We start from the raw sequence: 56,099 nt of genomic DNA on the forward strand, positions 1-56,099 counted from the left end.
CGGGCGCGTCCCAGTTCACGTCCTCAAGTCGCGATACGCCGTGGTCGGCATCGAAATATTTGGCATGAAACCCGGTGCTGATCGACATATCGGGCCTGTCTGCGACAGAGATCGAAAATGTCTCGGTCGTGCTTAGCCCACCTTCGTCGACGACAGTCACATCAACCGTCAAGGCCTCAGCCTCACTGCGATCTAGCGCCACATCCGGTTTCAGACGTAGCTGCCCCCCAATCACTTCGAACCTGTCATCCGAGACCTCGACCCGGTGCGTATCACCATGATCAGGATCATCGAACCGGACCTGACCAATCACAGCGCCCGCGACATGTTCAGCCACGGCGAGCTGCGTTTCGGTCAGAGTGATATTGTCGACCAAAGCGCCATAGGAGTCGTTCTGGCCTTCGGCCTCACGCAGTTCCAGCTTGTCCTGGCCAGTACCAACTACCTGCAGTTGGAACGTCTCCCAATCCGACGATTTTGGATCCAGTTCTGCAACCAGAGTGTCGTTCCAAAACACCTCAACCGTATCGGTACCATTCGCAAGGCGTTCGCGCAGGTCGAAGCCCAGATCATAGAGCTGCCCCTCCTGCGTCTGCACAACCTGAGAGATGCTATCCATGCCCCAGCCATGGTCCATCTCCATCACCTGATCCCCGTCCGAGGCCTGCAGCCCTCCTAGGCGGTCCCATATCTCGATCCCGTTGGCATCGGTCCAGGCACCGGATTGATCATCGTCAAACCCCCTCCACCGGCCCTGTTGGAGATCGAATTCCTCAAAGCTGCCGTTCCGGATCAGGTTTTCTGTTCCGTTTTGAACAGTCAGATCCATCGGCGCTTCGTTGATATCCTGAACCGATATCGAGAATGTTTCGGTGACGCTCAAGCCTCCGGCGTCGGTCGCCTTGATACTGACTTCAATGTGATCTGTGCCCTCGTAGTCCAACGAGATACCCGGCCGCAAGCGCAATTGCCCGTCGGAGATTTCAAAGCGTCCAACCGAGATCTCATAGCTGTGGGCGTCATTCAGATCAGGGTCCACGACGGTAACATTGCCAACCGACGCCCCCATCGCGTTTTCGGCCACTATAGTGCTGTCCAGCGACACTTTTTCTGGGCCTTCGTTCACATTCGCAACGTCGATCGTGAAACGCTCAGTCAAGCTTAAACCGCCTTCATCCGTGACGGTGACATCCACCTCAACACTGACTGCGTCTTCATGGTCGAGCGCAACGCCGGGTTTCAATCGCAACTGACCGTCGACGATTTCGAACCGGGGGTCGGACACCTCAAACTGATGCGGCCCTTCCGAATCCGGATCAAACACCGTAATGGTCCCGACCACCGCGCCTTCATCGTTCTCTGTGAGGCTTGAGCCGTCAAGCATGACATCCTTGGGGGCTTGGTTTTGTTCTTCCTGTGGCTGAGGGGGCGAGACCGCAGGAATTGTCGGAAGGGTGGGCGCGTTCGGCTCGACCTCAGGCGTAACGTCCGGAAATTCAGCCGATATATCGGCAGTAGGAAGCGGTCCGACAGTTGTTTCAGCAGAGGAGACCCTCTCTTGGTGATCCGATTGCCCACTTTCGCCAGATGGGCTTGTATTTAAGGGCGACCCAGCCCGTGCGACAACGCTTTGCGGTACGCTTGCTATGCCTGTTTCAACACCTTCTTCAACCACCGTTCTCTCAGCGAAATTGACGCCCGCCGGAGGTGCTCCGCCACTGGTCTGAGCTTCATCCAGCACCCCTTGCGCCTGTTCGCCGGTATGCAGAGTACTCCTGGTCGGGTCCTCAGCCGAAATTGCAGGTGCCCGTGAAAGATTTTCTGCAATATCCTGCATTTCGCTTTGCTCAGACTTCGCGGAATTCGCTTGAAAATTCAGATTGATGTCCGGCTTTTTCATCGCAAAACCCCGATTTGTATACTGACGATTCCCAAAAACCAGTAGCATGCGGAGCTTTCTCGAAAGTTACTGAAATACATACATTTTTTTCTAAATTTAGCGCATCACGCGACCTGATGTTTACTCGTTTTTAAAAGCCTCGACCCCAAACCTAGGGGGCAAATGAACGGGCGTGAACACATGAAGGCGAACAGGGCGGTCAAGCGTAGAACAAGGCTGCGGATGGGTATTCCTCTGCTGGCGGCGTCGCTTTCCCTGAACATCTTGTCCCTTCTGGCGCCAATCACCATTCTGCTGATCTTCGACCGCATCATCCCCTTTCAGGCGACCGAGACGTTGCGCATCCTGACCTGGGCACTGGTGATTGGGGCTGGGCTTGAGTTTTTGTTGCGTTGGGCGCGTTCTGTGCTGTTGACAACCGGGGCCGAAGAGAGTGCTGTCACCCGCCAGCGCCGGTTCCTTGAACAGGTTTTGAACGCAAACCCGATCCACTTCTCCCAAAACACCGCCAGCACCTATTTTGACCGCTTCATGGCGATCAGCCAACTGCGAGAACACCAATCAGGTCAGAGCCAGACGCTCGTCATTGATCTGCCATTTACGATCCTGTTCGCCCTCATGATCGGCTTGATCGGAGGGTGGTTGGTTCTGGTTCCCATTGCCGCGCTCTGTATCGTTTTAGTGTTTGCGGTTGTGATGAAGCATCAGCAATGGTCCCTGTTTGAGCGTCGCAAGGCGCTGGATACCCGTCGATATGCGTTCCTATCGGCCCTTCTGTCCAGCCTGTCCACGGTCAAAGCCAACCGGATGGAGCCTCAGATGGCCCGAAGGTTTGAGTTGCTGGAGGACCAGACCGTAGACGTCAGCCGCAAGCTGATCCTGTTCTCGGGTTTTGCGCAGAGTTTTGGCGCTGTTTTCGGGCAGATCATGGTTGCTGCAATGGGCTTACTGGGGGCTTACCTCGTCATTCAGAACATGATCGGAATCGCCGAATTGGCGGCCTGTATGCTTTTGAATGGTCGCATCATTCAGCCTTTGACTAAAATCATGGCGATTTGGGTTCAGTCAGAAAGTGTCGCTTTGTCCCGGCGGAAACTGCGCGAAATGGACAGTATCTCTCAGCAACCGCCAAACTGGATTGGGCACAAGAGACTCAAGGGTGATCTGCGGGTCGAAGGGCTATGCCTGTCACACCCGCAAAACAAAGAGACCGCTAGTCGCCCCGTGAGTTTTCACGTGCCAGCTGGCACTGGAATACTGATAGAAGTGGAAGAAAGCTGGATGGTCGACGCCCTCTTTGCGACCATTCTGGGCAATCAAAAGCCCAACGCTGGCTCTTGCCTGATAGATGAGGTTGCAACAACTGAACGACCCGCCCTTGTTGGTCCGGGCGGGATAGTGGCGCTGGAGCGCGACCCTGCGATCCTTTCAGCAACCTTGCTGGACAATCTGACTGCGTTTGGTGGCGCCGAAAAGGCTGAACATGCCAAACAGATCGCTGCCACGCTTGGTTTGGAACAGCGTGTTCACCGGCTGCCGGAAGGTTACAATACCCAGCTGGGCAAGGGGTCGAGTTTTAAGAGCGATCCGGTCAACCGACAACTGATCGCGCTGACCCGAGTCCTAGCGTTGCGCCCTCGGATATTACTGATGAATGAACCCTCGTCTGTTCTTGATGCGCCGGAGCGTCAGGCCTTGGCCAACTGTCTGAAAACGCTTTCGCCACGCCCCACTTTGGTTGTCGCAAGCCCGGACCCCCGGTTGCGGCAGCTGACAGATCAATCCGCCCAGCTGGGCAATCCCCAGACCTGCGATCTGCTTCAATGGCAAGAGGAAGCCCATCGGTACACTGATGAAGCGTGCCGCATTAAGAGAGGTGCCGCATGACCACTTTGACGATTGAAAAAACCACTCAGCTTTTCCAGTCGTTGTTGCAGGCAAGTGGTTGGAAACATGACCGAGACAGCCTGATCGAAGCGTTTCCACACTTTTCCCAACGCTTGCAGCCGAGGGACATTGCACAAACCCTGGATAGTCTCGGAATACCATTCGCGCAGATAAGGTGTCGGATGCACGAGATCGCGGCCTCGGACTGTCCTGCCCTGGTGCTGCCCGATCATGGGCCAGCCTTCCTCGCGCTTAACGGTAAAGGCGCGCATGTACTGGTTGATGACGTAAAGGCGGAAAATCCACGGTTTCAAAAGCTTCCACGTCACCGGTGCACCCTGTTTCGGATCGATCGTTTTGCCTATGACCACTCCGCGAAAACGCAGATCACCGTATCGCAGGCCTTTCGCGACCTCCGCCCGATCCTGCCGGGTCTTTTGTTTGTTTCCATGCTAAGCAACGTCCTTGGCCTTTTCGCCCCGCTGCTCATCATGGCCGTTTACGACCGGATCATCCCGTCGGGATCAGTCGATATGCTGCTGTCACTGGCCGTTGGCGTCGCCGTCATCGCGGCGACGGACATGGGCTTTCGCCACATGCGCACGCGCGCGCTGTCATATATTGGCTGGCGCGGCGAACAAAAGCTGATGACAGCCTTGTTCCGAAAACTGATGTCCCTGCCGCTGGGCCAAATGCAAAGCTCAGGCGTGAACCAACACCTGTCCCGGTTCCGCCAGTTCGAGGCCCTCCGAGAGATGTTTACGGGGCAGATGATCACCACGCTTCTGGACCTACCCTTTGCCTTACTGTTCCTCGCCGTTCTGCTCTATCTTGCGCCAAGCGTTGGGCTTTGGACATTTGGCTTGGCGGTGGCTTTGGCAATAGTGGGATTGATCATGATCCCACGTCAAAAACAGCTCGAAAGGAAAGCCGCACAGGACGCCTCACTCAGCCAGCTGGCAGTACAAGACGCAATCGTCCATCAAGGCGCCTTCACAAATTTCGGCATGCAAACGCCTTGGCTCCAACGCTGCATGCCTTTGATCGAAACCAGTGAGGAAAGCACAAAGCGCGCTCGGCAATTTCAAGCACTTGCGCAGTCATTGGTGCAAACACTTGCGGCCCTAGCCACAACCGGTGCAATGATATTGTGCGCCCATGCCGCGATGTCCGGAGCTTTGAGTTTTGGCGCTCTGATCGCCTCAATCGCGTTGCTGTCAAAGATCTTCGGTCCCCTTCAGGCACTGTATACCGGATTTCCGCAGCTTATGTCTTTCCAGGCCAGCCGCAGCCAGGCAGACCGGGTGCTGTTCCTGCCGCAAGAGCTGGAGCTTGGCCTCGGCTGGTCCCACCAAAAAGCGCTGAACGGTTCCATTTCGTTTTCCTCGGTGACACATCGCCCGGATCCACTTCGTCCTCCGATCCTGTCGCAAGTCAGCCTGACATTTAATCAGGGCGAAGTCGTAGTTGTCCTGAGCAGTGACACCGCCGCGCGGACGGCTGTCCTGGATCTAATCGATGGTATGGCGTCCCCGATTGGGGGAACGATCGAATATGATGGGATCGACATCCGCCAGATCGCGCGGGACGAGCTGCGCAAGTCGGTCACCTACACCACCTACGAGAAATCACTGTTCTATGGCACAGTTGCGCAGAATTTCCGTTTGGCTGCGCCGTCCATTTCCGACATGGAAATTCAAGCCTCGCTGGATCGGATGGGCTTACGACAAGGGCACAGAATTCTGCCAGACGGTGTGCAGACGCGCCTTTCCGACGAAGCCCTTTCGCAAATGCCAGATGAGATTTTGAAATCTCTCACCCTCGCACGTAGCATGGCACGACCAGCCTCGGTCTACCTGTTCTCGGAACCGACAAACGGACTGAACGACACCCGCCGTCAGGCGTTCAAAACATGGGTCAAGGATAAGGCCGGGGGCCACACTGTGATCATCGCGACCGCAGATCGTTCGTTTCTGAACACTGCCGATCGCTTCATCTATCTCAACGCAGGCCAGGTTGCTGTGAACGACACCGGAGAAGTCGGGTGCAAGAAGATGTTGGCCGCCCTAAAAACGCTTGGAGCTTGACGATGGTTTTCCGAAAAAAGTCTACATACCGAGAAGGGCCGCTGGATCGCAGCGCTCGACTAAAGCGTGCCCGCGCGCCTCGGTTTGCGGCGTTTCTCGCGCTTGCTATCACCGGTTTTCTTGCCAGTCTGATCGCTTTGTCATGGCGAACCGAAGTCCCACAAATCACACGCGCGCCGGGCACCATCGTTCCCATGGGCCACTATTTTAAGATTGAAACCATGGAAGGCGGGATTGTCCGGTCAGTTCATGTTCAGGACGGTCAAACTGTGGAAATTGGTGATGTTCTGATCGAACTGCACCACCCGGCGCTTACAAAAGAGATGGAGGTCTTGTCGGCGCAAGCCTCCTCGGTCGCCCGGGATTTAAGAAATGAACAGGCCGTTCTTGCAATGCTTGAGGGCGATACGTCGCAGAGGTCCACCCAGATACAAACGCTGAGAAATGCAGGTCTGACGACGGCTACGGCCCGTATTGAGTTATTTCTCGAAAGCCAGAAGGTTCAGCGCGTTTCGATTGAACAGCAAACCAAGACATTGCAAATTCTTGAAGATGCCGCAGAGTTTGCGCGCCAAAGAGTCACAAAGAAAAAGCAGGTTCTGGATCGCTACGCGAAGCTGCAGACACAGGGTCTGAAATCTCTCAGCGATTTTCTGGAAGAAGAAGACGAAGTCGACGCCATGCGCGCCGCTGCCGAGGACGCACGTGTCCGCGTCGCCGAGGCGCGCAACGCTTTGACCCTTGCAAAAGCGGCCCTCGCAGAAGAGGCCCTGACGCTGAGAGAGGACGTGCTGACCCGTATCAACGCTCTGGAACACGAACATCATCAGTTGCAGATCTCACAGAAACTCCTAGAGGCCAGGCTTGCCGACCTGCGCCTGATCGCTCCGGTGCGTGGCGTGATCCAGTCGGTTGCCTCACCCAATCCGGGTGAGGTTATTGCCCCCGGCGAAACGCTTTATGAACTGCTTCCGACCCGGCAGACCCTAATGGTCGAGGCGCGCATTCCCAATTCCGAGGTGGGGCATGTGGCTCTGGAACACCCGGTGGCGATCAGCGTCGATACATTCGATGCCCGCCGCTTTGGCAAGGTCGAGGCGCGGTTGCAATCGGTACACCCCCTGCCCATGACCGACGAACAAACGGGCGAGACCTATTTCCGGGCCTCCTTCATCCTAGCCGACTCAACAATCGGCATAGGTGCGCTCAACCGTCCGCTGCAGGCGGGTATGACCGTTGTGGCCGAGATGACAACGGGTGAGCAGACGCTTCTCAGCTATCTGTTGAAACCGGTCCAATTGACTTTAGAGCGGGCCTTCAATGAAAGGTAAGGCGCTCTAGCGCTTGTGACCTTTCCATCCCAACATGCTGAAACAGGCAAACAGGATTGCCGCGACGCACACAATTGACGGCCCTGCAGGTGTGTCGAACACGTAAGCCGCCCGCAAACCGGCTACGGAGGAAACCGCTCCGATGGCCGCGGCGATCAAGGCCATGGACTCGGGCGATCGGGCAAGGCTGCGCGCAGCGGCCGCCGGAATGATCAGCAAGGCTGCGATCAGAAGAACGCCCACGACCTTGATTGCCACTGCAACGGTTACCGCCAGAGACAAGGTCAGGATCAACTGCTCCCGCTTGGGGTCGTAGCCGCTGGCATAGGCCAGCTCTTCGTTCAGGGTCGCGGTCAATAGCTGCGACCAGCGCCACCCGATGAGGGCAACGACCAGTGCCGCCCCGCACCAGATCACAGCAAGATCCGTTCGCGAAACGGCCAGAATATCGCCGAAAAGATAGGCCATCAGGTCAATGCGGACACGTGAAAGGAACGACACTGCGACAAGCCCAAAGGCCAGTGCCGAGTGGGCCAGAACGCCCAATAGTGTGTCCATCGCGTATCCCCGCCCGGACAGCAAAGTAACCGTCAACGCCATCAGCAGAGCTACGGCCAATGCGCCTGCGAAGATAGACATCTGGAAGGTCAGCGACAGCGCGACACCTAGAATCGCCGCATGCGCGGTTGCGTCGCCGAAATAGGCCATTCGGCGCCAGACTACGAAGCATCCCAGCGGAGCCGCCGCAAAAGCCACACCAATCCCGGCCAGTGTAGCACGGGTCATAAAGTCATCCAGCATTATTCTGCAGCGTCCTGAGAGCTATGATCGTGGTCGTGATGATGATCGTGGTCATGCCGGTACAGCGCCAGCGCTCCTCCGGTCCCTGTCCCAAACAAGGCGCGATATTCAGGGGCTGAGGCCACAACAGCGGGCGAACCTTCGCAGCAGACATGACCGTTCAGGCAGATCACCCGGTCCGAGGCGCTCATGACCACGTGCAATTCGTGGCTGATCATCAAAATGGCACAGCCGGTCTCGCGGCGCACGGTTTCAATCTGCCGGTAAAAGGCCGCTGAACCCGGTTGATCCAAACCCTGTGTCGCTTCGTCCAGCAAAAGGATGTCCGGGTGGTTGATCAAGGCACGCGCCAGCAGCACGCGCTGAAACTGCCCGCCGGACAATTGAGTCATCTGTTGCTTCAACAGATCGGGAACGCCTGCTTCCTCAAGCGCCTCGGCACAGCGGGCGCGGCTGACGTGATTGGTCAGGCGCATGAAGCGCTCGACTGAAATGGGCAGCGTCGGATCGATATGCAGCTTCTGCGGCACGTATCCGATCCGCAGGCCCTGTTTGCGTGTAATGCGACCCTTTGCAGGTTTGATGGCCCCGATAATTGCACGCAACAAACTTGTTTTGCCGGACCCGTTTGGCCCGACAATTGTCACGATCTCCCCGGGTTCGATGATCATATGGACATGGCGCAGCACGGTATTAGCCCCGTAGCTCACGCTCAGGTCTTCAACGGTGACAAGGGACATTGCTAGGCCTTTTCGGTGCAGTCAGAGCAGAGACCTTCGGCTTCTACTACAGTACGTTCGATTTCAAAACCCACGGCGCGGGCGACATCGCCAAGGGCCCCGCTATCAACGGCCGAGGAAGCTTCGGCCACCGCGTCGCACCCGCGGCAGATCATGAAGACAGGTGAATGCGTCGCCCCCGGATGGGCGCAGGCCACAAAAGCGTTCAGGCGTTCGATCTTATGGACAAACCCGTTTTCGACCAGAAAATCCAACGCGCGATAGGCCACGGGCGGCTGCGAGCCGAACCCCTCATCCCGTAGGCGATCAAGGATGGCATAGGCACCAAGTGCCCTGTGTTCCTGCAACAGCATTTCCAGCACCTTGTGGCGCACAGGCGTCAGGCGTAGCCCCTCGGCGTTGCACTTAGCCTCGGCCATGGCAAGGCCGGTTTCCACGCAGGACACGTGGTTATGATCATGGAACCCCACCGGCGCAGCTTCGCTGGTCGAGTTCTGTTGCCTCTGACTTGTCATGTTATCTTATATCATATATGCCGCGATTAAATGTTATAAAATCACACAGAGGGTCCAATGTCCAGAAACCTCCTTTCCATTTCGATCACCGCTGCATTGTTGGGCGGCACCGCCATGGCCGACGTCCCGAATGTGGCCGTTGACATTGCCCCAGTGCATTCGCTTGTGGCCCGTGTGATGGACGGCGTGGGCGAACCCAGCCTGATCGTTCAGCCGGGCGCCTCACCTCATGAATACAACCTACGCCCGTCCGAGGCGGCAGCTCTGCAAGAAGCGGATCTGGTCTTCTGGATTGGCGAAGATCTGACGCCGTGGATGGAAAACGCTGTCGAAACGCTCGCTGGCGGCGCGGCTGTAACAACGCTGCTGGAGGCGGACGGAACCACTCTGCTGGACTTCCGCGAGGACGCGCTGTTCGAAGCGCATGATCACGGCGATGACGAGGATCATGACGATCACGGTCATGAAGTTCATGGCGATGATCACAAAGACGAACATGCGCATGATGATCATGACGATCACAAGGATGAACATGGTCACGATGATCACGACCATGACAAGGAAGATGACCACGCGCATGACGACCATGGCCATGAAGAGCACGCAGACCATGATGATCATGACGACCACGAAGGTCACGCGCATGGCGAACACGATCCGCATGCCTGGTTGTCGCCTGCAAACGCCAGCACATGGCTGAATGTGATTGCTGCTCAACTCTCGGCTGCTGACCCGGAAAACGCGGGCAAGTACTTTGAAAACGCAGCCGCTGCACGCGCTGAGATGGAGGCGCTGTCAGCCGAGATCGCAGAAACGCTGGCCCCGGTAAAAGGTGGTAGCTTCATCGTGTTCCACGACGCTTATCAGTATTTCGAAAATGACTTCGACATCCCGGCATCCGGCGCAATCTCGATCGGCGATGCGTCCGATCCAAGCCCAGCTCGCATTGCGGAGATTCAAGCGCGTATTCGCGACGAAGGGATTGATTGCGTGCTTGCTGAACCGCAGTTCAACTCTGGTCTGATCGCAACTGTGCTAGAGGGAACTGAGGCAAACACAGGCGTGATTGATCCCCTCAGCACGGAACTGGAACCCGGCCCGGCGCTCTATCCCCAACTTTTGCGCAATATGGCGAACACATTGGCTGAGTGCCTCTAAGGCACGCCAACGCCCGGCCGGCTCAGCGGCCGGGCCTCGAACACAGGCATAGGGGCAGACCGTTTCAGGAAATCTTGCCCCAATGCGCTGACCCTCTTCCCCTCTGTCAAAACGCTGTCTAAGAAGTCCTTCCGACCCAGTATCAGGAGGCCCCCTTGGACCGTATCGCCCGCACAATCGCCACCGAAATCAACGCGCGCGCGGATCAGGTCTCGGCCGCCGTTCGGTTGCTGGACGAAGGCGCGACCGTGCCCTTCGTGGCCCGCTACCGCAAAGAGGCGACAGGCGGGCTGGACGATACGCAGCTTCGAACCCTCTCGGACCGGTTGACTTATCTGCGAGAGCTGGAGGCTCGGCGGCAGACAATCCTGACGTCGATCAAGGATCAGGGCAAATTGTCGGACGATCTGGCAAAATCCATCGCCGGGGCCGAGACCAAGGCGCAGCTGGAAGATATCTACCTGCCCTACAAACCCAAGCGACGCACCAAGGCGGTGATCGCCCGCGAAAACGGGCTGGAGCCACTGGCTGACGCTATTCTGGCCGACCGCAATGCCGACCCCGAGGTCCTTGCTCAGGGCTATCTGTCCGAGGCTGTCGAAACGACCAAGGACGCCTTGAACGGCGCCCGTGACATCGTGACCGAGCGGCTGACGGAAAACGCCCTTCTGCTGGGTGAGCTTCGCAATTTCATGCAGCAAGAGGCGCTTTTGTCTTCGAAACTCGTTGAGGGCAAAGAAAAGGAAGGCGCGAAGTTCAGCGACTACTTTGACCATTCCGAGCTTTGGGCGACTGCCCCCTCACACCGGGCGCTGGCCATGCTGCGGGCTTCGAAAGAGGGGATCGTCACGCTGGATATCGCCCCTGAGCCCGAGGCGGGCGCGGCGCGGGCTGAGGCGATTGTTGCCTCGCATCTACAAACTCGCGGCGATGGCCTTGGCGACAATTGGTTGCGCAAGGTTGCGGGCTGGACCTGGAGGGTCAAGCTGTCCCTGTCGATGATGGTTGAGCTGATGGCCGACCTGCGCAGCCGGGCGCAGGATGAGGCGATTCAGGTGTTCTCGCGCAACCTCAAGGATGTTCTGTTTGCGGCCCCGGCGGGCGCACGTCCCACGCTGGGTCTGGATCCGGGCATTCGAACCGGCGTCAAGGCCGCCGTGGTGGATGCCACTGGCAAGGTTGTGGCAACGGATACGCTCTATCCGTTTCAGCCGAAAAACGATCTGCGGGGGGCGCAGGCGGCGATCTTGAACCTAATCTCGGCCCATCAGATCGAGCTGATCGCCATCGGCAATGGCACCGCCAGCCGTGAAACCGAAAGGATGGTCGCCGACACGCTCGGCCTGCTGCCCAAATCGGTCAAAGCCCCCACCAAAACAGTCGTATCCGAGGCCGGGGCCTCGGTCTATTCCGCGTCAGAACTGGCCGCGCGAGAGTTCCCGGATCTGGACGTATCCCTGCGCGGCGCGGTCTCGATCGCGCGCCGCTTGCAAGACCCGTTGGCCGAGCTAGTGAAGATCGAACCGAAATCCATCGGCGTTGGGCAATACCAGCATGACGTGGACCAGCATCGCCTGTCCCAGTCGCTGACCTCGGTCATTGAGGATGTGGTGAACGCGGTCGGTGTCGACCTGAACACCGCCTCGGCCCCGCTGCTGTCGCATGTGTCGGGCCTTGGCCCCGGCTTGGCCGAGGCCATCGTACAGCACCGCGATCACAATGGTGCGTTTCAGTCCCGCAAAGACTTGTTAAAGGTCGACCGCCTTGGCCCACGCGCCTTTGAGCAATGCGCAGGTTTTCTGCGCATCCGCGATGGAGAGGAGCCGCTGGATGCCTCATCTGTCCACCCCGAAGCTTACGACGTCGCCCGCCGCGTGGTCGCTGCCTGCGGCCGGGATATCCGGCAGATCATGGGACATGACGGGGCGCTGAAGGGCTTGCGGGCTGAACAATTCGCCAATGAGACCTTCGGCCTGCCCACCGTGCGCGATATCTTTGCCGAGCTTGAAAAACCGGGCCGTGATCCGCGCCCCAGCTTCGTCACCGCCTCGTTCCGGGACGGCATTGAGGAGATTACCGACCTCAAACCTGGCATGCTACTGGAGGGGACAGTGACTAATGTGGCCGCCTTCGGGGCCTTCGTGGATATCGGCGTTCATCAGGACGGGTTGGTCCATGTCAGCCAATTGGCGGATCGGTTCGTCAAGGACCCGCATGAGGTTGTCAAAACCGGTCAGGTCGTGAAGGTACGCGTTGTCGAGGTTGACGTCCCCCGCAAACGGATTGGCCTGACCATGCGCAAAGATGGCGGGGCGCAGCAACGACGCGGACCACGCTAGGCTCAGCCGTTCTGGTAGTAGAAAGACAGTTTGCGGCTGACACCACCGGGCGGCGGCGGGAACGGCGCGGCCCCCCTGACCTGCTCCTTCGCAGCCCGATCCACCTGGTCCGAGCCCGAGCTGGTGATGACCTCGACCCAGGCCAATGAGCCATCCGGGTCGATCTGAAAGAACACCTGCGCATAGCCGCGAACCGGTGCGTAAACCTGAGGCGCGCGGTTCAGATGCACCAGAACTTGTCCGGCATAGTTGGTCGTGGTGGAATTGCCCGGCCCTCGCCCGCCGGACTGGTTGCCCCGGTCATTGCGGGTGAACGCGTCAATCCCTTCGCGCTGATAGGCCGCCAGTGGGGATTCAATGGTTTGTTCGGGGAATTTCAGGTTGTCAAAATTGCGCGTACCGGGCAGCGCAGGTTGAACCTCGTCCGAGGGCGTCCGATTGGGCAAGCGCGGTCGAATGGAAGTTGCCACCGCCTGTTCGGTTCCTTCGCTGTCTTCCACGGGTTCGGCTTCCTCCGGCACAGGCTCTACCGCGATTTCCGGCTCAACAGCCTCTTGTTCCAGCGGCACTGGCGCGACCTCGACGGGCGGCAAGGCGGCCAGTTGCTCAGCCTCCGGCGTTTCAACCGGCTCGACTGGCTCTGCCGCACTGGCTTGCGGGATTTCGACGACATCAGATGGCTCGGCCAGTGGTGTTGCATCGACCTCATCACTTGCTGCCGTTTGCGTCTCGGACTGGTCAACGGATTCGGTCACTTCAGGCTCTGGCACCTCGGCCTGACCGCCGTTGGAGGGGCCGGTATCAGGTGCGAAAACCTGCTCTTGCGGGTCGGGTGACGCAACCAGAGCCTCGCTTGTCGGAATCTCCGCTTCTTCAGGCTCGGGCGAGGTTTCGACCGGAGGTTCGGGCACCTCCGCTTCTTCTGGCTCGATCGGTTCGGGCACCTGCTCGGCCAAATCCTCAAAGGCCGTGCCGAGGGTCACTGCATCTTCCTCATCGCCCACAACGCTTGCCGAATGGGTCAGACTGGCTGTGGTCATGCTCAGCCCCAGAATATGCAACAAGAGCGAAACCAGAACGGCCACAGCGGCGATGATGGCCGATGTTCGGATCATTCGATCGCCTGCTGCGTGACCAGAAAGACCGATTTCGCCCCTGCACGCCGCAGCGCACCTGTCACCTCTATCAGACGCGGGCCCGAGGCCGCGCGATCCGGCACGATGCGGACCTCTTCGCCCTCATGATCCGCCATGTAGGTCTCGGCGTCCGTGGCTTGCCCGCGAAAGCTGAGCGATCCGTCCGCATGCAGGACCAGCGCATCCGGCGGCTCACGCCCCTCCAGTTCTGCGGTATCGACCAGCTCAAGGTCGGGATCCAAAGGGGGGGCCACGGTACCGGCGATCAGGAAGAAGACCAGCATCAGGAACACCACATTGATCAGCGGGATCGTGGAGTCGCGTCTGCGGCGTTGCGGTGTCTGACGGATCATCGGCCTACTCCAACACCGTTACGGTCAACCCGTCCCGGCCTCGCAGAGGGACCAATACATCGACAAGACGTTGCGCCGAGGTATCGGCGTCGAGGCTGATCAGAACCTGCCCGGTTTCAACTTGCGTCAGCAGATCATCCAACGTGATCGAGGCCCCGTTCAGAACCAACCGATCCGGACCAAGCTGCAAGAACACTCTGTCCGCCGGTGCCGTGCCCGCGCCGCTACCAGCCTCGGCTTGAGTCAACTCGATCTCAGCAAATCGCGAGAATGTGGATGAAAGCATGAAAAACAGCAGCAACAGAAAGATGACGTCGATCAACGGCGTCATCGACAAGGGGCGTCTGACAAAGGGCGCCGTGTTACGCATGTTCAGGGGTGGCGCGCGGGGTCTGTGCCTGGGCTTTTGTCTGCAACGCGTGACCGGGTACCAGAATGGTCCGCAGCGCTTTGTCCGCAAACACCCGCTCACGCGATGTGCGGCTTTCCAACCACGACAGAACCATCGAGGTCGGCATCGCCACCGCCAAACCCACAGCCGTTGTCACTAGGGCGACCCAGATACCACCGGCCAACAGCGATGGGTCCACCGAGGAACCAGCGGTTTGCAGGCTCTGGAACGCGTTGATCATGCCAAGCACCGTTCCGAACAATCCAAGCAGTGGGGCAAGCTGCGCGACTGTATCCAACAGGCGAAAGCCGCGCTCCAACCCGGCAAGGGCAAGACCGGCCTCGGCATCGAGACGGTCATCCACGCCGGGTACGTCCACCCCATCCATCGCAGCGCCAACGATCGGTGCAAGGTAGCTGCTGCTGTCGTTCAACCGCATGCGCGCCGCGGCGCGATCTCCTGCGTCCCAGGCAGCCAGAGCTTCGGACAGAACCTTGTGGCGACCAACACCACAAGCCGCGAACTGCCACAATTTATACAACGTGACTGAAAGCGTCAGAACCGACATCACGATCAACACGCCAACCACCGGCCCGCCAAGCGCCAGAATTTCACGCAAATTGCCCAAGAAGTTCATCCCAAAAGCTCCACTTTGACCCGGCTGCTAAGGCTGAGCGTATCGCGACAAATAGTGCTATCCGCACCGTCGACCACGCAGGTGTTTGCACCGTTGATCAAGGCGCGGCCCACTTGCGCGCAATCTCTTCCCGGCAAATCAAACTGCCGCACGCGCGGGCGATCCGCAGGAAGATCTCGGAAATCGAACAGGGACAGGCTGACAACCCCGCCTTCTGTGTCGAAAATCACGGTCTCGAACACGGCTTTGTCGATTGAGACCCCGGTTCCGTTCTGCACCAAAAACGTCAGACGGCAGGCATTGCCCACATTCTGTGCTGTGTTCAATTCGACGGACAGCGCCTCAGACGATGCGCTTTCTGATTGCGCCCAACTGACGGCTGGCAACACGGCCGCGAACAATGCCGCAAAAGCGGTGCGATGAAACGACATGGACGGGCTCCTGCTGTTTTCTTGCCATTTGAGACCTCATACCCGAGGCTGCGAACAGGTAAAAGGGCCGCTCAGCCTGTCGTCAATCAACGGGTGGTCCCAAGTTGGCGAGGATCATGTCGTCTGCCAAGGGGTTTGGTGAGGTTTGAGAGGCAGTGACACGGCATACATTCTTGAAAATCAGCAATAATGACGCTATATACCGTGAAAGTAGCAGGATTGGAGGGTGGCATGCAGATTACTCAATTCGCCGAAGGCGGGCTGTTTGAGCCTCGGAAAATCGCGGCGGCTCTGCGTACATCCGCCGAAGAGGTTGCCTTGACAGTGGGGTTGGGCAAGGATGCCCTGCAACGCCGTACGCGCATTCAATCCGACAAGACCCAACGCCGCCTGCGCGAACTGGTCGAAGTTCTCAACAAGGTGCAACCGCGTTTTGGCTCGGATCTGATCGCATATGCCTGGTATCGCTCGGAACCCCTGCCCGGCTTTGACGGGCGTACCGCCATGCAGCTGGTGCAGGAGGGCAAGGCGCAGCAGGTGTTGGAGTACATTGATGCCGTCGATGCCGGTGTCTATGCCTGATGCCGCTTGACGAGGGCTGGTATCGCGGGCCGCTTTTTCGCGCATTAAACCCGGTCTACGCGCGTGAGCCCCTGTCGGGTCGTGGGGCTGAGAAGTATGGCGGTCGGTTCAACGCGAAGGGCACACCCGCGCTCTACACGGCGCTGGACCCGGCCACGGCCCTGCGTGAGGCCAATCAGGTCGGGGACTTGCAGCCGACGATACTGGTTTCTTACCACGCGGATCTGGGCCCGATCTTCGACACAAGAGACGCAGCCGCCTTGGCCCAATACGGAATGACCGCGCCCGTACTGGCCGATCCCGGTTGGCGATCGGCCATGCTGGATCGTCGCGCCGTCCCGACGCAAGATCTGGCCGCGCAATTGATCAAGGACGGTTTTGTCGGTTTGCTGGTGGGCAGCTTCGCGCAGGGGGCAACACCGACAAACCTCAACCTCGTCCTCTGGCGTTGGAGCGGGCCGGATACGCGGCTGACCGTTGTGGACGATGAGGATCGACTGGGCAGGCTATAGAGCTCCAATCTATCTGTGCAGTCCAAAATCCATGCGCTAAGGTGACGGTATGACTGGGTTCCGATTTTTGCTGGTTTGCCTAATGTCCTGTCTGGTTCTGGCGACAGGCTCGGCCCGGGCGGCGGATCGTGTGGCACTGCTGATCGGCAATTCCGACTACCGCGCCCCGGATATGGCCCTGCGCAACCCGGTCAACGATGTTGAGGCCCTCGGCGCAGCGCTACGCGAGCTTGGCTTTGCCGTGACCGAGGCTACCGACCAAAACGCAGCCTCGATGGATCGGGCCGTCCACGCCTTTGGGCAAGCGGCGCAAGGCGCTGAAATGGCTGTCTTCTTCTATGCAGGTCACGGGGTCCAAATCGGCGGCCAGAACCACCTTATCGGCACTGAATTCTCTGGCAGTGACCTGAGCGCCCTCAGCCGAAGTTCGATCACCATCGACCGCGTGCGTGATGTGCTTGCCAAGGCTGGGCCGGATGTCGGCATCCTTCTGCTGGACGCCTGCCGCAACAACCCGTTCTCGGACAAAGGGATCGTCGAACAGGGTCTGGTACGCATCCGGGGCGGTGCAGGTTTGCTGATCGCCTATGCCACTGACCCCGGCAACGTGGCGTATGATGGGCTGGGCGACAACAGTGTCTTCACCTCGAGCCTGCTGGATCATATCGCAACGCCAGATCTGGATGTGCGGCTGATGCTGGGCCGGGTGCGTCAGCAAGTGGTTCTGGACACCGAAGGCCGCCAGATCCCATGGGTCGAAGAATCTGTGCTGGATGAACATAGTTTTGCGCCGGGTTTGCCCACAGCCAGTCCCACGGACGCTTTTGAGGCAGATATGGCCCATTGGAGGAGCATTTCTGCAAGCAGCGATCCAGCTGACTTCAAAGACTATCTGCAAACCTATCCCGATGGATTATTCGCAGCTTTCGCGCGCGACCGGATTGAGCTTTTGCGTAACACAGAAACCGCCCCGGCGGCGCCGATCAGCGCCACGCTGGCCGCTGCGGAACCCGACAAGCTGGCCGCGGCTCTGTCCACCTTGGGGCTGATGCCAGATGGGCCAAGCCGCAACCTGGAACCGGCCCTCGATCAGTATCGCCGTCGCTTGCCGCTGCAGGAAACCGCAACGCCAGAGCGTCTGTTCGAAGACGCTGCCGAAGTCTCGGTCTTTCTGGCGGCCACGACATTGCAGAGCTTGCGTACCGATATCGTTGCACTGCGCAGTGTCGAACGCACTCTGGCCGTTGCTGAAAATGCCTTGGGCCAGATCGAAGAAATCGCCCGCTCGGACCCTGCCGCGCTGCCGGTGCTGCAACAGGCCCGCAATGATATCTACGACATCTATCGCTCACGCGGTGTCATTCTAAGGCGGCTGGATCAAAGCCGCAGTTACTACGATGAGCTTTTGACCCGCGCCGTGGTGTTCTTTCCATCCGAGCCAGGCGCAGATTTCTTTGACGCTGCGGCAACTTCGCGTAACCTCGGGCAAGCACACGCGCGCCTGAGCGAGGATGCCGCATTGTTTCTGCGCCATGTGGCGCAGGCAGAAGATAGTAAAAAAGGGAGTTATCAATGGCTGGCAGATCTTATTCCACCCGGCTGATCGCCGCCGTGTTAGGGGCATCGTTGGCTCTGTCCGCCTGCGGTGGCAGCAGCGAGCCGGAAACGCTGAGATCCGTAGGCGCTGGCTCAAGCCAGGCCGAGGCCGATCTGGCAAAGCAAGCGGCAGCCTTGCAAAAGACAATCCTGCAAGGGGCGATTGCAGGTGGTGTAGCGGGGGGCGCGATCGGCTTTGGGCTGGGCGGTTCTGACGACGTAGGCACAGGCGTCGCCCTCGGATTGGGTGCTGGCGCTCTGGCTGGTACCTATGTGGCTTATGTGCAGCGCAGCTATGCCGGGCGCGAAAGACGGTTGCGTCAGATCAAATCCGATCTGGACCGGAACGCCGCCGAAATGCAGACCACGTTGAACGTGATGAACGAAGTTCTGGTGGCTCAAAAGGCTGAATTGGACGCACTGAACGCTCGCGCCGCAGCGGGAACCGTAGATCAGGCCGAGTTGCAACGAGAGCTGACCGAGGCCAATGGCAATCTGAAACAGATGGAACTGGCCATTGACGGGGCAACCAGACGGCAGGCCGAATTTGCTGAGGCGCGCAGCCTGACGATCAAGCGCCGCCAGACCACCTCGCCTATTGACGGTGATCTGCAGGCGCTTTCCAACCAGATTTCGCAGATGCGCGGAATCGCCAGCGATCTGGCATCGTCGCTGTGAAAGAGCCGAACATGATCACACGCATTGCTCTGCCTTGCCTTCTTTTGACCGCCTGCCAAACCACGACAGACCCGGCGGACGGAGGGTTCTTCGCCGGAGTATCCGGCATTGCGACCGGAGCCTATGATGACCGGATCGAAGCCGCCGAGGGCGATGTGGCGACAGCTCAGGCCCGCAATGACGCATTGGCCGCGCAGATCAGGTCCTCGGAATCGGAACTGGCGCAGCTGAAATTGAAAATCCTTCAACAGCGCGATGCCATCGGCGGCGGAGACCCCGCCACAGCCGCCAGAATTGACAGGGTGCTGAATGCAAAGCCCCAAGGCACCACTGCCGAAGCGCAATTACAGGCCTTGCAGCGCAGTATTTCCGAGGCCCGCGCACTAAGCGCGGATTTGGCTCGGTTGTCAGGATAAGTCCTGCAGCGAAGTTCAGGTTTTTACGTCGTTGGAATGCCGCGATGTCGCAAATGCGCTAGCAGTGACGTAAAAACCGCCCGACAATTCCTCATGACTTGTCAGTGCACCCCGACTCGTATGGATCGCCGGGCGACCGGCTGTAACCTGGTGGCAACGCGTCGGTAACAGGCCGAACGGGCGCTATGCCCAAACTGTTACAGACGACAACGGACCCCTCCATGACAACTGCTCTGCGCCTCGCCATAGATATTGGCGGCACGTTTACCGATACCGTCCTCGTTTCAGGCAATGAGACGATACTAGCTTCGACCAAAACCCTGACCACGCACCAAAATCCGGCCGAAGGCGCAATGGAAGGGGCGCTTCGCGTAATGCAAAGCACGGGACGGTCCCTGGCCGAGGTGACCGGCTTCATCCACGGCACCACACTGGCCACGAACGCTCTGATCGAGCGGCGCGGGGCCACCGTGGCAACCGTCGCGACTGAAGGCTTCCGCGATATCCTCGAAATCGCCTACGAACGGCGCTATGCGCAATACGATATCAACCTAGAAAAGCCCGATCTTCTTGTCCCGCGTGAACGCTCTCTGACCGTTCGCGAGCGAACGTCCGCGACCGGTGAGGTTCTGATCGAACTGGAAGAAGGCGCTATTGACGCGCTTCTGGCTGAAATCGACGCCAGCGGGGCGGATGCGGTTGCGATTTGCCTCATGCATACTTACGCGAACCCCACGCATGAACGTCGGTTGCGCGATGCCCTCGCCAAACGTCGCCCCGATCTGACCGTGTCGATCTCATCCGATGTCAGCCCCGAGGCGCGCGAGTTTGACCGGCTCTGCACCACGGTTGCCAACGCTTATATCCAACCCCTGATGGAGACATATCTGACCCGCTTCGTCAAAAAGTTCGAAGCCGAAGGGGTCACCTGCCCAATCCTGATGATGACCGCAGGTGGCGGGATGTGTACCGTGCAGACGGCCATGCGTTTCCCGATCCGGCTGGTCGAAAGTGGCCCTGCCGGAGGGGCTATTCTCGCCGCGCACATCGCCGCTCGGGCCGGGTTGGATCAGGTTTTGTCCTTCGACATGGGTGGCACGACTGCCAAGCTCTGCCTGATCGACAACGCCCGACCCCAAACCTCGCGCCAGTTCGAAATCGCGCGGGCGGCGCGGTTCATCAAGGGCTCGGGCATGCCGGTGCGTATCCCCGTGATCGAGATGATCGAGATCGGCGCAGGCGGAGGTTCCATTGCGGGGGTGGACCGGCTGGGCCGTCTGACGGTGGGGCCAAAATCAGCAGGCTCGGAACCCGGCCCGGTGGCTTTCGGGCGCGGCGGGACCGAGCCGACTGTAACCGACAGCGACATCACTCTGGGCTACATCGTGCCCGACACATTTGCCGAAGGGTTCATCAAGATCGACCCCAAGGCGTCAAACGACACGCTGCAACGCGTGATCGGCACGGCACTTGAAACCGACGCGACAGGGGCCGCTGATGGGGTCAGCCGCATCGTGGATGAAAGCATGGCCAGCGCCGGGCGGATGCATGCGGTGGAGTCGGGCAAAGACCTCGGGCCGCGTACCATGATCGCTTTTGGCGGCAACGGCCCGCTCCATGCCAGCCGCGTGGCCCGATCTGCGGGTGTCAGCCGCATCGTGGTGCCTCCAAATCCCGGTGTTGGCTCGGCGGTGGGTTTCCTGTTTGCGCCCGTGTCATTTGAGATCGTGCGCTCGTACTATTCCCTGCTGGGTAAATTGGATTTCACGGCGATCAACGGCCTTTTTGACGATATGATCGCCGAGGCCAGCGCCGTCGTTGCCCAAGGTGCCGGAGATGCACCGACCGAAATCCGACGCTCGGCCTTTATGCGCTATAGCGGTCAGGGGCACGAGATTGAGATTTCGCTGCCTGACCGCACACTTACCGCCGAAGACCTCGCCCCGCTGACCGAGGCGTTTGAAACGGAGTACCGCAAGCAGTTCTCACGCCCCGTGCCGGGCATGCAGATCGAGATTTTGAACTGGGCCGTACAGGTCGCGACCCCGGACGCTGCCGTTCCCGAAATGCTTTCCACCCCGGCGGTGACCACGATGACGCCTTCAGAAACCCGACCAATCATTTGTGATGTAGACGGGCAGACGAAACAGGCTGGTTTTGTGGCCCGCACCAATCTCAACCCCGGCGACCGCATCTGCGGCCCCGCGCTGATCCATGAACCACAGACGACAACACTCGTCTCAGCCGATTTCTCGGCCCATGTGGACGCCATCGGAAACCTCGTCCTGATCCGCGACCAGAAAGGAGGCACGCAATGACCCCTGCCCGACTACAAGTGATGTGGAACCGGCTGCTGGCTGTTGTCGAAGAACAGGGCCAAACCCTGATCCGCGCTGCCTTCAGCCCGATTGTACGCGAATGCGGCGACATTTCTGCCGGGATTTTCGACGTGAATGGCCGGATGCTGGCACAAGCCGTGACCGGTACACCGGGCCATATCAACACCATGGCCGAAGCCGTTCAGCACCTACGCTCCGCCTTCCCTGTTCAGACAATGAAACCCGGCGACATCTATATGACGAACGATCCATGGCTCGCCTCGGGTCATTTGAACGACTTCCTTTTGATGATGCCCGCGTTCAAGGATGGCAAGGTCGTCGGCTTCACTTCCTGCACCTCGCATCTGGTTGACCTAGGCGGGCTGGGCATGGGGCCTGAGGGTTCGGACATATACGACGAGGGCCTGCTGATCCCGCCCTGCAAATTGGTCGAGGAAGGCACGCCGAACGCCCTTCTACTGGACATCATCCGCGCCAACAGTCGTGAACCGGTGGCGAATGAGGGCGATATCTACGCCTTGATCGCCTGCTGTGAGGCTGGGGTGAACCGGCTGGTGTCGATGATGGAGGAATTCGGCATCGACGATCTGGACGCACTGGGGGCCTACATCATCGAAACCTCACGCCGGGGCACTCTGGCCGCCATCGCCGAGGTGCCTACTGGCGTCTATAAGAACGTCCTGAAGATGGACGGCTATGAGAATGAACTGGAACTGCACGCCACCCTGACCGTCACCGCCGACGGGATGCATGTGGATTTCACTGGCACCTCCGGCTGTTCGCGCAAGGGCATCAACGTGCCGCTGAACTACGCCACTGCCTATACCGTTTTTGCCCTGCGCTGCATAGTCGGGTCGGACATTCCCAACAATGCAGGCTCTCTGGAGCCGTTCACCGTCGATGGCCCCAAAGGCTGTATCCTGAACGCGCAGCGGCCGGTGCCGGTGGCCATGCGGCACACGCTGGGTCAGGTGACCCCTGATTTGGTTCTGGGCTGCCTGCATCAGGCCCTGCCCGATCAGGTCCCGGCAGAGGGCGCATCCTGCATGTTCGACCTGCCCATGCGCCACGCGCCCGAGGTCGCCCGTGACGGAGGCCGCGAGTTCGCGGTTGAGCCCGTGCATAACGGCGGCACGGGCGCGCGGCCTCACGCGGATGGGTTGTCGGCAACGGCCTACCCTTCGGGCGTGTTCGGCAGCCAGGTGGAGATCACCGAAAGCGTCGCCCCCGTCACGATCTGGCGGCGCGAGCTTCGGCCGGACTCGGGGGGTTCGGGCAAGTACCGCGGCGGGTTGGGGCAACGGATCGAGATGACCTCGGCCAACGGCGCGCCCTTCATCGTCTTCCTCTCGGTCGAGCGGCTGAAATTCCCCGCGCTTGGTCGGATGGGTGGCCAACCCGGAGCACCCGGGCGCATCCGGTTCCGCGACGGCGACGCTGACATCCCCGGCAAGGGCGAGCTGAGGGTGGAAGACGGCGATTACCTTATCTTTGAAACCCCCGGAGGAGGAGGCTTCGGCGATCCGACAGATAGGCACCCGGAGGCGCTGGCACTGGATCTCAAGCGCGGTCTGCTCAGCGCCGAAGGGGCCAAAGCATACGGAGATGGCTCATGATCCGGCCCGTCCCTCATGTTGGTGCCCTGGCCGCCTATGCGCTGGCCGATCTTGGCGGTCCTCAGACAATTTCACTGGCCCAGAACGAAAGCGCTTTTCCCGCCAGCCCTACCGCCATTGCCGCCGGACAGGCCGCGATGGCCGACATGCCACTCTATCCTGATCCGGAATGGCCGGACCTGCGTTTAGCGATAGCCGAAGTGCATGGGCTGGACCAGAGCAACATCTTTTGCGGCGCGGGATCGATGGAGCTGATCGGTTGCCTAATCCGCGCCTATGCCGGGCAAGGGGACCGCGTGCTGGGTACAGACTACGGCTACGCCTTTGTCGCCTCGGCAGCCGTGCAGGTGCAGGCGGACTATGTCAAGGCGCGTGAGGTCGACTTGACTGTTTCGGTGGATGATGTTCTGAGCGCAGTCACCCCAAAAACCCGCATCGTCTTCCTCTGCAATCCCGGCAATCCGACCGGAACGGTCATCCCGAACGCTGAGATCGTGCGCCTGCGGACCAGCCTTCCCAAGAACGTTCTGCTGGTCGTCGATCAAGCCTACGCCGAATTCTCGGATGCCGAACATGATCCGGCAGAGATATTCGCTATGATTCAACGCGGCGATACGGTCATCACCCGGACGTTTTCCAAAGCCTATGGGCTGGCAGGCGCTCGGGTCGGGTGGGCCTATGCTCCCCCTGGGATTGGAGCAGAACTGCGCAAGCTGTTGAACCCAAACAATGTCTCGATCCCCTCGCAGGCTGCAGCTGCCGCGGCGATGCGTGATCAGACGCATATGCGAGAGGTTGTGGCAAAAACGGCCCACATCCGCGAAGCGTTCATCGAAGATTGCCGCGCTCTGGGGTTAACCGTTCCGCAAAGCCACACAAATTTCGTCTTGCTGCGTTTTTCGTCAATCGATCAGGCGCAGCGGGCCGATGCTGCCTTGCGCGCCGAGAACCTCTTGATGCGCGGGATGGGTGGCTATGGCCTTGGCGATTGCTTGCGCGCCACGATTTGCGCACCGGGCGTCATGAACCGCGCCCGCGACGTGTTGGAAGGAGTGCTAACATGACCGAGACCCGAACCGCCGCCAAGATCGGCGTTCTGGTGCCTTTCACCAACACAAATCTAGAGCCGGATCTTGCGTTGATGCGCCCGCCCAACACCACGCTGCATTTTCAGCGCATGGGTGGGTATGACGTGGACGAAATCCCCGGCTCGGATCAGATGGCCGGTTTGGGCGCGTCGGATATCAGCCATGATTTGCGGATGATCTCCGGCGTGCGGCCCGACATCGTTCTGTACGGCTGCACCTCGGCCACGCTGACCCACGGCCCATCTTTCGACGCAGAGTTGGCCGAGCAGATCAAATCCGGTGCCAATGCCAAATCAGTCACAGCGGCCAGTGCTCTGATCGCGGGCATTCAGGCGTTGGGGGCCCGCAAAGTCGGCTTTTCGTCGCCCTATCTGGGCGAGATCAATACGCAGGCCATCGCGTTCATGGCCCAAAACGGGATCGAAACGGTCAAATGCGCCGATGTCGGCCGGGAATTGGGCAATTACGGTCAGGGAGAATTGACCCCGGACGAAGTCTTTGACCTCGCCTGCCAGGCCGACCACCAACAGGCCGAGGCGATTGTTCTGAGTTGCACCGATATGCGGTCCGTTGAGGCCATCGAACGGATTGAAACCGCGCTAGACAAACCCGTTGTAACGTCCAACCAGGCGATGATGTTCTGCTTGCTGCGCGAACTCGGGCTACCACCGCATAAGGGGTTACCGGGGCGGCTGTTCGACTGTATTTGAGGGGCTAGGACCCGGAAGGAGCGTCATAGATCAACGCGCCAAGATCCGAGAACGCCGATACTGGATCTCTCAGCCCCAGAATGGCGTCGCGTATGGCGGAGGCCCTTGTTTCGCCGAGCGAAGGCGTTGCAAACTCCATGAATTTCGCGACCACTTCGGCCTGATCCATAGGAGCCTCGGGGCCGCCGCGCGCATGGACATCGCCAGTTTCCAGCACTCGCCCGTCGTGCAAGCGGATCGTGACATCGGCGATACGGCACTCGGGGAACCGAGCCGAATGGCGCTCGTCTTCGGCAACGGAAATACGTTCCAACAAAGACGCCACCAAAGGATCAGACAAACCCGCACCCGAGATATGCTCGACCCCGATCCGCCCATAGGCCATCATCACCGCCACCGCGAATGGCAGCGAATACTGCGCCTTTGAGGTGTCGTCGGGCATGCCCTGAAACAAACAGGCGCTCTCGCGGAACGTATTGACCTGGACCGAGGCGATGTCTTCATGGCCCAGATCATGTTCACGCATGAGCTGCCGGACAGCGTCGATCGCGGCGTGCGCCCAACGGCAGATCGGGTAGGGTTTCACATATTGATGCTGCATCTGCCAAAACTGGCCAAGGTCCTGCCAGTGGCTCGTGACCTCTTCGGCTTCAATTGTGATTGCGGGCGCGCCGGTAAAGCCTTTCTCGGCCAAAACCGCCGAAGACACACCGACCAAAGCCCCCCAGCCCGATCCGTCATGCAGCATTGTGGGGTTGGCGATCTCGCGCATCATCTGGCTGCGTGGCCCGTGATATTCGGCGATGCCCATGGCCTGCCGCAAATGGTCTACGCCCAACCCACGCATCCGAGCCGCGACGGCGACGACACCCAAGGCGTTCCATGCCCCTGACGTGTGATAGTCGCTGACCGTATCATGCAAAGATATCCCCGCGCGCCCGGCGACCTCATATCCGATGGTGACAGCGGTCAGAGCTTCGGGGCCCGAGAAATCCGGAACCGTTTCCGCCAGCGCGCATAGCGCCGGCACGACAGCGACACCGATATGCCCTTTTGTCGGGTTGTAGCCGTCATGCCCATCCAGATTGTCAGTCTGCGTAGCAGCGGCATAGGCGCAACCGGCGGCACTGACCCAGCGGCCATCAAACAACATCCGCGCGCTGAGCGCCGGATCACCTGCCCCATAGAGCGCAAAAGCCGTTTCTCGGGCGATTGACCCCGCCGCCATAGGACCCGAAGCAATCGTAATGCCCAGCGTGTCGAGCAACATCAACGCGGCGGCGTTCAGCGTCGCATCGGGGATATCCTCGGGTGTTATACTAAGGGTGAAATCAGCAACTCTCTGGAAGGTATCTGTCACGGCCTGCTCCTAACTCAACACCTCTCGAGGCAGGTTAGGAGGTTTCGAATGGGATGGCACGAAAACAATTGAGAACGAACGGTCCGGCGTCGTAATGCCGGACCGCCCTATGTTTAAGGTCCTAGGGTTACTGCCCCATCGGATCAACCAGCTTGTTCAACACACGGTCTTTTGTGACCTGACCGATGATCGCCCCGTCCTCGATCACGCCAACCGGTGCGTTGTTCTGGTCAAAGCCCTGAATGACGTCGCGGATATCCGTATCCGCGTCGATAGAGCGGTCCGGCGTACCGGTTGCAGGCTCCATCACATCCCGCGCGCGCAAAACGCCCAGAGGGTTCATATGCGCAACAAAGTCGGCCACGTATTCGTCCTGAGGCTTCGAGTAGATCTCGGACGGGGTGCCACATTGCACGATGCGACCGCCCTCCATGATGGCGATGCGATTGCCGATCTTGAAGGCCTCATCAAGGTCATGGGACACAAAGATGATCGTGCGTTTCAGCTTTTCCTGAAGGCGCAGCAGCTCATCCTGCAGCTTGGTCCGGATCAGCGGATCGAGGGCCGAGAACGGCTCATCCATCAACAGGATCGGCGCCTGAGTGGAAAAGGCACGGGCGAGACCGACGCGTTGTTGCATACCGCCCGACAGCTCTCCGACCTTACGGTCGGCCCAGTCGGACAGACCGACCAGAGCGAGCTGTTCATCGGTGCGCTGCAACCTCTCGGTGCGGGACATGCCCGACAGCTCCAGCCCCAGCCAAACGTTTTCACGAACCGTGCGCCACGGCAGCAGTCCGAATTGCTGGAACACCATCGCAATATGGTTCTGCCGCATCCGGCGTAGGGTGCGAGCGTCGGCGTTGGTGACATCCACCATCTCCGATCCGTCCGAGACCCGCACCGCGCCGCGGATCACCGGGTTCAACCCGTTCACCGCCCGCAGCAACGTGGATTTGCCCGAACCGGACAGGCCCATCAGCACCAGCGTTTCGCCCTCATGCACAGTCAGCGAGCAATTGTGGACGCCCAGCACCTGCCCACAGGCTTCTTTCACCGTTGCGCGGTCTTTGCCTTCGTCCATGAAGGGCAACGCACTTTTAGGATCGTTGCCGAACGCGATGGAAACATTGTCAAACTCAACTGCGGTCATGGATCAATGCTCCACTCTGAGGACGCGATCGAGGATGATCGCCACAACAACGATGACAAAGCCGGATTCGAAACCAAGGGCCGTGTTCACCTGATTGAGCGCCCGCACAACCGGCACACCCAAGCCGTCAGCGCCAACCAGAGCGGCGATCACAACCATCGACAGCGACAGCATGATGGTCTGGTTCAGCCCTGTCATTATCTGCGGCAGCGCGTAAGGCAGTTCGACCTTCCACAGGGTCTGGGATTTGGTCGCGCCAAAGGCCTCGGCCGCTTCAAGTAGCGGGGTCGGAGTCGAGGACACACCCAGATGGGTCAGGCGGATCGGAGCGGGCAACACGAAGATCACGGTTGCGATCAGGCCCGGCACCATGCCGATACCAAAGAATACGATCGCGGGGATCAGGTAGACGAAGGTCGGCAGGGTTTGCATCAGGTCCAGCACCGGCCGCATCGCCACGTAAAGCTTGGGCCTATGCGCCGCCGCGATGCCAATAGGCACGCCAATCGCCATACAGACCAGACAGGAGGATAGAACCAGAGTCAGGCTTTCCGTCGTTTCTTCCCAATATCCCTGATTGAGAATGAACAGAAACCCCAGCGCCACAAACAGGCAAACCTTCCAATTGCGCTGCAACAGCCACGTGATGCCCACGAAGACGCCCACAACGATCAAAGGATGCGGCGTTTGCAACACCCACAATATGCCATCAATCAGCGCCTCTAGAACCCAGGACAACCAATCGAAAAATGGCTCCCCTATCTCTTGGAGCCATTCAAAAACCGCTCGGGCCGTCTTGCCGACGGGTATCTTGTTGTCGGTCAGCCAATCCATCTGTCTGCCTTTCAGAGTATTCCGGGCCTGAGATCAGGCCACAAAAAGCCCTCCGCCACAGACATGCGGCGAAGGGCGTTAAAGATTATTGACCCAGTGCTTCGCTTACTGCGGCGACTGCGCCACCACCGTCGCGGGTCGTGACACCGTCCAGCCATGGGGTATAGGCATCCGGGTTGGCTTTCAGCCATGCGCTGGCTGCATCTGCCGGGTCTTCGCCACCGTCCAGGATCGCGGCCATGATCTCGTTTTCCATCGCCAGCGAGAATTCCAGGTTGTTCAGCAGCGCGCCAACATTCGGGCATTCCTCGGCATAGCCTTTGCGGGTGTTGGTGAACACGGTCGCACCGCCGAAGTTGGGGCCAAAGAACTCATCGCCACCGGTCAGGTAGGACATTTCGAAATTGGCGTTCATCGGGTGCGGTTCCCAGCCCAGGAACACGATCGGATCGCCCTTGCGCGAGGCGCGATCCACCTGCGCCAGCATGCCTTGCTCGGAGCTTTCAGCGACCTCGAAACCAGAGAGACCAAAAGAATCGCCGTCGATCATGGATTGAATCAGGCGGTTGCCGTCATTGCCCGGCTCGATTCCGAAGATTTTGCCGTCCAGAGCATCGGAGTGTGTTGAAATATCGGCGAAATCCTTGATGCCCAGCTCGGCGGCTGCAGCGTTGACGGCCAGCGTGTACTTGGCGCCTTCCAGGTTCGCGCGCACTGTTTCAACCGTTCCCGCCTCGCGATACGGCGCGATATCCCCTTCCATGGTCGGCATCCAGTTGCCCAGGAACACGTCGATATCGCCTTCAGCCATCGAAGTGTAAGTCACTGGAACGGAAAGGATCTTGATCTCGGTATCATAGCCCAGAGCGTCAAGAATCGTTGTCGTTGCGGCAGTGGTCGCCGTGATATCGGTCCAACCGACATCCGAGAATACGACCTCGTCGCAATTGGCCAATGCCGCCCCGGCAGATGCCAGAATGGCAAGGGTTGAAATGGTTGTTAGGGCTTTCACTGGAGCCTCCCTGTTTTTTTGATTGACTGGTTAGTTAGGAAAAATAAATGACACATAGTCAAGTCTAATTGTTCACATGCAGCCAGATTCAGGCAACAGTTTCTGTCGCGCGCTGAACAATTCACGGATTGCGTGGCATGGATTTCGGTTTGGCTGCGTTCGGGTTGTGGCGCAGGTTTGAGTTGCTGACGCCCCGTGGGGCAGGCGTGTCCTAATTCAATATGACACGAGCATGCAATCCGTTAGCAGGCCTCCCAAGCAACCGTTGGGCGCAGCTACTTGGGTGTTGCGGCCCCATCAAAGACGGAGCCGCTGAAAGGAGTCAGACCCCCAGATTTGCTTACTTGCCTTTCCAGACAGGATCACGCTTTTCCGCAAACGCACGCGCGCCTTCCAGCTGGTCCTCACTGGCATAGAGAGTGTCGACGGTGCGCAGCTGTCGCTTGGTAATACGGTTCATGGCGTCCTGAAACTTGCTGTCTTCGGCATCGCGCACGACCTCTTTGATCGCAGCATAAACCAGCGGCGGGCCCGAGGCCAACAGGCGGGCCAGTTCCCACGCGCGGTCCATCAGTTGATCCGCGGCCACGATCTCATTCACCAAACCCCAGCGGTTGGCCTCTTCCGCGTCGAACCAGCGGCCCGTGAGCAGCAGCTCCATCGCGATGTGATACGGGATGCGCTTGGGCAGTTTGACGCTGGCCGCATCCGCCACGGTGCCCGAGCGGATTTCCGGCAGGGCAAAACTCGCATGGTCTGCGGCGAGGATCATGTCGGCGGACAGCGCAAGCTCCAGCCCTCCCCCGCAGGCAATGCCGTTTACAGCTGCGATGACGGGTTTGTTCATGTCGCGCAATTCCTGCAAGCCACCAAAGCCGCCAACGCCATAGTCCCCGTCGACCGCATCGCCATCGGCTGCGGCTTTCAAGTCCCATCCGGGGCAAAAGAACTTCTCTCCCGCACCTGTCAGGATCGCAACGCGCAGGTCCGGGTCGTCGCGGAACTCGGCAAAGACGTCGCCCATGATGCGGCTGGTCGCCAGATCAATGGCATTGGCTTTGGGCCGGTCCAATGTGACCTCAAGAATCGCGCCATCACGGCGGGTTTTGATCGGGTCCATATCTCATGCCTTTCTGATGAGGGCATCCACGGCCACCGCCTTGTCGGGCGCGCAGAGGAGCGGGTTAATTTCGACCTCGCCAAGCGTGTCGGCGTTTTGCATGACATAGGCCTGAACGGCCTCAACAGCGGCCACGATGGCATCCATATCAGCCGCTGGTTGGCCGCGATAGCCCGTCAGAAGCGGTGCAATCTTCAATTTACCCAAGGCGTTGCGGATGTCATCAGCAGAACTGGGCACCAGCAGGGAGGCAGTATCGCGCAGCACTTCGGTCAGCACACCGCCTGCGCCCAGAGTCAGGACAAACCCATGCGCTGGATCGCGCACCACGCCCACAAGAAGCTCGGCCACTGTTCCGGTGATCATCTCTTCGATCAGAATTTCAGGGGTGCCGATGTCCGCGGCGACGTCGGCCACGTCTTCCGCAAGAACACCCAATCGCACGGCCGCGTGTTCTGACTTATGCGCCAGCCCCACGCCCTTGACCGCAAAGGGCGCGTCCATGTCCTGAGCGGCAGCGCGCGCCTGGTCGGCACCTGCGGCTGTGCGGTTCTGCGGGATGCGCATTCCACACTCAGCCAGAACGCGTTTGGACTCGCCTTCGGTGAGAGTCCTTTTGGCCTCAGCCGTTCCGGGCAGTGTGACCGGTGTGTCCGAGGGGGCTGTGACCTGACCTGCCGCTTCGGTTGCAGCAAGGGCTTCGCGCAGGCCCATGAAGGGCACCACGCCGCCGTCCATAAGCTCTTGCGCCACATCTTCGGGCAGCAATTCCGGCAATGTCGCGGCAACGGCAAATCGGGCGCCAGTTTCCGCGCGCACTTTCATCGCCGCGCGTGAGGCGTAGGCCCAGTCGCTCGCATCCGTGGTTGGATAATCGAGAATCGAGAACGTCAGGTCTATGTCGTCGCCCGTCATCCCAGCCCAGGCCTTCGCCATCGCTGCTTCATCGCGCCAGATATAAGTGTGGTAGTCCAGCGGGTTATTTAGTGCCACCATCGGTCCGAGTGCCTCTCGCAGGTGGGTTTTTTGACCGTTGCTTAGGCGCGGGAAGGACAACCCGGTTCCAACGGCCATGTCCGCGATCAGGCTGGCCTCCCCTCCGGAACAACTGATCGAGGCTATGTTGCTGCCCGAAAGCGGGCCATAGCAATGCAGCAGCTTCAATGTTTCCAGAAAATCGGGCAAGGCCGATAGGCGTGGAATGCCGAGACGCTCCAACAGGGCCTGCGCACCCGCGTCGCTTCCGGCCAGAGAGGCGGTATGCGACACCGTTGCGGCCTGAGCCTGTTCAGACGCGCCGACCTTGAGCGCCACAAGAGGGATACCTTTGGGGTGGGCCTTCTGGGCCAACGCTTCCCATTCGCGGATGTCCTTGAAACCTTCGATATGCAAGCCAACGGCAGTCACACGCGGATCGTCCAGCAAGGCCGAGGCAATCTGCGCCTGGCTGGTCTGCGCCATGTTCCCGCAGGTCACCATATAGGCGATGGGCAGCGCGCGTTTCTGCATGGTCAGGTTGATCGAGATGTTCGAGCTTTGCGTCAGGATCGCAACGCCAGAGTCGACCGGCTTGGCCCCGTGTTGGTCGGGCCATAGCAAGGCCCCGTCCAACGCGTTGATGAAACCATAGCAATTGGGTCCCAGAATGGGCATGTCGCCCGCAGCTGCCACCAGTTGCGCCTGCAGATCGCCGCCTGTGTCATCTTCGGCCACGGCCTCGGAATAACCTGACGCAAAACACACTGCACCGCCTGCGCCGGTGGCAGAAAGGGTTCGCACCGCCTCAATCGTGGCATGGCGGTTGATGCCGATGAAAACGGCATCTGGCGGAGCAGGCAGATCTTCGAGACTGGCATAGGCCGTATGGCCAGCAATCTCGGTCGCTTTGGGATGAACAGGCCAGATCTGACCCGCATAGCCCATGCGTTCAGATTGCAGAATGACCTGCTGACACCAAGCACCACCGCCGATCACGGCGATGGAGTTCGGGCGCAAAAGCCGGGTGAGGTCTTTGGTCATCGTCAGGCGCCCAATGGACGCAGAAGATCACGGCTGATGATGTGGCGTTGGATTTCGCTGGTGCCATCCCAGATCCGCTCTACCCGCGCGTCGCGCCAGAAGCGTTCGATGGGGAAGTCGTCCATCAGACCCATACCGCCATAGATTTGCAACGTCGCGTCGGTGACACGCGCCAGCATTTCAGAGGCGTAGAGCTTGGCCGAGGCGATTTCGCGGTTCGAAGGCAGGTTTTCGTCCAAGCGCCAGGCAGCCGACAGGGTCAGCCAGTCTGCGGCATCAATCTCGGTGATCATATCGGCGATCTGGAAACCAATGCCCTGGAATTTGCCAATGGGCTGGCCGAACTGCTTGCGCTCTGCAGCATAGCTCAGCGCATAGTCGAAACAGCGCCGCGCTCGCCCGACCGAGAAGGCCGCAACCGTCAGGCGGGTCGCATAGAGCCACTCGTTCATGACAGCGAAACCACCATCGACCTCGCCCAAAACCTGAGCGCCCGGCAGGCGGCAATTGTCGAAATAGAGGATGTAGTTCTTGTAGCCCTTGTGGCTGACCGAGTTATACCCCTCGCGCACCTCAAACCCGGGCGTTCCGCGATCCACCAAGAAGGTTGTGATCCGCTTTTTTGGCCCTTTTGGTGTTTCATCCACACCGGTCGCAATGAAGACGATGAAGAAATCCGCGTGTTCCGCGCCCGAAATAAAGTGTTTGGAACCGTTGATGACCCAATCGCCACCATCCTTTACAGCCTGACATTTCATCCCGCGCACGTCCGAGCCCGCATCCGGTTCGGTCATCGCCAGCGCATCCATCCTTTCGCCACGCACAGCAGGCAGCAAATAGCGTTCGCGCTGTTCTTCGTTGCAGGCCATAAGGATGTTTTGCGGGCGGCCAAAGAAATGAGTCAGAGCCATCGAGCCACGACCCAGCTCGCGCTCGACCAGCGTAAAATCGAGATGCGAAAGGCCTGCGCCGCCGACCTCTTCTGGGAAGTTGCAGGCATAAAAGCCCAAGTCGGTGCATTTCTGTTTGATCTCATCGCCCAGCTCATGCGGCACGTGACCGGTGCGTTCGACCTCGGCCTCATGTGGGTAGATTTCGTTTTCGACAAAGCTGCGGACTGTCGAGACGATCATGTCCTGTTCTTCGGTGAGACCAAACTGCATGGCGCGATATCCTTGGGTGGGTGATTGACGCAGGAAACGAGATTCCCCATGGTCGCGGCATGCAGTTTTCGCCTCTTGTCGTGCAGAGTTGGTAAAATTTTGAGTCACAGATTTAACATTCTGCTGTTCGATGGGTTCTCGAACCACTGCCTCGCCAACATGGTCGAGCCTCTGCGGGCGGCCAACACTCTGTCCCGGCAGTCTTTGTATGAGTGGCGGTTCTGCTCTGTTGACGGAGAATCCGTTCAAAGCTCCAGCGGGCTTGCGGTGACGCCGGATGTCGCCCTGACCGACCAGCGAGGGGATGTTCTGGTCGTGATGCCCTCCTACGGGTTCTTGCAATTGGGCAAGCCCAAAACCCTGCGCGCCTTGTTGGCGGCTGCAAAAAGGCACGCACAGGTGGCGGGGCTTGACACAGGTAGTTGGTTGATGGCGCGGGCCGGGTTATTGGATGGACACCAGGCGACCATTCACTGGGACGAGCTTTCCAGATTTGAAGAAGCCTTTCCCGCTGTGGACGTCGTGCAAGAGCGCTACGTCGTTGATGGCGCCCGTCTGACCTGTTCCGGGGCGATGGCGGCGTTTGATCTAGCGCTTGCGCTTGTCCGCAAGGATCACGGCCCGCTGTTGTCAATGGAGGTCGCCCATCTGTTTATGAGCCGTGGCCGAAGCGACCACTATGCCCTACCGATGCAAACCGAAGACACTCTGGTGAATCGCGCCCTGGCTATCATGCAGGCGAACCTTGAAACGCCGCTGTCGATCACGCAGGTCGCGCGCAAAGCGGGCTGCACTCAGAAACGGCTGGAAACGCGCGTTCAGGCGGACCTGAAAACTACACCGCAAGCGCTCTATCGTCGGTTGCGTCTGAACCTTGCGCGCAGGTTGACTGAAGAGACCGAGCAATCCATCGCCGAGATCGCCAGCCGGTCGGGCTACGAGAACGCCAGCGCGATGACCCGTGCTTTCAAGGCCGAGTTCGGGCAGACCCCCTCGGCCTTCCGCAACAGGGTGTAGAGGGACAGCGCCGCCCCAAGACGGCGCTGCTTTTATGTCAGTCGCTTAACGCGACAGAACGCGTAAGCGACTTTCGAATTCACCACGGTCCACATAGCAGCCGTGCAGGTGACGGTGGCCTGTATTGGGATCGAAGGACGACCGCCCATGCAGTACACGACGGTTGTCAAAGACCACCATTTCTCCCCCCTTCAGCTTGAGCTGAAGCAGGTATTTGGGGTCGCGCGTCATCGCCATGAACTTCTGATAGGCGCGGTAGTAGCGCGGCATCAGAGCGGGCTCGATATCAAGGAAATCCGCCAGATGCGCGTTGAAGCAGATCTCGATCACGTCGCCGTTTTCATCGCAGGTGATGACCCGTTTACGCGAGCGGATGTCCGTTTCTCCATCATGGAACCGGAACGGGATCGAGATGTCGCACAGGGCGTCAAAGGCATCGGGATCCTCCAATTTCAGGTCCTCTGCCACCGCATAGCCGTCGCAGAACAACGACTCACCGCCCTCTGCCTCATTGGCGAGACAGTGCAGGAACTGGAACCCCGGAGGCAGTTCCTGATTGGTCAGGTCGGTGTGTAGCGGCAGCGCAACCGGCGTATAGGCGAGGTTGTTTGGGTTGGGTTTGGATTTGACCTCGAAAGTCAGTCCAAAATTGGTCTCGCGCAAAAAGCCGATCCGGCGCGCGACATCCATGCCAGCCTCGGTGCTGTCGGCCAGATGGTCCACGATGCTCAACCCGTATTGACGCGCGGCGATCAGCCAGTCCTTCAAAGCACTGTCCTGTGTCAGCACTCCATCGGCGTTCGCACGCGGGACACCGGCGGGCGAAAGTTCAGCCCGCCATGTGACAATACCGGTATCGGCCGGATCAAAAGCCGGCTGGCCCGGACGGCGATCGCGTAGCCAGTCCAGATCAAAAACGGTGGGCGCCTGATCTTTGGCCCAAACAACATGCAGGCTGTTGTCGGACTGGAATGCCTGCGCGGGTTTGATATCCAGCGCAATGGCGGTGAGGTCGGTCAGGCGCTCCTGCGTCTGTGGGTGGAACCCAGCGGGGTCGTTTTCGCGCAGCCAGATGAACGGGAAATCCCCGGTCATATGGTCGGGCCAGGTGATACGCACATGTGTTTCGGCCAGTTCAACCTGAACCGGTTTCGAGAGAGTTTGAGTTGTCATGTTAGTCTTTCGCGTTGAGTTGAAATTCGGGTTCAATCTCAGCGCTGGGATGGGGGCGGCCACCAATCATAGGCCTTCCTGTAGGGATGCCCGGGTCGGCGGCCCAACGTCGCTGGTATTTCTAAGCTAGATGGCATGCGAAGGTCTGGATTGGGGGCTATCTCTTTGCGAAGGCTTAAATTGTTTTGCGGCGCAGTCAAACGGAAAACGTGCCGGCAAACGTAGAGCCTGCGGCAAACTTCAACCCTGCTGTTTTGCTGAGCAAACCCTGCGGCACGAAAGGTGTGAAAAGATTGACGCGCCGCCTGAAATACAGAACGGTGTGACAAAAACCGACGACCCGACGCTTGTGACGCGCCGACGCGACAAACCAGACTCAGCAGAGAGACAAGACCATGCCCCAGACCGCAGACACAAACCGCCGCATCGTTCTGAACGAACGCCCCAAGGGGGAACCCGATGGCAATACGCTGCGGCTGGCGAGTACGGAAATCCCCACTCCGGGCGCGGGCGAGATGCTGGTCCGCACCTGCTACTTGTCACTGGACCCGTATATGCGCGGGCGGATGAATGACGCAAAATCCTATGCCGAGCCTGTGGCGATTGGTGGGGTTATGACCGGACAAGTTGTGGGAGAGGTTGTGACCTCGAACCTCGACGGTTTCGAGGTGGGCGACTACGTACTGTCTGGCAGCGGTTGGCAGGACTACGCGATCTCGGACGGAACCGAGGTCATAAACATGGGCAAAGCGCCGCAAAACCCGTCCTGGGCATTGGGTATTCTGGGTATGCCCGGCTACACCGCTTATGCCGGGTTGCTACAGATCGGCGAGCCCAAACCCGGAGAAACCGTAGTCGTTGCCGCCGCTTCCGGCCCGGTCGGCGCAACCGTCGGGCAGATTGCCAAAATCAAAGGGTGCCGGGTCGTCGGTGTTGCGGGCGGGGCCGAGAAATGCGCGCATGTGGTGGAAAATCTGGGCTTCGACGCCTGTGTCGACCACAAAACCGCCGACTTTGCTGATCAGTTACGGGCCGCCTGCCCGGATGGGATTGATGTCTACTTCGAAAATGTCGGCGGCAAGGTTCTATATGGCGTACTGCCCCTGCTGAACGCTTTTGCGCGCATCCCGATCTGCGGCGTGGTCTCGTGGTACAACCTGCCCGGCTTGCCGGATGGCCCGGATATGGGGCCTGCGATCATGGGCACGCTGCTGCGGATGAAAGTGAAGGCTCAGGGCTTCATCATCTTCGACAGCTTCCCAGCCTCGCTCTACAAGGAGTTCGTCCGGGATATGACCGGCTGGATTCAGGACGGATCGGTCAAATATCGCGAGCACATGGTCGAGGGGCTAGAGGCCGCGCCCGAGGCACTGAACCAGCTGCTGCGCGGTGAGAATTTCGGCAAGATGGTTGTGAATGTCGGGGCCTGATTGCCCCGGCCAACATCCAGTTGGCACCCCACTCCGAATTAGAAATGACAGTCGCCGCGCCGAGCAGCGGCGACTGCTCTCCTTCAAGCCGTTTCAAGCCCACCAATCGCAGCCAGTGCGCTGACGATTTCGGGCACGCCCTGCCGTTGACGCAGCGAGGCGAACAAGAACGGCCGCCCCTTGCGCATGCGTGTGGCGTCTTCCTGCATCACCTCAAGCGACGCGCCCACATGCGGGGCGAGATCGGTTTTGTTGATGATCAACAGATCCGATTTCGTGATCGCAGGCCCCCCCTTGCGCGGGATTTCTTCGCCCGCAGCAACATCAATCACATAGAGCGTCACATCCGCCAATTCCGGGCTGAACGTGGCCGACAGGTTATCGCCGCCGCTTTCGATCAGCACGACCTCAATCTCCGGGTGGCGCGACTGCATCTCGGCCACAGCCGCAAGGTTGATCGAGGCGTCCTCACGGATCGCGGTATGCGGGCAACCGCCGGTTTCAACGCCGATGATCCTGTCCTGAGGCAGGATCTGCATCCGCATCAGCGCCTCGGCGTCCTCTTGGGTGTAGATGTCGTTGGTGATCACACCCACCGAACAGACATCGCGTAGCGCCTCAGACAACGCGGCGGTCAGGGTGGTTTTGCCCGCGCCAACAGGGCCTCCGATGCCGACGCGAAGGGGGCCGTTCGTACTGCTCATGTTCGGAAAATCCTTGAATACTGGGTTTCATGCTTCATTGCCGCGATATCCGGCAGGAACGCCGTCGAACTCAGGTCCTCCAGACCCGCGTCCCGCGCCTTTGCGGCAATCGTTGTGCAGAGGGGCGTTAGGTCCCGTATCAGCCGCTGCGCATCGGTTTGCCCCAAGGGAACAAGACGCGTTGCGCAGGCGACCAGATTGCTCAGGAACGCCTGCAGGAACATCTCAGTAACCAACGGCAACGGCAAATTCTGCAATCGTGCCGCGCGCCCTACCGCCACTGGATAGGTCAGGTGCTGCAAGTCCAAGCCCCAGACATCCCCGGTCACGGCTCCAAACGCCTGCCCGAGCAAACTGGTTTCCATCAACCGCTCGGATGAGGCGCTGAACACGCGGGCTGTGGCGTCGATGTCGGTCAGGTCGATCGGGGTTTCGGCGGCGTAAGCCGCCCCCAGAAAAAGCGCGTCGTTCCAGCCAGAGCCATGCTCCAATACGTTCGATACCCAGGCGCCCGTATCCTTAGGGCTGGCAACCGAACCGAGTTCGATCGCGGCCTCCAACCCATGAGAATATGCGAAGCCGCCAACCGGATAGGCCGGAGACAACCACTGTACCAAGGTCAGGATATCAGAATTAGTGGGCGTGGCCATGTGTCCTGCCATGACCATAAGCGCCGCCTTCGGGGGTGAAGGGTTCAACGACCTCTTGGATTTCGGCCCCTAATTTCAGCAGCATATCGCGAATGACATGATCGCGTTGTATCAGAAGCCGGTCGGCTTCGATCTGACAAGGCGTGTGGCGATTGCCAATATGCCACGCGAGGTGCAGCAAATTGTCCCCGCTGATTTCCAGCAACTCTTCCGGGGCGGCGATGATTTCAATCTCGCGCCCATCCTCCAGCACCAGAACCCCGCCATGGTCGAGGGATTTCGTGTGCGCCAGATCGACCAAAAAGGACTCACCATCATCGGTGGCCAGCATTTTACGGCGCAGGAAACGCCCGTCATAGTCCAGCGAGACCTGAGCATGCGCCGGATCGTGGTGGTGATCGTGATAGATACGGGCGGTTTTGATCGCAGTGGTCATCGTGGCCTCCTTTTCAAATCAGAACATGAAATAGCGCTGCGCCATCGGCAGCACTTCGGCAGGTTGACAGGTGAGCAGCTCCCCATCGGCTCGGACCTCATAGGTTTCCGGGTCAACCTCGATCTGGGGCGTTGCATCATTCAGCAGCAAATCCTGCTTGCCGATATCGCGCGTGTTGCGCACGGCGACGGTTTGTTTCGCCAGTCCCAGTGTATCACCGATCCCGCCCGCTTGCGCGGCCTCCGAGACAAATGTGATCGCCGAGTTCTCAACCGACCGGCCGTATGCTCCAAACATAGGGCGGCTATAGACCGGCTGCGGCGTTGGGATCGAGGCATTCGGGTCGCCCATCTGCGCACAGGCGATGGTGCCACCCAACAACACCATCTCGGGCTTCACCCCGAAAAAGGCCGGGTTCCACAGGACCAGATCGGCGCGTTTGCCTTCCTCGATACTGCCGATCTGATGGCTCAGGCCATGCGCAATCGCCGGGTTGATGGTGTATTTCGCGATGTAACGACGGACCCGCAGGTTGTCGTTGTCACCTGTCTCGTCGGGCAGGCGGCCGCGTTGTTTTTTCATCTTGTCCGCAGTTTGCCACGTGCGGATCAGAACTTCTCCCACACGGCCCATAGCCTGACTGTCCGAGGCGATGATACTGAAAGCGCCCATGTCGTGGAGGATGTCCTCGGCCGCAATCGTCTCACGCCGGATGCGGCTTTCGGCAAAGGCCACGTCCTCGGGGATGGATTTGTCGAGGTGGTGGCACACCATCAACATATCCAGATGCTCTTCCACCGTGTTCACAGTGAAAGGCCGTGTGGGGTTGGTTGACGACGGCAAAACGTGGTTTTCGCCGCAGATCTTTATGATATCGGGGGCGTGGCCACCGCCTGCGCCTTCGGTGTGGAAGGCGTGGATCGTGCGGCCCTTCATGGCGCCCACGGTGTTCTCGACAAAGCCGGATTCGTTCAGCGTGTCGGTATGGATCATGACTTGCACATCCATAGCGTCGGCCACCGAGAGGCAGCAATCGATGGCGGCGGGGGTCGTGCCCCAATCCTCATGCAGTTTCAGAGCGCAGGCACCTGCGTTGACCTGTTCCTCCAGCGCGGCGGGCAGCGAAGCGTTGCCCTTGCCCGCAAAGGCCAGGTTCATCGGGAACGCGTCGGCGGCTTGTAACATACGCCCGATATGCCATGGGCCCGGTGTGCAGGTGGTGGCCAGAGTGCCATGCGCAGGGCCGGTACCGCCGCCCAGCATAGTGGTCAGGCCGGAATGCAGCGCATCCTCGATCTGTTGCGGGCAGATAAAGTGGATATGGCTGTCAAAGCCCCCAGCGGTCAGGATGCGCCCCTCGCCTGCGATGGCCTCGGTGCCGGGACCGATGATGATATCGACGCCGGGCTGAGTATCGGGATTCCCGGCCTTGCCGATCTTGGCGATACGCCCGTCTTTCAGACCCACATCCGCCTTGTAGATACCCGAGTGGTCGACGATCAGCGCATTGGTGATAACCGTATCCACGGCCCCCTCGGCCCGAGTGGCCTGAGACTGCCCCATCCCATCGCGGATCACCTTGCCGCCGCCGAACTTGACCTCTTCGCCGTAGAGCAGCGCATTGTCGCCCGTCCCACCGGTAGCGGCAGCGCCCGCACGTTCAGCGGTCAGGTCGCGTTCGACCTCGATCACCAGATCGGTATCGGCCAGCCGCAGCTTGTCGCCGGTGGTCGGGCCGAACATGGCAGCATAGTCAGAACGTTTGATTGTTGCTGGCATCAGAGCGACCCCATGACCTTTTGATTGAACCCATAGACCTTACGCGCGCCGCCGATCGGGATCAGCGAGACCTCGCGCGCCTGACCGGGCTCGAACCGAACGGCGGTGCCCGGCGCGATGTCCAGGCGCAGCCCGTGTGCAGCTGCACGGTCAAAGTCGAGCGCCGGGTTGGTTTCGGCGAAATGATAGTGCGAGCCGACCTGAACAGGGCGATCGCCGGTATTGGCGACCATCAGGGTGATCGCCTCTGCGCTTGCGTTCAGGGTGATCTCACCCTCGGCCGGGAACAGCTCTCCGGGGATCATTTGTTCAACTTTACCATCAGCGCGATCGCGGCCACTGCGACAACTGCCAGACCAACGCCAAGGGTCGCGTAGTCCGTGCCGTGGGCATGGATATGCGTATCGGTGTGGGCGGCGGCAGGGCCTGCAACGATCAGGGCGGGGAAAAGCATACGGGTCATATCTTGGTTCCTTTGTTAGCGAATGGGGTTGTGGACGGTCACAAGCTTGGTGCCGTCGGGAAAGGTGGCTTCGACTTGAACCTCGTGGATCATCTCGGGCACGCCCTCCATGCATTGATCCCGGGTGATCACTTCGGCTCCGGCCTGCATCATGTCAGCCACAGAACGACCGTCGCGCGCACCTTCGACCACAGCGTCGGTGATCAGGGCGATGGCCTCGGGGTGGTTCAGTCTGACGCCTCGGGCAAGGCGCTTGCGGGCAACTTCGGCGGCCATGGCGACCATCAGTTTGTCTTTTTCACGAGGGGTCAGGTTCATCTCAGATCATCCAGCATCGGGGAAGAGTGTTGTTGTTGAGTTGCCGCAGAACCGGCATCAGCGCGCGGCGCAGGGCAAAGCTGTTTTCGGCCAGCATCCGGATCACCAGCAGATCGTTTTGGATCAGCGTGGCACCCGCCGTGTCGGGCAGCATCTGGCGCACCGTGTCCAAGTGCCCTTCGGCCGAACTGCAGGCAAAGACGACGAGCGCCATTGCACCCGCCCCGTCTGCGATATGAGGTTTCGCGAGATGGGCGTGCATGTCGCCGTCAAATCGCATTGTATCCAAGAACAGAGGGACTCCGCCGCGCCGAATTTCGATCCGGTCCCGCAGACGGATATCGGTCAGAGATTCGCCCATCGCTGCGCGCCCAAAGACTAAAGGCTCGACCATCAGCAGAGTCGCGTCCGGCTCCATTTCGACCAATAGTCGACGATCCAGAGCACTGCCGTTAAACAGGATTGTCTCTTGCGGCATCCAGTTCATGCGAGCACCGGGCGCGACGGTCAGCTGATTGACCACCTGACCATAGGGGCCGGGCTGCGCCTTGTAAGCGCGCTCACAGGCCTGCGTCGTCATCGTCAGCGTAGTACCTTCACCAGCTGTTCCGGAGAACCGAAACGCATCCCCACCGGTGACGCCGCCGGCTGTGTTCAGCAGAACCGCATCCAACGCGCGCGATTCAGCACGTGGGAACAGGCACTTAAAGGAACCAGATTGGCGGAAAACGTCCAGAACAGACCGCTTTCCCAAAGGCTTGGTGCTGATCGACACGGCCCCCTTGGCACGGGGAGGGGTTTTGTCCGTGATGGGCGTTATATGGGCAAGTTGCGTAATTGGTCACCCCCGAGGCGTCAGTTCATGCCCTGTGTTTCGGGCCTCGGATGGCGGAAAACCATTCTTGGGTGTCGCAATCGAACACAAAACCGATGCAGGTGACCAAATTTTTGGCACACAGTCGGGCAATGGATTAAAAATTAATCAGATGCGGCTGATTCTTGCATTTACCTGACCGACAGGTTGCCAAGATTGCCGCGATGCAGAAACCGTATGGGTGCTCGTCGGGGGAAACATCTCGAAGGGTGTGTGACGGCTGCGCGAATTGGACCTCGAACACAACCGCCACACGATAACGCAACAACAGTTGCGGGGATCAGGTAGAAGAGAAACGCGCCTTTGTGCAAGCCCTCTCTCCCGGCCCCGCCCAGGAGGATTACATGAAATCGCTCAAATCCACGCTCGCCGGATCAATGGTATTTGCTGCCATGGCCACCGCAGCATTGTCGGCTGAAGACACGATCAAGGTTGGCGTGCTGCATTCGCTGTCCGGCACGATGGCAATCTCGGAAACGACGCTGAAAGACACGATGCTGATGCTGATCGATCAGCAAAACGCCAAGGGCGGCCTGCTGGGCAAACAGCTTGAGGCGGTTGTTGTCGACCCGGCCTCGGACTGGCCGCTATTTGCTGAAAAAGCGCGCGAGCTGCTGACCGTGCATGAAGTGGACGTGATCTTTGGCAATTGGACCTCGGTTAGCCGGAAATCGGTTCTGCCGGTGATCGAAGAGTTGAACGGCCTGCTGTTCTACCCGGTTCAGTATGAAGGCGAAGAATCCTCGAAAAACGTCTTTTACACCGGTGCCGCCCCGAACCAGCAGGCGATCCCTGCGACTGACTACTTCCTGGATGAGCTGGGTGTTGAGAAATTCGCTCTGCTCGGCACAGACTATGTCTACCCCAGGACCACCAACAATATTCTGGAAAGCTATCTGAAGGGTAAAGGCATCGCGGACGAGGATATCTTCGTCAACTACACCCCCTTTGGTCACTCTGACTGGTCCAAGATCGTGGCGGACGTTGTTGCGCTGGGTGCGGATGGTAAGAAGGTCGGCGTGATCTCGACCATCAATGGCGATGCAAACATTGGCTTCTACAAGGAGCTGGCGGCCGCGGGCGTTTCGGCGGATGACATCCCGGTCGTAGCCTTCTCAGTCGGTGAGGAAGAACTCTCGGGTCTGGATACCACCAACCTGGTCGGCCACCTGGCCGCGTGGAACTACTTCCAGTCGGCAGATACCGACGTGAACGCCGAATTCGTTGAGACGTGGAAAGCCACCATGGGTGAAGACCGCGTGACCAACGACCCGATGGAGGCGCATTACATCGGCTTCAACATGTGGGTGAACGCCGCGACCGAGGCGGGCTCGACCGAGGTCGACGCTGTCCGCTCGGCCATGTACGGGCAGGAATTCCCGAATCTGACAGGTGGCACTGCCGTAATGCTGCCGAACCACCACCTGGCCAAGCCGGTTCTGATCGGTGAGATTCAGGAAGATGGCCAGTTCGATATCATCAGCGAAACAGACGTCGTTCCAGGTGATGCATGGACCGACTTCCTGCCAGAATCGGCGGTTCTGATCTCGGATTGGAAAGACCTGGGTTGCGGTATGTACAACACCGAGACCAAAACCTGCGTTCAGACCCTGTCGAACTACTAACCTTCTCGCAAGGCGGGTATCATCGCCCGCCTTGCCCTAAAGACACCTCGGGTTTCACCACATGTTACGACTATTCCTTGCGGGTCTCGCAATCCTATGCGCCTGCCTAACGGCCAATGCGCAAGAGAGCGGTTTGCAACCGATCCTGCAAGAGCATCAGGAAATCATCACCAAAAGCTCGCGCAAGACGATCAAACCGGCGATTGATGCGATTGCCAGCAGCGGTCTACCGCAAGCGCAGGTGATGCTTGAGACATGGGCCGCCAAAGACGTGTGGATGCGCAAGTCGGACGGCCTGTTCTTTGCAGGTAAAAAGGCCGAGGGCCGCTCGTATGAGCTGACCGATTTCGACACCGGAGAGGTCGTTGGAACGTTCGAGAAATCCGACCTGAAGCAGTTGAAACCCAATAGCGGCATCCGCGCGATGATTGGAACAGCTTTGGTCCAGTTCCAACTGACCGACCCGGACCGGGCAAAACGTCTGGCAGCTTTGACTTCTATTCAACGCGATCCCGAAGGCGCTCTGCTGGTGCCGCTGCGCGCCTCGATTGAGGACGAGCCCGATGCCGATCTGAAAGCGCAGAAGCAACGTCTCGAGCGGTTGCTGACCATCGGCTACGACGAAGATACCGCAGCACGTGTGGCTGCGATTGAAGACATGTCCGACGATCTGGGGGTGGACGTCCGCGCGGCTCTGAACCCTTTGGTCGTGACGAATCGACATACGGGCACAGATCTGCCCTCTGATGCGAATATCGCCGCCATTCTAGATCCCGGATCAGAAACCCTGTCGCGGGATGAGGCATATGATCTGTTGGTTGCCAATGAACTTGCCGCACCGCGCACATCGCCCGACGACATACGCGCCGCACTGGCCGCCAATATCGACGGAGGCCGCGTGGGGGGCACTCCTGTCGCGCAGCTGAACTCTGACACCACGCGTGCTCAGGCTTACGCTGTTTTAGCCGAAGCCGGCCTCGTGCCTGCTTTGATCACCGAGGCCGACATCGATTCTGCGTTGGAAACGCATGTCTTCTTTGAGACCTATGCCGAACCCTCACCCGAAATCACAACCGCAGCCGAAAAGGCGCTGGAACAGATCGAGCTGAAGGTCGGCCTGAACCAGACGCTCGATCTGACACTGGACGCAATCTCATTGGCGTCGATCTATTTCCTCGCTGCCATCGGTCTGGCTATCACCTTTGGCGTGATGGGTGTGATCAACATGGCCCACGGTGAGTTCATCATGATGGGCGCCTACACCGGCTACGTCGTGCAGCAGTTCATCCCCGACCATACGCTCTCAATCATCGTCGCCATCCCCATGGCCTTCGCGGTCACCTTCACCATGGGCGTCGCGATGGAGCGGTTGGTGATCCGCTGGCTCTACTCGCGCCCGTTGGAGACGCTGCTGGCGACGTTCGGCATCTCGATTGCCCTCCAACAGCTGGCCAAGAACATCTTTGGTACGCAGGCCCGACCGCTGACCGCACCCGGCTGGCTGGACGGGGCGTGGGTGCTGAACGATGTGGTCTCGATCAGCTATATCCGTATCGCGATCTTCGTTCTGGCGCTGATCTTTCTGGGACTTTTCCTTTACATCATGAAGCGCACCCGGCTGGGGCTAGAAATGCGCGCGGTGACTCAGAACCCACGCATGGCGGGGTCGATGGGGATCAATCCGGGGCGGTTGAATATGCTGACCTTCGGGCTTGGTTCCGGCATCGCAGGGATCGCCGGGGTTGCGATTGGTCTGTTCGCCAAGGTCACGTCTGATCTGGGCAGCGACTATATCGTGCAAAGCTTCATGACCGTGGTTGTCGGCGGGGTCGGCAACATCTGGGGCGCGCTGGCGGGCGCAGGCATGATTGGCTTCCTGCAAAAGGGCATCGAGTGGATGAACCCGTCGAACACCCTCGCGGCGCAGACCTACATGATCATCTTCATCATCATTTTCATCCAGTTCCGGCCACGGGGCATCATCGCCCTCAAAGGCCGCGCGGCGGGGGATTGAGCCATGGAACGCAGCTTTGTCGCCAAGAACCCCTCCGTACTTGTCTTTCTGGCCATCCTGTCCCTGTTCACATTGGGCGTGACCGTCCTGTCCGAAGGGTTCGGGATCGGCGTGATCTCAACCAGTTTCGTCAAGACGTTGGGCAAGACCCTGTGCCTGTGCCTGATTGCCGTGGCAATGGATCTGGTCTGGGGCTTTACCGGCATCCTCTCGCTGGGCCATTTCGCCTTCTTCGGGCTAGGAGGCTACATGATCGGCATGTGGCTGATGTACGAACGCACGCGCCTGATCGTGGTCGAGTCTCTGTCACAAGCCGAAATCCCCCCTACCCCGTCCGAGGTTGTGGACGCCATCGGTACACAGATTTTTGGCGTGGTCGGATCATCGGATTTTCCGCTGATCTGGGCCTTTTCCCATAGTCTGACCCTGCAACTGATACTGGTCGTTTTGGTGCCCGGACTTCTGGCGCTGATCTTCGGCTGGCTGGCCTTCCGCAGCCGGGTGACGGGCGTGTACCTGTCGATCCTGACCCAAGCCATGACGCTGGCGTTGGCCCTCTACCTGTTCCAGAACGACAGCGGATTGCGCGGCAATAACGGCCTGTCTGGCTTGCAGAACCTGCCGGGTGTGACCGCCTCGCAGGACGTGGTGTCGATCTGGTTCCTTTGGGCCTCGGCGCTGGCCCTTGGCTTGGGCTATATACTCGCGGCGTGGGTTGTGTCGGGCAAGTTCGGGTCGGTCATCCGTGGCATCCGAGATAATGAGGCGCGGGTGCGATTCCTTGGCTATTCTGTCGAGGTCTACAAACTGGCCGTGTTCACCCTGACCGCCTGTATCGCCGCCATCGCGGGCGCGCTCTACTACCCTCAAGCTGGGATCATCAACCCCGAAGAGATGGCCCCCATCGCTTCGATCTATCTGGCCGTTTGGGTCGCCATTGGTGGGCGTGGTCGCCTGTATGGTGCGGTGATCGGGGCGGCTTTCGTCAGCCTGCTCAGCACATGGTTCACCGGCGGACAGGCCCCTGATATCCCACTTGGGTTCTACACGATCAAATGGGTCGACTGGTGGCAGGTGCTGCTGGGCATCTCCTTCGTACTGGTAACTCTGTTCGCACCAAAGGGTATCGGTGGCCTGTTCGACCTCTGGACCAACCGCCGTGCGCCGCAGCGCCACGGTGCGCCGCTTGGCCCCGACGACAGCGCCCTACGCGAAAAGGAGGCAACGGAATGAGCACTCTGCTAGAGGTAAGCGGTGTTTCGGTCACCTTCGACGGGTTCCGTGCGATCAACAATCTGTCCTTCCAGATCGGTGAGGCCGAACTGCGCGCAGTGATTGGCCCGAACGGGGCTGGAAAGACGACCTTAATGGACATCGTCACCGGTAAGACACGACCAGACGAGGGCCGTGTGATCTGGGGGGAAAAATCAGTCTCACTGCTGCGGATGAGCGAGGCGAGAATCGCGCAGGCCGGGGTTGGCCGGAAATTCCAGAAACCCACCGTGTTTGAGGACCAAAGCGTTAGAGAAAACCTGCTGATGGCCCTGAAGAACAAACGCGGTTGGCTGGGCGTCCTATTTTATCGGCCCTCAACAGACGATCTGGAGAAGGTCGAGGAACTGGCCGATGAGATCGGCCTGAAGGACGAACTTGATCGCAAGTCGGGTGAGCTGAGCCACGGGCAGAAACAATGGCTCGAGATCGGGATGCTGCTGGCGCAGGAACCGCGTCTGTTGCTGGTTGACGAGCCTGCCGCCGGGATGACCCCGCAGGAGCGCGAACACACAACTGATCTGCTGGTTCAAGCCGCCAAGACCCGCGCCGTTGTGGTCGTCGAACATGATATGGAATTCGTCCGCCGCCTGAACTGCAAGGTCACCGTCCTGCATGAAGGATCGGTTCTGGCCGAGGGGTCTCTGGACCATGTGACATCAAATCAGGACGTCATCGACGTCTATCTGGGGCGTTGAGCGATGCTGAAACTGAACGATCTGACCCTGCACTATGGCCATTCACAAATCCTCAACGGTATCTCGATGGAGGCCGAGAGGGGTGAGGTGACCTGCGTGATGGGCACCAACGGGGTCGGCAAGACCAGCCTGATCAAGGCGATCTCGGGCACCCATCCCCGCTCTGGCGGATCGCTGATACTGGATGGTGAAGATCTTGGCCCGCTGCCTGCGCATCAGATGGCCTGGAAAGGTGTCGCTTATGTGCCGCAGGGGCGCGAGATCTTTCCGCTGCTAACAGTGCGCGAGAACCTCGAAACCGGGTTCGCCTGCCTTCCCGCAGCTGAACATTTCGTGCCGGATGAGATCTTTGGTTTGTTCCCGGTTCTGGCCCAGATGCAGCATCGGCGCGGTGGAGATCTATCCGGCGGCCAGCAACAACAACTTGCTATTGCCCGGGCACTGATCACGAAACCCCGGCTTTTGTTGCTGGACGAACCCACCGAGGGCATTCAGCCCAACATCATCCAGCAGATCGGCGAAGTGATCCGCCATCTGCGCGATCAGGGCCAGATGGCGATCCTTCTGGTCGAGCAGTATTTCGACTTTGCCTACGACCTCGCCGACCGGTTTGTCGTGCTACGTCGGGGAGAAATCCTGCTGGAAGGCCGCAAGCAGGATGTGTCACGGGATCAAGTCCTTCAAGGCGTCTCGGTCTGACCGAGACGTCACTTGTCAGTTGCCGCTGTTGCGACGTTCCAGCCGCTCAAGGTTGACCACGGTTGAAAGCATAAGCCGGTCTTGGCTCCACCCGTCGGTCTCGCGCAAACTGGCCGAGCCCCAAGCCAACACGATCGCAAAGATCAGGCTGAAAGACAGGACCATCGCATGCAAGGGATGCCCTCCTTTGGGTCCGTCCGCCAAAGCGATCACACGCTGTCTCAGCACCCGCTTCGCCTTGTTCCCATTGACCAGCGCAACATTCAGGACCTGCGGACGCTCACGCGAGACGGTGCGGGCGCAGTAGTCCAGCAGGCATTTGGCATAGTCCACCGTATCCAGTCTGCGTCTGGCCACAATGGCCTGATCGCAGCCAAGCTCGCGCAGCCGCTCGAACTGATAGCGCAGGATGTGATAGGCCGGATTCCAGAAGAACAGCGGGCGCAGAAACTCCAGCACAAGTTCCCATTCGACGTCGCCGCTGCGAACATGCTGGAACTCATGGGCAATCGCGAACCGCAATTCGTGGCGATCGTTCAGCAGGTTGCTGGGCAGGATTACGTGACGACGGCGCAGGCCCCGGACAGCGAAAGGAACTTTGATGTGATCCGAAAGGCGGACATCCACTTTGGCCGAACGTTTCCACAGGAAACTGTCCAGCACCGTCTGACGAATTTGCAACGCAGCCCAGATCACGCGGATGACCAGCATGGCCGAGACGAATGCCAAAGCCGCAAGTGTGGCTATCGCCCAGACTGAGCTACCATCCAAAGCAGCCTCGACCCAGCGCTGGCGCGTGTTCAAAAGCGTTTCAAACTGGGTTGCAGGCAGCGCGATCTCACCCCTCAGATAGGCCGCAACGGCTACGTCGCCGATGGCCATTGGCTGACCGGGCCAGACGAGTTCGAACAGATGCGCCACCCCAAAGGCCAGCACCGGGCTGAGCATAAGGCAAAGCACCAGAGCTCTGAGCAGGCGAAACTGATCGGAAAAGGACAGTCGCATCGAGGTTCGCGACAGGACAAATCGGGCTGCGAACCACAACACGACCGATAGGATCAGAACAAAATTCAGTTCGAGATAGGCATCGAGAACCGGCTTAACCGCTGTCATTTTGCAGTCTCCTTTCTACCAATGCCCGAATATCCTCAAGATCCGCCTCGCTCAGACCCGCATCATCCACCAAGCGCGCCACCAGCGAGGCTGGTGTGTTGTCAAACAACGTCCGCGAGAGATTCTGAAGCGAGCGGGCCTGGTACCGATCCTTGTCCAGAAGCGGGCTGTAGATCAGGGTTTTTCCGTCCTTGCGGCTTTCGACAAAACCTTTTTCGTCGAGAATACGCAGAATCGTTGCACCTGAAGTATACGCCAGATTCCGCTCCGGCGGCAGGCGGTCCAACACATCACGCACCGAGCCTTCCCCTAGGGCCCAAAGCTCGTTCATGAACTCCAGTTCAACCTCGGTCAGCAGATTTGTCGTCTTTTTCTTACGCATCGATCTCGGTGTCGTCATGATTGGTGTGCCTGTCAGACAAGCATCCTTTCGTGTTTTGTCAAAGCCTAAACTTTCCAGAAAACGAAGAAACCCCAGCCGATGGACAGAAACAGCGGTGTCCAGACCGGCTGGCCCACGAAACCGAGCCAGGCCAGAAAGATATAGGCCGAGCCAAGCAGCGTGATGAACAAGCGGTCGCCCAGCGTTGTGGTCAGACCCAGCACGCCCTTGCGTTCGATGCCGTCGCGGAATTTGAACCCTTCGAGCACGCCGATCAGGGCAATGGCCGAGAAGATGCCCACAAACAGCGCCAGCGTGGCTGGCGTCCATGCCATCCAGAAATCAGGCCAAAGCGGATCGGTCCACGAAAAGCCTTTTTCCTCTTGTTGGCCGACGCTGCCCCAACCCGCCTGCTGGGCAAATGCCACAGAGGGCAGGAAGGGAAGGATGATAAGAAGTTTGCGCATATCGAACCTCATACACGTCCCATCGCGAAACCACGCGCGATGTAGTTGCGGACAAACCAGATGACGATGGCGCCGGGGATGATGGTCAGGGTTCCGGCGGCTGCCAACAGACCCAGCTCATACCCCGCGCTTGAGGCGGTGCGGGTCATCACGGCGGCGATGGGTTTGGCCTCAACCGCCGTAAGCGTCTTGGCTAACAACATCTCGACCCACGAGAACATGAAGCAGAAGAAGGCCGCCACACCCACGCCCGCTTTAATGTTGGGCAGGAAAATCGTCACGAAGAAGCGCGGGAAGGAATAGCCGTCGACATAGGCCGTCTCGTCCAGTTCTTTCGGGATACCCCGCATGAACCCTTCCAAAATCCACACCGCCAAAGGCACGTTGAACAACGTATGCGCCAAGGCCACGGCTAGATGGGTGTCAAACAGCCCGATCGAAGAATAGAGCTGGAAGAACGGCAGGGCAAAAACCGCAGCCGGGGCCATCCGGTTGGTTAGCAGCCAGAAGAACAGCTGTTTGTCGCCCAGAAACCGATAGCGCGAGAACGCATAGGCCGCGGGCAAGGCCACACAGACCGACAACACCGTGTTGATCGTCACATAGATGATCGAGTTGATGTAGCCCCAATACCACGTCGGATCGGTGAGGATAGTGGTGTAGTTCTCCAGCGTGAAAGTCTGGGGGAACAGGGAAAAGCCCGACAGGATCTCGTTCGTGGTCTTGAAGGACATCGCCACCAGCCAATAGATCGGCAGCATCAGAAACGCGATATAGAGGATCGGGATAAGAGACCGCTTCTTCATTGAGCGTCATCCTTTGTCATCAAAGTGTAGAAGACCCAGCTGACCAGAAGCGTGATGGCGAAGTAGATCAGGCTCATCGCGGCCGCAGGGCCGAGGTCGAACTGTCCCAGCGCGATCTTCACAAGGTCGATCGACAGCAAGGTTGTTGAGTTGCCGGGGCCACCGCCGGTCAGAACGAAGGGCTCGGTATAGATGTTGAAACTGTCCATGAAGCGCAGCAGAACGGCGATGGTCAGGACGGTTTTCATCTTAGGCAGTTGGATATAGCGGAACACCGACCACGGGCTGGCGCCGTCGATCTTGGCGGCCTGATAATAGGCATCCGGGATCGACACCAGGCCCGCATAGCACAGCAGCACGACCAGCGAAGTCCAGTGCCAGACATCCATGACGACGACAGTGATCCAAGCCGACAGAGGCTGTTGCGTCATGTCATAGTTGATGCCCAGAACGTCATTCAGGAAGTAGCCCAGCAGGCCGATCTTGGGCAGAGTGAAGATGTTCCACATCGAGCCGACCACGTTCCACGGGATCAGCATCGGCAGGGCCATCAGGACCAGACAGACCGGCACCCAGAAGCCTTTGCGCGGCATCGACAGGGCGACGATGATACCCAAGGGCACCTCGATCAAAAGGATCAGGAAGGTGAACAGGAACTGCCGTCCCAGCGCGGCCTGAAAGCGGTCCGAACGCAGGATTTGCTCGAACCAGCCAAGCCCTTCCCAGAAGAACTGGTTGTTGCCGAAGGTTTCCTGCACCGAGTAGTTGACCACCGTCATCATCGGCACCAACGCGTTGAACGCGACCAGTGCCAGCACCGGCAGGACAAAGAACCAGGCTTTTTGGTTTTCTGTTCTCATCAGCTGCGCTCCTCGGTTGCGATCCAGCCGTCGCGGTAAACGCGGGATTGTTCTGGTTTGAATTGCAGGAAGACCTGTGAGCCTGGTTCAGGCACAGAGTGTTCGGTCACGGCCTTGAGGGCCGTGTTGCCGACCATCGCGCTGACCACATAGTGGCGGCCGATATCGGACACTTTGGTAACGTGCGCCGGAATGCCGGTATCGCCGAAGCCCACATATTCCGGGCGGATACCCAGATCGGTGCGGCCTCCGTCGCCATGGGTTGGGCCTTCCAACACCACTTCATGGCCCTCAAACACGGCCCGGTCGCCTTTGGCCTCGCAGGGCAGAACATTCATGCCGGGTGAGCCGATGAAGTGGCCAACGAAGGTGTGCTGCGGGCGCTCGAACAACTCCACCGGAGTGCCGATCTGCACAACCTCACCGTCTTGCATCACGACGACCTCATCCGCGAAGGTCAGCGCCTCGGTCTGGTCGTGGGTCACGTAGATCATTGTTGCCTGCACTTTCTGGTGCAACTCTTTCAGCTTCGAGCGCAGCTTCCATTTCAGATGCGGGTCGATCACGGTCAGCGGTTCGTCAAACATCACTGCGTTCACATCATCGCGCACCAGCCCGCGCCCCATCGAGATCTTCTGCTTGTTGTCCGGGCTGAGGCCGCTGGCGCGGGTGTTCAGCATATCCGTGACGTCCAGCATCTCGGCAATCTCATCGACGCGCCGCTTGATTTTGGCGGGATCGACGCCTCGGTTTTTCAGGGGAAAGGCCAGGTTTTCACCGACAGTCATCGTGTCGTAGATCACCGGAAACTGGAACACCTGCGCAATGTTGCGCTGATCGGGTGGAAGGGCTGTAACATCCTGACCGTCAAACAGAATCTGCCCCTCAGACGGTGTAAGCAGACCTGAGATAATATTCAGCAGAGTGGACTTGCCGCAGCCCGAGGGCCCCAGCAGTGCATAGGCTCCGCCGTCGCGCCACGTGACATCGACTTCTTTCAGCGCGTAGTCCTCGGGGCCTTTCGGCGCGGGCATGTAGCTGTGTCGCAGATTGGAAAGCTTGATCTGTGCCATGTCAGGCCACCCTTTGGCCGTCTTGGCCGAAATACCGGCAATGCGCCGGGTTCATATAGAAACTGTGATCCTCTCCGACCTGATAGGGGTGAACCCCTGCCGCCAAAGACACCCAGTCGTCCGAGCCATGCCGGAAATGCGCGCTGGAATCCGATCCCGAAAGCTCGGTCACGATCACGCGGCCTGTCAGTTCCACGTCAGCCTCGGACGTGCGGATTGGAGTGACGCGATGCGGACGCACGGCGACCATGTATTCGCCATCGGCCATGTCCTGAACCGCCCAGCCGCCGCCGCCAGCAAGCTGTGCCTGTGCTCCGGACACCGTGATGCGCGCCACATTGATCGGGGGGTCCGAGAATACGCGTGCGGCGGCCAGATTTTCGGGATTGCGGTAAATATCAGCCGTTGGGCCGAACTGCGTCACATACCCGTCTTCCATCAGCGCGGTATGACCGCCTAGCAAAAGCGCCTCTTCGGGTTCCGAGGTCGCATAGACCACCACCGCGCCGCGCCCGGCAAACAGATCCGGCAACTGCTCACGCAGTTCTTCACGCAGCTTGTAGTCGAGGTTGGCCAGCGGCTCATCCAGGAACACGGCGCGGCTTTCTTTCGCAATCGCACGCGCCAGCGCGGTGCGTTGTTGCTGACCACCGGATAGTTCGTGCGGACGGCGATGCAACATCGGGCGCAGTTGCAGCAGGTCGGCAGTCTCTTCCACGCGGCCTTCGATTTCGGATTTCGCCATACCAGCCACGCGCAGAGGCGATGCGATGTTGTCGAAAACGGTCATATGCGGGTAGTTCACGAAGAACTGGTGGACCAGGCTGATCTGCCGCTTCTGCGTGTTCAGCTTGGTGACGTCCTGCCCGTCCATAAAGACCTTGCCCGAGGCAATAGGGTCCAGCCCGGCCATCATCTTTATCAGAGAGGTCTTGCCCGATCCCGTCGCCCCCAGCAGCACATTGAAATGGCCGGTCTGCAGCGTCAGGGATGTGGGTTTGATATGGATGACGTTCCCGACCCGTTTGGTCGCGTCTTTAAGTTCGATCATGTCTGTGAATTCCGATCCCGCAGCGCCATGCGCTGTCTTGGTCTTGGGATGGGGATGCCGCAATCGGCACCCCCGGTTTCAATCGCTTACTGAGACTGCCAGCGCTGAACCAGTTCGTCATAGTTGACGGTCTGGCCTTGCGGCTTTTCGTTCTCAAGCTTGGCCTTGGGCGAGCCCTCTTTCTCCAGCCAGAAGGCAGGATCCTGCGGCTCGTTCAGACGTGGGCCGCAGCCACCGTAGACACCCGCGCTTTCATCCGCGGCCTGCATACGGGCCATGGTGATGTCCATTTCCTCGGCAAGACGATCCATCGCCTCTTGCGGGGTGAAGGCGCCCGAGTTCACGTCACCGATCTGCTGCCACCAGATTTGGGCCAGCTTCGGATAATCCGGAACGTTGATGCCGGTCGGCGACCATGCCACACGGTCAGGTGAGCGGTAGAACTCGACCAGACCACCCAGCTTGGGTGCGCGTTCGGTGAACGACTCGTGGTTGACCGAGCTGTCGCGGATGAAGGTCAGACCCACATGGGACTTCTTCACGTCAACAGTCTTCGACGTCACGAACTGAGCATAGAGCCAAGCCGCCTGGGCACGATCCTCGGGGGTCGATTTAAGGAACGTCCAGGAGCCCACGTCTTGGTAGCCGACCTTCTGGCCTTCTTCCCAATAGGGGCCGTGCGGGCTGGGCGCCATCCGCCACAGCGGCGTGCCTTCGTCGTCCACGGTGTTGTTGCCTTCGGACTTCGGCTTCACCATGTCAGCGGTAAAGGCGGTGTACCAGAAGATCTGCTGGGCCACGTTGCCTTGGCTAAGCGCTGGCAGCGACTGGTAGAAGTCATAAGACGCCGCACCCGGAGGAGCGTATGCCCGCAGCCACTCATCCCACTTGCGGATCGCGTAGACCGCAGCCGGACCGTTGGCCGCACCACCGCGCGAGACGGAGGCCCCGACAGGGTTACAGGTGCCCGCTTCCATGCGGATGCCCCATTCGTCAACGGGGATACCGTTCGGCTCACCTACGTCACCGGCACCGGCCATCGACAGCCACGCGTCGGTCATGCGCCAGCCAAGGTCAGGCGCGCGTTTGCCGTAGTCCATGTGACCGTAGATTGTCACACCGTCGATCTCTTTCACGTCGTTGGTGAAGAATTCGGCAATGTCTTCGTAAGCGGACCAATTGACCGGAACGCCAAGGTCATAGCCATACTTCTCTTTGAAGGCGGCCTTGTTGGCCTCGTCGTCGAACCAGTCTTTGCGGAACCAGTAGAGGTTCGCGAACTGCTGGTCAG

At 59.4% G+C, this 56,099-nt stretch carries 54 protein-coding genes (2 of these 54 cut by a window edge); 21 read left to right on the forward strand and 33 right to left on the reverse strand.

Going from position 1 to position 56,099, the window contains the following annotated elements; all coding sequences use genetic code 11:
- On the reverse strand, window positions 1-1,837 hold the 5' portion of the coding sequence (locus ACP15L_RS13005; protein WP_425084483.1) for a PA14 domain-containing protein. Its footprint begins 1,652 nt before the window's first position; the window shows 1,837 of its 3,489 coding nt (coding positions 1-1,837); it begins with the start codon at window positions 1,835-1,837; the stop codon falls past the left edge of the window.
- 243 nt (window positions 1,838-2,080) lie between these two features.
- Between ACP15L_RS13005 and ACP15L_RS13010 the strand changes: the two genes are divergently transcribed.
- The 3 genes from ACP15L_RS13010 to ACP15L_RS13020 all read left to right on the forward strand — a co-directional run bounded on the left by ACP15L_RS13010 (window position 2,081) and on the right by ACP15L_RS13020 (window position 7,205).
- The gene (locus tag ACP15L_RS13010) at window positions 2,081-3,787 is read left to right on the forward strand and encodes an ABC transporter transmembrane domain-containing protein (protein WP_425084484.1); all 1,707 of its coding nucleotides are present in this window, start codon (window positions 2,081-2,083) and stop codon (window positions 3,785-3,787) included.
- A gap of 182 nt (window positions 3,788-3,969) precedes the next feature.
- Window positions 3,970-5,874 (forward strand): ABC transporter transmembrane domain-containing protein, encoded by a 1,905-nt coding sequence (locus ACP15L_RS13015; RefSeq protein ID WP_425084485.1) that lies wholly within the window; start codon window positions 3,970-3,972, stop codon window positions 5,872-5,874.
- Window positions 5,875-5,876: 2 nt separating this feature from the next.
- Window positions 5,877-7,205: an HlyD family type I secretion periplasmic adaptor subunit gene (locus tag ACP15L_RS13020; RefSeq protein ID WP_425084486.1), complete on the forward strand. Its 1,329-nt coding sequence runs from the start codon at window positions 5,877-5,879 to the stop codon at window positions 7,203-7,205.
- A 6-nt stretch (window positions 7,206-7,211) separates the two neighbouring features.
- Here the strand turns inward: ACP15L_RS13020 and ACP15L_RS13025 are convergent, their stop codons facing one another.
- Genes ACP15L_RS13025 through ACP15L_RS13035 form a run of 3 tightly spaced genes read right to left on the reverse strand, consistent with a single transcriptional unit; the run spans window position 7,212 to window position 9,261 of the window.
- Window positions 7,212-8,006, reverse strand: coding sequence for an iron chelate uptake ABC transporter family permease subunit (locus tag ACP15L_RS13025; RefSeq protein ID WP_425084487.1), 795 nt, complete (start codon window positions 8,004-8,006; stop codon window positions 7,212-7,214).
- Window positions 8,006-8,746 carry a metal ABC transporter ATP-binding protein gene (locus ACP15L_RS13030; RefSeq protein ID WP_170526947.1) on the reverse strand — a complete coding sequence of 247 codons (741 nt, stop codon included), beginning with the start codon at window positions 8,744-8,746 and terminating at the stop codon, window positions 8,006-8,008. The genes ACP15L_RS13025 and ACP15L_RS13030 overlap by 1 nt, the downstream gene beginning before the upstream one ends.
- Window positions 8,747-8,748: 2 nt before the next feature.
- On the reverse strand, window positions 8,749-9,261 hold the full coding sequence (locus ACP15L_RS13035; protein WP_425084488.1) for a transcriptional repressor: 513 nt from the start codon (window positions 9,259-9,261) through the stop codon (window positions 8,749-8,751).
- A 57-nt stretch (window positions 9,262-9,318) separates the two neighbouring features.
- Here ACP15L_RS13035 and ACP15L_RS13040 point away from each other — a divergent pair, with 57 nt between their 5' ends.
- Together ACP15L_RS13040 and ACP15L_RS13045 are read left to right on the forward strand one after the other, a co-directional pair.
- Entirely contained in the window at window positions 9,319-10,419 is a 1,101-nt protein-coding gene (locus tag ACP15L_RS13040; RefSeq protein ID WP_425084489.1) for a zinc ABC transporter substrate-binding protein, read from the forward strand.
- 155 nt (window positions 10,420-10,574) lie between these two features.
- Window positions 10,575-12,758 (forward strand): Tex family protein, encoded by a 2,184-nt coding sequence (locus ACP15L_RS13045; protein ID WP_425084490.1) that lies wholly within the window; start codon window positions 10,575-10,577, stop codon window positions 12,756-12,758.
- Between the two features lie 2 nt (window positions 12,759-12,760).
- Here the strand turns inward: ACP15L_RS13045 and ACP15L_RS13050 are convergent, their stop codons facing one another.
- The 5 genes from ACP15L_RS13050 to ACP15L_RS13070 are packed head-to-tail and all read right to left on the reverse strand — an operon-like array spanning window position 12,761 to window position 15,706.
- Window positions 12,761-13,873: a TonB family protein gene (locus tag ACP15L_RS13050; RefSeq protein WP_425084491.1), complete on the reverse strand. Its 1,113-nt coding sequence runs from the start codon at window positions 13,871-13,873 to the stop codon at window positions 12,761-12,763.
- On the reverse strand, window positions 13,870-14,247 hold the full coding sequence (locus tag ACP15L_RS13055; RefSeq protein ID WP_170488189.1) for an ExbD/TolR family protein: 378 nt from the start codon (window positions 14,245-14,247) through the stop codon (window positions 13,870-13,872). The genes ACP15L_RS13050 and ACP15L_RS13055 overlap by 4 nt, the downstream gene beginning before the upstream one ends.
- A gap of 4 nt (window positions 14,248-14,251) precedes the next feature.
- Window positions 14,252-14,578 carry an ExbD/TolR family protein gene (locus ACP15L_RS13060; RefSeq protein ID WP_425084492.1) on the reverse strand — a complete coding sequence of 109 codons (327 nt, stop codon included), beginning with the start codon at window positions 14,576-14,578 and terminating at the stop codon, window positions 14,252-14,254.
- A 31-nt stretch (window positions 14,579-14,609) separates the two neighbouring features.
- A complete protein-coding gene (locus ACP15L_RS13065; RefSeq protein ID WP_425084493.1) occupies window positions 14,610-15,275 on the reverse strand; it encodes a MotA/TolQ/ExbB proton channel family protein in 666 nt (221 codons plus the stop codon).
- Window positions 15,272-15,706, reverse strand: a complete 435-nt coding sequence (locus ACP15L_RS13070) for a hypothetical protein (protein ID WP_425084494.1) — start codon at window positions 15,704-15,706, stop codon at window positions 15,272-15,274. Before ACP15L_RS13070 ends, ACP15L_RS13065 begins: the two co-directional genes overlap by 4 nt.
- 231 nt (window positions 15,707-15,937) lie before the next feature.
- Between ACP15L_RS13070 and ACP15L_RS13075 the strand changes: the two genes are divergently transcribed.
- The 9 genes from ACP15L_RS13075 (at window position 15,938) to ACP15L_RS13115 (ending at window position 25,243) form a co-directional block, all read left to right on the forward strand.
- Window positions 15,938-16,288, forward strand: a complete 351-nt coding sequence (locus tag ACP15L_RS13075) for an MbcA/ParS/Xre antitoxin family protein (protein ID WP_425084495.1) — start codon at window positions 15,938-15,940, stop codon at window positions 16,286-16,288.
- Window positions 16,288-16,800, forward strand: a complete 513-nt coding sequence (locus ACP15L_RS13080; RefSeq protein WP_425084496.1) for an RES family NAD+ phosphorylase — start codon at window positions 16,288-16,290, stop codon at window positions 16,798-16,800. The genes ACP15L_RS13075 and ACP15L_RS13080 overlap by 1 nt, the downstream gene beginning before the upstream one ends.
- Window positions 16,801-16,849: 49 nt before the next feature.
- Window positions 16,850-18,403: a caspase family protein gene (locus ACP15L_RS13085; RefSeq protein ID WP_425084497.1), complete on the forward strand. Its 1,554-nt coding sequence runs from the start codon at window positions 16,850-16,852 to the stop codon at window positions 18,401-18,403.
- The gene (locus ACP15L_RS13090) at window positions 18,373-19,074 is read left to right on the forward strand and encodes a hypothetical protein (RefSeq protein ID WP_170720119.1); all 702 of its coding nucleotides are present in this window, start codon (window positions 18,373-18,375) and stop codon (window positions 19,072-19,074) included. The genes ACP15L_RS13085 and ACP15L_RS13090 overlap by 31 nt, the downstream gene beginning before the upstream one ends.
- 11 nt (window positions 19,075-19,085) lie before the next feature.
- Complete coding sequence (locus tag ACP15L_RS13095; protein WP_170467387.1) at window positions 19,086-19,490, forward strand: hypothetical protein; 405 nt, start codon at window positions 19,086-19,088, stop codon at window positions 19,488-19,490.
- 221 nt (window positions 19,491-19,711) lie between these two features.
- A complete protein-coding gene (locus ACP15L_RS13100; protein WP_425084498.1) occupies window positions 19,712-21,808 on the forward strand; it encodes a hydantoinase/oxoprolinase family protein in 2,097 nt (698 codons plus the stop codon).
- Entirely contained in the window at window positions 21,805-23,445 is a 1,641-nt protein-coding gene (locus tag ACP15L_RS13105) for a hydantoinase B/oxoprolinase family protein (protein ID WP_425084499.1), read from the forward strand. Before ACP15L_RS13100 ends, ACP15L_RS13105 begins: the two co-directional genes overlap by 4 nt.
- Window positions 23,442-24,509 (forward strand): pyridoxal phosphate-dependent aminotransferase, encoded by a 1,068-nt coding sequence (locus ACP15L_RS13110; protein ID WP_425084500.1) that lies wholly within the window; start codon window positions 23,442-23,444, stop codon window positions 24,507-24,509. The genes ACP15L_RS13105 and ACP15L_RS13110 overlap by 4 nt, the downstream gene beginning before the upstream one ends.
- Window positions 24,506-25,243: a maleate cis-trans isomerase family protein gene (locus ACP15L_RS13115; protein WP_425084501.1), complete on the forward strand. Its 738-nt coding sequence runs from the start codon at window positions 24,506-24,508 to the stop codon at window positions 25,241-25,243. Before ACP15L_RS13110 ends, ACP15L_RS13115 begins: the two co-directional genes overlap by 4 nt.
- A 4-nt stretch (window positions 25,244-25,247) precedes the next feature.
- On the opposite strand, the gene ACP15L_RS13120 is transcribed toward ACP15L_RS13115, so the two are convergent.
- From ACP15L_RS13120 to ACP15L_RS13150, 7 genes are all read right to left on the reverse strand, one after another.
- Complete coding sequence (locus ACP15L_RS13120) at window positions 25,248-26,603, reverse strand: MmgE/PrpD family protein (RefSeq protein ID WP_425084502.1); 1,356 nt, start codon at window positions 26,601-26,603, stop codon at window positions 25,248-25,250.
- A gap of 127 nt (window positions 26,604-26,730) precedes the next feature.
- Window positions 26,731-27,756 carry a choline ABC transporter ATP-binding protein gene (choV, locus tag ACP15L_RS13125; RefSeq protein WP_425084503.1) on the reverse strand — a complete coding sequence of 342 codons (1,026 nt, stop codon included), beginning with the start codon at window positions 27,754-27,756 and terminating at the stop codon, window positions 26,731-26,733.
- A 3-nt stretch (window positions 27,757-27,759) separates the two neighbouring features.
- Window positions 27,760-28,590 (reverse strand): choline ABC transporter permease subunit, encoded by an 831-nt coding sequence (choW, locus tag ACP15L_RS13130; RefSeq protein ID WP_170378502.1) that lies wholly within the window; start codon window positions 28,588-28,590, stop codon window positions 27,760-27,762.
- A gap of 85 nt (window positions 28,591-28,675) precedes the next feature.
- Entirely contained in the window at window positions 28,676-29,602 is a 927-nt protein-coding gene (gene choX, locus ACP15L_RS13135) for a choline ABC transporter substrate-binding protein (RefSeq protein WP_425084504.1), read from the reverse strand.
- A gap of 340 nt (window positions 29,603-29,942) precedes the next feature.
- Window positions 29,943-30,722, reverse strand: coding sequence for a carnitinyl-CoA dehydratase (locus ACP15L_RS13140; protein ID WP_170689069.1), 780 nt, complete (start codon window positions 30,720-30,722; stop codon window positions 29,943-29,945).
- Between the two features lie 3 nt (window positions 30,723-30,725).
- On the reverse strand, window positions 30,726-32,741 hold the full coding sequence (locus ACP15L_RS13145; RefSeq protein ID WP_425084505.1) for an acetate--CoA ligase family protein: 2,016 nt from the start codon (window positions 32,739-32,741) through the stop codon (window positions 30,726-30,728).
- A gap of 2 nt (window positions 32,742-32,743) precedes the next feature.
- Entirely contained in the window at window positions 32,744-33,904 is a 1,161-nt protein-coding gene (locus tag ACP15L_RS13150) for an acyl-CoA dehydrogenase family protein (RefSeq protein ID WP_425084506.1), read from the reverse strand.
- 99 nt (window positions 33,905-34,003) lie between these two features.
- On the opposite strand from ACP15L_RS13150, the gene ACP15L_RS13155 reads away from it, so the two are divergent.
- Window positions 34,004-34,921, forward strand: a complete 918-nt coding sequence (locus ACP15L_RS13155; RefSeq protein WP_425084507.1) for a GlxA family transcriptional regulator — start codon at window positions 34,004-34,006, stop codon at window positions 34,919-34,921.
- A 45-nt stretch (window positions 34,922-34,966) separates the two neighbouring features.
- Here ACP15L_RS13155 and ACP15L_RS13160 read toward each other — a convergent pair whose 3' ends face one another.
- Window positions 34,967-36,094, reverse strand: coding sequence for a TauD/TfdA family dioxygenase (locus tag ACP15L_RS13160; RefSeq protein ID WP_425084508.1), 1,128 nt, complete (start codon window positions 36,092-36,094; stop codon window positions 34,967-34,969).
- A 395-nt stretch (window positions 36,095-36,489) separates the two neighbouring features.
- On the opposite strand from ACP15L_RS13160, the gene ACP15L_RS13165 reads away from it, so the two are divergent.
- Window positions 36,490-37,524, forward strand: coding sequence for an NADP-dependent oxidoreductase (locus ACP15L_RS13165; RefSeq protein WP_425084509.1), 1,035 nt, complete (start codon window positions 36,490-36,492; stop codon window positions 37,522-37,524).
- An 83-nt stretch (window positions 37,525-37,607) separates the two neighbouring features.
- On the opposite strand, the gene ureG is transcribed toward ACP15L_RS13165, so the two are convergent.
- Genes ureG through ACP15L_RS13205 form a run of 8 tightly spaced genes read right to left on the reverse strand, consistent with a single transcriptional unit; the run spans window position 37,608 to window position 42,649 of the window.
- The gene (gene ureG / locus ACP15L_RS13170; protein WP_170461571.1) at window positions 37,608-38,228 is read right to left on the reverse strand and encodes an urease accessory protein UreG; all 621 of its coding nucleotides are present in this window, start codon (window positions 38,226-38,228) and stop codon (window positions 37,608-37,610) included.
- Window positions 38,225-38,878 carry an urease accessory protein UreF gene (locus ACP15L_RS13175; RefSeq protein ID WP_425084510.1) on the reverse strand — a complete coding sequence of 218 codons (654 nt, stop codon included), beginning with the start codon at window positions 38,876-38,878 and terminating at the stop codon, window positions 38,225-38,227. The genes ureG and ACP15L_RS13175 overlap by 4 nt, the downstream gene beginning before the upstream one ends.
- Window positions 38,862-39,314: an urease accessory protein UreE gene (gene ureE / locus ACP15L_RS13180; RefSeq protein WP_170378524.1), complete on the reverse strand. Its 453-nt coding sequence runs from the start codon at window positions 39,312-39,314 to the stop codon at window positions 38,862-38,864. The genes ACP15L_RS13175 and ureE overlap by 17 nt, the downstream gene beginning before the upstream one ends.
- A gap of 18 nt (window positions 39,315-39,332) precedes the next feature.
- Window positions 39,333-41,093 carry an urease subunit alpha gene (gene ureC / locus ACP15L_RS13185; protein ID WP_170478982.1) on the reverse strand — a complete coding sequence of 587 codons (1,761 nt, stop codon included), beginning with the start codon at window positions 41,091-41,093 and terminating at the stop codon, window positions 39,333-39,335.
- A complete protein-coding gene (locus tag ACP15L_RS13190; protein WP_425084511.1) occupies window positions 41,093-41,398 on the reverse strand; it encodes an urease subunit beta in 306 nt (101 codons plus the stop codon). The genes ureC and ACP15L_RS13190 overlap by 1 nt, the downstream gene beginning before the upstream one ends.
- Window positions 41,395-41,556, reverse strand: coding sequence for a hypothetical protein (locus ACP15L_RS13195; RefSeq protein ID WP_209253325.1), 162 nt, complete (start codon window positions 41,554-41,556; stop codon window positions 41,395-41,397). Before ACP15L_RS13195 ends, ACP15L_RS13190 begins: the two co-directional genes overlap by 4 nt.
- A gap of 15 nt (window positions 41,557-41,571) precedes the next feature.
- Entirely contained in the window at window positions 41,572-41,874 is a 303-nt protein-coding gene (locus tag ACP15L_RS13200) for an urease subunit gamma (RefSeq protein ID WP_170378531.1), read from the reverse strand.
- 1 nt (window position 41,875) lies between these two features.
- Window positions 41,876-42,649, reverse strand: coding sequence for an urease accessory protein UreD (locus ACP15L_RS13205; protein WP_425084512.1), 774 nt, complete (start codon window positions 42,647-42,649; stop codon window positions 41,876-41,878).
- 443 nt (window positions 42,650-43,092) lie between these two features.
- Between ACP15L_RS13205 and urtA the strand changes: the two genes are divergently transcribed.
- The 5 genes from urtA (at window position 43,093) to urtE (ending at window position 49,056) form a co-directional block, all read left to right on the forward strand.
- Complete coding sequence (gene urtA / locus ACP15L_RS13210; RefSeq protein ID WP_170378535.1) at window positions 43,093-44,373, forward strand: urea ABC transporter substrate-binding protein; 1,281 nt, start codon at window positions 43,093-43,095, stop codon at window positions 44,371-44,373.
- 61 nt (window positions 44,374-44,434) lie between these two features.
- Window positions 44,435-46,387: an urea ABC transporter permease subunit UrtB gene (gene urtB / locus ACP15L_RS13215; RefSeq protein WP_425084513.1), complete on the forward strand. Its 1,953-nt coding sequence runs from the start codon at window positions 44,435-44,437 to the stop codon at window positions 46,385-46,387.
- 3 nt (window positions 46,388-46,390) lie between these two features.
- The gene (urtC, locus tag ACP15L_RS13220; RefSeq protein ID WP_170378539.1) at window positions 46,391-47,620 is read left to right on the forward strand and encodes an urea ABC transporter permease subunit UrtC; all 1,230 of its coding nucleotides are present in this window, start codon (window positions 46,391-46,393) and stop codon (window positions 47,618-47,620) included.
- Window positions 47,617-48,357, forward strand: coding sequence for an urea ABC transporter ATP-binding protein UrtD (gene urtD, locus ACP15L_RS13225; protein ID WP_425084514.1), 741 nt, complete (start codon window positions 47,617-47,619; stop codon window positions 48,355-48,357). The genes urtC and urtD overlap by 4 nt, the downstream gene beginning before the upstream one ends.
- 3 nt (window positions 48,358-48,360) lie before the next feature.
- Window positions 48,361-49,056: an urea ABC transporter ATP-binding subunit UrtE gene (urtE, locus tag ACP15L_RS13230; protein WP_425084515.1), complete on the forward strand. Its 696-nt coding sequence runs from the start codon at window positions 48,361-48,363 to the stop codon at window positions 49,054-49,056.
- A 15-nt stretch (window positions 49,057-49,071) separates the two neighbouring features.
- Here the strand turns inward: urtE and ACP15L_RS13235 are convergent, their stop codons facing one another.
- The 8 genes from ACP15L_RS13235 to ACP15L_RS13270 all read right to left on the reverse strand — a co-directional run.
- On the reverse strand, window positions 49,072-50,169 hold the full coding sequence (locus ACP15L_RS13235) for a M56 family metallopeptidase (RefSeq protein WP_425084516.1): 1,098 nt from the start codon (window positions 50,167-50,169) through the stop codon (window positions 49,072-49,074).
- A complete protein-coding gene (locus ACP15L_RS13240; protein WP_170378547.1) occupies window positions 50,156-50,551 on the reverse strand; it encodes a BlaI/MecI/CopY family transcriptional regulator in 396 nt (131 codons plus the stop codon). The genes ACP15L_RS13235 and ACP15L_RS13240 overlap by 14 nt, the downstream gene beginning before the upstream one ends.
- A 65-nt stretch (window positions 50,552-50,616) precedes the next feature.
- Window positions 50,617-51,018, reverse strand: a complete 402-nt coding sequence (locus tag ACP15L_RS13245; RefSeq protein WP_170479008.1) for a DUF2160 domain-containing protein — start codon at window positions 51,016-51,018, stop codon at window positions 50,617-50,619.
- 8 nt (window positions 51,019-51,026) lie between these two features.
- Entirely contained in the window at window positions 51,027-51,824 is a 798-nt protein-coding gene (locus ACP15L_RS13250; protein ID WP_170378551.1) for a carbohydrate ABC transporter permease, read from the reverse strand.
- Window positions 51,821-52,684 carry a carbohydrate ABC transporter permease gene (locus ACP15L_RS13255; RefSeq protein WP_085807799.1) on the reverse strand — a complete coding sequence of 288 codons (864 nt, stop codon included), beginning with the start codon at window positions 52,682-52,684 and terminating at the stop codon, window positions 51,821-51,823. The genes ACP15L_RS13250 and ACP15L_RS13255 overlap by 4 nt, the downstream gene beginning before the upstream one ends.
- Window positions 52,684-53,757 carry an ABC transporter ATP-binding protein gene (locus tag ACP15L_RS13260; RefSeq protein ID WP_170701832.1) on the reverse strand — a complete coding sequence of 358 codons (1,074 nt, stop codon included), beginning with the start codon at window positions 53,755-53,757 and terminating at the stop codon, window positions 52,684-52,686. Before ACP15L_RS13260 ends, ACP15L_RS13255 begins: the two co-directional genes overlap by 1 nt.
- Before the next feature lies 1 nt (window position 53,758).
- Window positions 53,759-54,808, reverse strand: a complete 1,050-nt coding sequence (locus ACP15L_RS13265) for an ABC transporter ATP-binding protein (protein ID WP_425084517.1) — start codon at window positions 54,806-54,808, stop codon at window positions 53,759-53,761.
- An 86-nt stretch (window positions 54,809-54,894) separates the two neighbouring features.
- Window positions 54,895-56,099: the 3' portion of an ABC transporter substrate-binding protein gene (locus ACP15L_RS13270; protein WP_425084518.1), read on the reverse strand. The gene runs 535 nt beyond the window's last position; 1,205 of the gene's 1,740 nt are visible here — the last part of the coding sequence; its start codon lies off the right edge, out of view; it ends in the stop codon at window positions 54,895-54,897.

The organism is Ruegeria profundi, assembly GCF_049800715.1.
GTDB lineage: Bacteria > Pseudomonadota > Alphaproteobacteria > Rhodobacterales > Rhodobacteraceae > Ruegeria > Ruegeria profundi_A.

What these genes read in the sequence shown, in the direction of transcription:
- ACP15L_RS13010 (WP_425084484.1), top strand. Translation starts at nt 2,081, where the DNA reads ATGAAGGCGAACAGGGCGGTCAAGCGTAGAACAAGGCTGCGGATGGGT.
- ACP15L_RS13015 (WP_425084485.1), top strand. Translation starts at nt 3,970, where the DNA reads ATGCACGAGATCGCGGCCTCGGACTGTCCTGCCCTGGTGCTGCCCGAT.
- ACP15L_RS13020 (WP_425084486.1), top strand. Translation starts at nt 5,877, where the DNA reads ATGGTTTTCCGAAAAAAGTCTACATACCGAGAAGGGCCGCTGGATCGC.
- ACP15L_RS13025 (WP_425084487.1), bottom strand. Translation starts at nt 8,006, where the DNA reads ATGCTGGATGACTTTATGACCCGTGCTACACTGGCCGGGATTGGTGTG.
- ACP15L_RS13030 (WP_170526947.1), bottom strand. Translation starts at nt 8,746, where the DNA reads ATGTCCCTTGTCACCGTTGAAGACCTGAGCGTGAGCTACGGGGCTAAT.
- ACP15L_RS13035 (WP_425084488.1), bottom strand. Translation starts at nt 9,261, where the DNA reads ATGACAAGTCAGAGGCAACAGAACTCGACCAGCGAAGCTGCGCCGGTG.
- ACP15L_RS13040 (WP_425084489.1), top strand. Translation starts at nt 9,319, where the DNA reads ATGTCCAGAAACCTCCTTTCCATTTCGATCACCGCTGCATTGTTGGGC.
- ACP15L_RS13050 (WP_425084491.1), bottom strand. Translation starts at nt 13,873, where the DNA reads ATGATCCGAACATCGGCCATCATCGCCGCTGTGGCCGTTCTGGTTTCG.
- ACP15L_RS13055 (WP_170488189.1), bottom strand. Translation starts at nt 14,247, where the DNA reads ATGATCCGTCAGACACCGCAACGCCGCAGACGCGACTCCACGATCCCG.
- ACP15L_RS13060 (WP_425084492.1), bottom strand. Translation starts at nt 14,578, where the DNA reads ATGACGCCGTTGATCGACGTCATCTTTCTGTTGCTGCTGTTTTTCATG.
- ACP15L_RS13065 (WP_425084493.1), bottom strand. Translation starts at nt 15,275, where the DNA reads ATGAACTTCTTGGGCAATTTGCGTGAAATTCTGGCGCTTGGCGGGCCG.
- ACP15L_RS13070 (WP_425084494.1), bottom strand. Translation starts at nt 15,706, where the DNA reads ATGTCGTTTCATCGCACCGCTTTTGCGGCATTGTTCGCGGCCGTGTTG.
- ACP15L_RS13075 (WP_425084495.1), top strand. Translation starts at nt 15,938, where the DNA reads ATGCAGATTACTCAATTCGCCGAAGGCGGGCTGTTTGAGCCTCGGAAA.
- ACP15L_RS13080 (WP_425084496.1), top strand. Translation starts at nt 16,288, where the DNA reads ATGCCGCTTGACGAGGGCTGGTATCGCGGGCCGCTTTTTCGCGCATTA.
- ACP15L_RS13085 (WP_425084497.1), top strand. Translation starts at nt 16,850, where the DNA reads ATGACTGGGTTCCGATTTTTGCTGGTTTGCCTAATGTCCTGTCTGGTT.
- ACP15L_RS13090 (WP_170720119.1), top strand. Translation starts at nt 18,373, where the DNA reads ATGGCTGGCAGATCTTATTCCACCCGGCTGATCGCCGCCGTGTTAGGG.
- ACP15L_RS13095 (WP_170467387.1), top strand. Translation starts at nt 19,086, where the DNA reads ATGATCACACGCATTGCTCTGCCTTGCCTTCTTTTGACCGCCTGCCAA.
- ACP15L_RS13100 (WP_425084498.1), top strand. Translation starts at nt 19,712, where the DNA reads ATGACAACTGCTCTGCGCCTCGCCATAGATATTGGCGGCACGTTTACC.
- ACP15L_RS13105 (WP_425084499.1), top strand. Translation starts at nt 21,805, where the DNA reads ATGACCCCTGCCCGACTACAAGTGATGTGGAACCGGCTGCTGGCTGTT.
- ACP15L_RS13110 (WP_425084500.1), top strand. Translation starts at nt 23,442, where the DNA reads ATGATCCGGCCCGTCCCTCATGTTGGTGCCCTGGCCGCCTATGCGCTG.
- ACP15L_RS13115 (WP_425084501.1), top strand. Translation starts at nt 24,506, where the DNA reads ATGACCGAGACCCGAACCGCCGCCAAGATCGGCGTTCTGGTGCCTTTC.
- choV (WP_425084503.1), bottom strand. Translation starts at nt 27,756, where the DNA reads ATGACCGCAGTTGAGTTTGACAATGTTTCCATCGCGTTCGGCAACGAT.
- choW (WP_170378502.1), bottom strand. Translation starts at nt 28,590, where the DNA reads ATGGATTGGCTGACCGACAACAAGATACCCGTCGGCAAGACGGCCCGA.
- ACP15L_RS13140 (WP_170689069.1), bottom strand. Translation starts at nt 30,722, where the DNA reads ATGGACCCGATCAAAACCCGCCGTGATGGCGCGATTCTTGAGGTCACA.
- ACP15L_RS13145 (WP_425084505.1), bottom strand. Translation starts at nt 32,741, where the DNA reads ATGACCAAAGACCTCACCCGGCTTTTGCGCCCGAACTCCATCGCCGTG.
- ACP15L_RS13150 (WP_425084506.1), bottom strand. Translation starts at nt 33,904, where the DNA reads ATGCAGTTTGGTCTCACCGAAGAACAGGACATGATCGTCTCGACAGTC.
- ACP15L_RS13160 (WP_425084508.1), bottom strand. Translation starts at nt 36,094, where the DNA reads ATGACAACTCAAACTCTCTCGAAACCGGTTCAGGTTGAACTGGCCGAA.
- ACP15L_RS13165 (WP_425084509.1), top strand. Translation starts at nt 36,490, where the DNA reads ATGCCCCAGACCGCAGACACAAACCGCCGCATCGTTCTGAACGAACGC.
- ureG (WP_170461571.1), bottom strand. Translation starts at nt 38,228, where the DNA reads ATGAGCAGTACGAACGGCCCCCTTCGCGTCGGCATCGGAGGCCCTGTT.
- ACP15L_RS13175 (WP_425084510.1), bottom strand. Translation starts at nt 38,878, where the DNA reads ATGGCCACGCCCACTAATTCTGATATCCTGACCTTGGTACAGTGGTTG.
- ureE (WP_170378524.1), bottom strand. Translation starts at nt 39,314, where the DNA reads ATGACCACTGCGATCAAAACCGCCCGTATCTATCACGATCACCACCAC.
- ureC (WP_170478982.1), bottom strand. Translation starts at nt 41,093, where the DNA reads ATGCCAGCAACAATCAAACGTTCTGACTATGCTGCCATGTTCGGCCCG.
- ACP15L_RS13190 (WP_425084511.1), bottom strand. Translation starts at nt 41,398, where the DNA reads ATGATCCCCGGAGAGCTGTTCCCGGCCGAGGGTGAGATCACCCTGAAC.
- ACP15L_RS13195 (WP_209253325.1), bottom strand. Translation starts at nt 41,556, where the DNA reads ATGACCCGTATGCTTTTCCCCGCCCTGATCGTTGCAGGCCCTGCCGCC.
- ACP15L_RS13200 (WP_170378531.1), bottom strand. Translation starts at nt 41,874, where the DNA reads ATGAACCTGACCCCTCGTGAAAAAGACAAACTGATGGTCGCCATGGCC.
- urtA (WP_170378535.1), top strand. Translation starts at nt 43,093, where the DNA reads ATGAAATCGCTCAAATCCACGCTCGCCGGATCAATGGTATTTGCTGCC.
- urtB (WP_425084513.1), top strand. Translation starts at nt 44,435, where the DNA reads ATGTTACGACTATTCCTTGCGGGTCTCGCAATCCTATGCGCCTGCCTA.
- urtC (WP_170378539.1), top strand. Translation starts at nt 46,391, where the DNA reads ATGGAACGCAGCTTTGTCGCCAAGAACCCCTCCGTACTTGTCTTTCTG.
- urtD (WP_425084514.1), top strand. Translation starts at nt 47,617, where the DNA reads ATGAGCACTCTGCTAGAGGTAAGCGGTGTTTCGGTCACCTTCGACGGG.
- urtE (WP_425084515.1), top strand. Translation starts at nt 48,361, where the DNA reads ATGCTGAAACTGAACGATCTGACCCTGCACTATGGCCATTCACAAATC.
- ACP15L_RS13235 (WP_425084516.1), bottom strand. Translation starts at nt 50,169, where the DNA reads ATGACAGCGGTTAAGCCGGTTCTCGATGCCTATCTCGAACTGAATTTT.
- ACP15L_RS13240 (WP_170378547.1), bottom strand. Translation starts at nt 50,551, where the DNA reads ATGCGTAAGAAAAAGACGACAAATCTGCTGACCGAGGTTGAACTGGAG.
- ACP15L_RS13245 (WP_170479008.1), bottom strand. Translation starts at nt 51,018, where the DNA reads ATGCGCAAACTTCTTATCATCCTTCCCTTCCTGCCCTCTGTGGCATTT.
- ACP15L_RS13250 (WP_170378551.1), bottom strand. Translation starts at nt 51,824, where the DNA reads ATGAAGAAGCGGTCTCTTATCCCGATCCTCTATATCGCGTTTCTGATG.
- ACP15L_RS13255 (WP_085807799.1), bottom strand. Translation starts at nt 52,684, where the DNA reads ATGAGAACAGAAAACCAAAAAGCCTGGTTCTTTGTCCTGCCGGTGCTG.
- ACP15L_RS13260 (WP_170701832.1), bottom strand. Translation starts at nt 53,757, where the DNA reads ATGGCACAGATCAAGCTTTCCAATCTGCGACACAGCTACATGCCCGCG.
- ACP15L_RS13265 (WP_425084517.1), bottom strand. Translation starts at nt 54,808, where the DNA reads ATGATCGAACTTAAAGACGCGACCAAACGGGTCGGGAACGTCATCCAT.